The organism is Hippea jasoniae, assembly GCF_000744435.1.
GTDB lineage: Bacteria > Campylobacterota_A > Desulfurellia > Desulfurellales > Hippeaceae > Hippea > Hippea jasoniae.
Window position 1 is genome coordinate 230,685 of record NZ_JQLX01000011.1, and the last position, 48,175, is coordinate 278,859.

50 protein-coding genes (1 of these 50 running past the window's edge) are annotated in these 48,175 nt (G+C 37.7%); 25 read left to right on the forward strand and 25 right to left on the reverse strand.

What is annotated here, in order from left to right; genetic code table 11:
* The 7 genes in view from gap to EK17_RS03395 are tightly spaced (at most 45 nt apart) and all read left to right on the forward strand, a layout consistent with a single transcriptional unit that may run on beyond the window.
* On the forward strand, positions 1 to 928 hold the 3' portion of the coding sequence (gene gap / locus EK17_RS03365) for a type I glyceraldehyde-3-phosphate dehydrogenase (protein WP_035587408.1). The gene continues 86 nt to the left of window position 1, outside the view; 928 of the gene's 1,014 nt are visible here — the last part of the coding sequence; its start codon lies off the left edge, out of view; its stop codon occupies positions 926 to 928.
* Complete coding sequence (locus EK17_RS09465) at positions 928 to 2,112, forward strand: phosphoglycerate kinase (RefSeq protein WP_035587410.1); 1,185 nt, start codon at positions 928 to 930, stop codon at positions 2,110 to 2,112. Before gap ends, EK17_RS09465 begins: the two co-directional genes overlap by 1 nt.
* Positions 2,109 to 2,846 carry a triose-phosphate isomerase gene (gene tpiA / locus EK17_RS09470; RefSeq protein ID WP_035587411.1) on the forward strand — a complete coding sequence of 246 codons (738 nt, stop codon included), beginning with the start codon at positions 2,109 to 2,111 and terminating at the stop codon, positions 2,844 to 2,846. The genes EK17_RS09465 and tpiA overlap by 4 nt, the downstream gene beginning before the upstream one ends.
* Positions 2,839 to 3,156, forward strand: coding sequence for a preprotein translocase subunit SecG (gene secG / locus EK17_RS03380; protein WP_051904398.1), 318 nt, complete (start codon positions 2,839 to 2,841; stop codon positions 3,154 to 3,156). Before tpiA ends, secG begins: the two co-directional genes overlap by 8 nt.
* Positions 3,157 to 3,159: 3 nt before the next feature.
* Entirely contained in the window at positions 3,160 to 4,692 is a 1,533-nt protein-coding gene (locus EK17_RS03385; protein ID WP_035587412.1) for a peptide-binding protein, read from the forward strand.
* A gap of 37 nt (positions 4,693 to 4,729) precedes the next feature.
* Positions 4,730 to 5,629 carry an MBL fold metallo-hydrolase gene (locus EK17_RS03390; protein WP_035587413.1) on the forward strand — a complete coding sequence of 300 codons (900 nt, stop codon included), beginning with the start codon at positions 4,730 to 4,732 and terminating at the stop codon, positions 5,627 to 5,629.
* A 45-nt stretch (positions 5,630 to 5,674) separates the two neighbouring features.
* A complete protein-coding gene (locus EK17_RS03395) occupies positions 5,675 to 6,778 on the forward strand; it encodes a formylglycine-generating enzyme family protein (protein ID WP_051904399.1) in 1,104 nt (367 codons plus the stop codon).
* Here the strand turns inward: EK17_RS03395 and aroQ are convergent.
* From aroQ to rpsO, 7 genes are read right to left on the reverse strand one after another with little or no spacing between them, the layout of a single operon-like run.
* Positions 6,756 to 7,190, reverse strand: coding sequence for a type II 3-dehydroquinate dehydratase (aroQ, locus tag EK17_RS03400; protein ID WP_035587414.1), 435 nt, complete (start codon positions 7,188 to 7,190; stop codon positions 6,756 to 6,758). The two genes, EK17_RS03395 and aroQ, sit on opposite strands and share 23 nt — an antisense overlap.
* Complete coding sequence (locus EK17_RS03405) at positions 7,187 to 8,452, reverse strand: adenylosuccinate synthase (RefSeq protein ID WP_035587416.1); 1,266 nt, start codon at positions 8,450 to 8,452, stop codon at positions 7,187 to 7,189. The genes aroQ and EK17_RS03405 overlap by 4 nt, the downstream gene beginning before the upstream one ends.
* Positions 8,449 to 9,372: an ATP phosphoribosyltransferase regulatory subunit gene (locus EK17_RS03410; RefSeq protein WP_035587418.1), complete on the reverse strand. Its 924-nt coding sequence runs from the start codon at positions 9,370 to 9,372 to the stop codon at positions 8,449 to 8,451. Before EK17_RS03410 ends, EK17_RS03405 begins: the two co-directional genes overlap by 4 nt.
* Positions 9,365 to 10,489 carry a pyridoxal-phosphate-dependent aminotransferase family protein gene (locus EK17_RS03415; protein ID WP_035587419.1) on the reverse strand — a complete coding sequence of 375 codons (1,125 nt, stop codon included), beginning with the start codon at positions 10,487 to 10,489 and terminating at the stop codon, positions 9,365 to 9,367. The genes EK17_RS03410 and EK17_RS03415 overlap by 8 nt, the downstream gene beginning before the upstream one ends.
* Positions 10,490 to 10,499: 10 nt before the next feature.
* Positions 10,500 to 11,690: a M16 family metallopeptidase gene (locus EK17_RS03420; protein WP_035587421.1), complete on the reverse strand. Its 1,191-nt coding sequence runs from the start codon at positions 11,688 to 11,690 to the stop codon at positions 10,500 to 10,502.
* Positions 11,668 to 13,782 carry a polyribonucleotide nucleotidyltransferase gene (locus EK17_RS03425; RefSeq protein ID WP_035587422.1) on the reverse strand — a complete coding sequence of 705 codons (2,115 nt, stop codon included), beginning with the start codon at positions 13,780 to 13,782 and terminating at the stop codon, positions 11,668 to 11,670. Before EK17_RS03425 ends, EK17_RS03420 begins: the two co-directional genes overlap by 23 nt.
* 4 nt (positions 13,783 to 13,786) lie before the next feature.
* Positions 13,787 to 14,056 carry a 30S ribosomal protein S15 gene (gene rpsO / locus EK17_RS03430; protein ID WP_035587424.1) on the reverse strand — a complete coding sequence of 90 codons (270 nt, stop codon included), beginning with the start codon at positions 14,054 to 14,056 and terminating at the stop codon, positions 13,787 to 13,789.
* Positions 14,057 to 14,175: 119 nt separating this feature from the next.
* On the opposite strand from rpsO, the gene EK17_RS03435 reads away from it, so the two are divergent.
* Positions 14,176 to 14,670: a ferritin-like domain-containing protein gene (locus tag EK17_RS03435; protein WP_035587426.1), complete on the forward strand. Its 495-nt coding sequence runs from the start codon at positions 14,176 to 14,178 to the stop codon at positions 14,668 to 14,670.
* Between the two features lie 21 nt (positions 14,671 to 14,691).
* Here EK17_RS03435 and EK17_RS03440 read toward each other — a convergent pair whose 3' ends face one another.
* The 5 genes from EK17_RS03440 to EK17_RS03460 are packed head-to-tail and all read right to left on the reverse strand — an operon-like array spanning position 14,692 to position 20,043.
* A complete protein-coding gene (locus EK17_RS03440; protein WP_035587428.1) occupies positions 14,692 to 15,312 on the reverse strand; it encodes a tetratricopeptide repeat protein in 621 nt (206 codons plus the stop codon).
* Entirely contained in the window at positions 15,309 to 17,408 is a 2,100-nt protein-coding gene (locus EK17_RS03445; protein WP_051904400.1) for an urea transporter, read from the reverse strand. Before EK17_RS03445 ends, EK17_RS03440 begins: the two co-directional genes overlap by 4 nt.
* On the reverse strand, positions 17,401 to 18,759 hold the full coding sequence (locus EK17_RS03450; RefSeq protein ID WP_035587430.1) for an alanine racemase: 1,359 nt from the start codon (positions 18,757 to 18,759) through the stop codon (positions 17,401 to 17,403). The genes EK17_RS03445 and EK17_RS03450 overlap by 8 nt, the downstream gene beginning before the upstream one ends.
* A gap of 11 nt (positions 18,760 to 18,770) precedes the next feature.
* Positions 18,771 to 19,799 (reverse strand): ATP-grasp domain-containing protein, encoded by a 1,029-nt coding sequence (locus EK17_RS03455; RefSeq protein ID WP_035587432.1) that lies wholly within the window; start codon positions 19,797 to 19,799, stop codon positions 18,771 to 18,773.
* Position 19,800: 1 nt separating this feature from the next.
* Positions 19,801 to 20,043 carry a PqqD family protein gene (locus EK17_RS03460; protein ID WP_035587434.1) on the reverse strand — a complete coding sequence of 81 codons (243 nt, stop codon included), beginning with the start codon at positions 20,041 to 20,043 and terminating at the stop codon, positions 19,801 to 19,803.
* 151 nt (positions 20,044 to 20,194) lie between these two features.
* On the opposite strand from EK17_RS03460, the gene EK17_RS03465 reads away from it, so the two are divergent.
* From EK17_RS03465 to EK17_RS03485, 5 genes are all read left to right on the forward strand, one after another.
* Entirely contained in the window at positions 20,195 to 21,838 is a 1,644-nt protein-coding gene (locus EK17_RS03465) for a CTP synthase (protein ID WP_035587435.1), read from the forward strand.
* Positions 21,807 to 22,724 (forward strand): DNA polymerase III subunit delta, encoded by a 918-nt coding sequence (locus EK17_RS03470; RefSeq protein ID WP_035587436.1) that lies wholly within the window; start codon positions 21,807 to 21,809, stop codon positions 22,722 to 22,724. Before EK17_RS03465 ends, EK17_RS03470 begins: the two co-directional genes overlap by 32 nt.
* Positions 22,714 to 23,295 (forward strand): hypothetical protein, encoded by a 582-nt coding sequence (locus tag EK17_RS03475; RefSeq protein ID WP_035587437.1) that lies wholly within the window; start codon positions 22,714 to 22,716, stop codon positions 23,293 to 23,295. The genes EK17_RS03470 and EK17_RS03475 overlap by 11 nt, the downstream gene beginning before the upstream one ends.
* A gap of 83 nt (positions 23,296 to 23,378) precedes the next feature.
* Positions 23,379 to 25,013 carry an L-glutamate gamma-semialdehyde dehydrogenase gene (gene pruA / locus EK17_RS03480; RefSeq protein ID WP_035587438.1) on the forward strand — a complete coding sequence of 545 codons (1,635 nt, stop codon included), beginning with the start codon at positions 23,379 to 23,381 and terminating at the stop codon, positions 25,011 to 25,013.
* An 11-nt stretch (positions 25,014 to 25,024) separates the two neighbouring features.
* Positions 25,025 to 25,915, forward strand: a complete 891-nt coding sequence (locus EK17_RS03485) for a proline dehydrogenase family protein (RefSeq protein WP_035587440.1) — start codon at positions 25,025 to 25,027, stop codon at positions 25,913 to 25,915.
* A gap of 8 nt (positions 25,916 to 25,923) precedes the next feature.
* Here EK17_RS03485 and EK17_RS03490 read toward each other — a convergent pair whose 3' ends face one another.
* The 6 genes from EK17_RS03490 to EK17_RS03515 all read right to left on the reverse strand — a co-directional run bounded on the left by EK17_RS03490 (position 25,924) and on the right by EK17_RS03515 (position 31,450).
* Positions 25,924 to 27,036 (reverse strand): hypothetical protein, encoded by a 1,113-nt coding sequence (locus EK17_RS03490; protein WP_035587441.1) that lies wholly within the window; start codon positions 27,034 to 27,036, stop codon positions 25,924 to 25,926.
* Positions 27,033 to 28,214 carry an aminotransferase class I/II-fold pyridoxal phosphate-dependent enzyme gene (locus EK17_RS03495; protein WP_035587443.1) on the reverse strand — a complete coding sequence of 394 codons (1,182 nt, stop codon included), beginning with the start codon at positions 28,212 to 28,214 and terminating at the stop codon, positions 27,033 to 27,035. Before EK17_RS03495 ends, EK17_RS03490 begins: the two co-directional genes overlap by 4 nt.
* Positions 28,215 to 28,314: 100 nt before the next feature.
* Entirely contained in the window at positions 28,315 to 29,082 is a 768-nt protein-coding gene (locus EK17_RS03500) for a TatD family hydrolase (RefSeq protein ID WP_035587444.1), read from the reverse strand.
* Entirely contained in the window at positions 29,075 to 30,223 is a 1,149-nt protein-coding gene (locus EK17_RS03505) for a nicotinate phosphoribosyltransferase (protein WP_035587445.1), read from the reverse strand. The genes EK17_RS03500 and EK17_RS03505 overlap by 8 nt, the downstream gene beginning before the upstream one ends.
* Before the next feature lie 13 nt (positions 30,224 to 30,236).
* Positions 30,237 to 30,752 (reverse strand): cysteine hydrolase family protein, encoded by a 516-nt coding sequence (locus EK17_RS03510; RefSeq protein ID WP_035587446.1) that lies wholly within the window; start codon positions 30,750 to 30,752, stop codon positions 30,237 to 30,239.
* A 44-nt stretch (positions 30,753 to 30,796) separates the two neighbouring features.
* Complete coding sequence (locus EK17_RS03515; RefSeq protein WP_035587447.1) at positions 30,797 to 31,450, reverse strand: YggS family pyridoxal phosphate-dependent enzyme; 654 nt, start codon at positions 31,448 to 31,450, stop codon at positions 30,797 to 30,799.
* Between the two features lie 109 nt (positions 31,451 to 31,559).
* On the opposite strand from EK17_RS03515, the gene EK17_RS03520 reads away from it, so the two are divergent.
* The 8 genes from EK17_RS03520 (at position 31,560) to miaA (ending at position 39,239) form a co-directional block, all read left to right on the forward strand.
* Positions 31,560 to 32,780, forward strand: a complete 1,221-nt coding sequence (locus EK17_RS03520; RefSeq protein WP_035587531.1) for a homocysteine biosynthesis protein — start codon at positions 31,560 to 31,562, stop codon at positions 32,778 to 32,780.
* Positions 32,764 to 33,471 carry a UPF0280 family protein gene (locus tag EK17_RS03525; RefSeq protein WP_035587448.1) on the forward strand — a complete coding sequence of 236 codons (708 nt, stop codon included), beginning with the start codon at positions 32,764 to 32,766 and terminating at the stop codon, positions 33,469 to 33,471. The genes EK17_RS03520 and EK17_RS03525 overlap by 17 nt, the downstream gene beginning before the upstream one ends.
* 8 nt (positions 33,472 to 33,479) lie before the next feature.
* Positions 33,480 to 33,896: an NIL domain-containing protein gene (locus tag EK17_RS03530; RefSeq protein ID WP_035587450.1), complete on the forward strand. Its 417-nt coding sequence runs from the start codon at positions 33,480 to 33,482 to the stop codon at positions 33,894 to 33,896.
* A gap of 205 nt (positions 33,897 to 34,101) precedes the next feature.
* Positions 34,102 to 35,337, forward strand: a complete 1,236-nt coding sequence (locus EK17_RS03535; RefSeq protein ID WP_198018140.1) for a sodium:solute symporter family protein — start codon at positions 34,102 to 34,104, stop codon at positions 35,335 to 35,337.
* A gap of 73 nt (positions 35,338 to 35,410) precedes the next feature.
* Positions 35,411 to 36,676: an MgtC/SapB family protein gene (locus tag EK17_RS03540; RefSeq protein ID WP_035587453.1), complete on the forward strand. Its 1,266-nt coding sequence runs from the start codon at positions 35,411 to 35,413 to the stop codon at positions 36,674 to 36,676.
* An 8-nt stretch (positions 36,677 to 36,684) separates the two neighbouring features.
* Positions 36,685 to 37,212, forward strand: coding sequence for a methanogen output domain 1-containing protein (locus tag EK17_RS03545; protein ID WP_035587455.1), 528 nt, complete (start codon positions 36,685 to 36,687; stop codon positions 37,210 to 37,212).
* Between the two features lie 3 nt (positions 37,213 to 37,215).
* The gene (gene ald / locus EK17_RS03550) at positions 37,216 to 38,328 is read left to right on the forward strand and encodes an alanine dehydrogenase (RefSeq protein WP_035587457.1); all 1,113 of its coding nucleotides are present in this window, start codon (positions 37,216 to 37,218) and stop codon (positions 38,326 to 38,328) included.
* Complete coding sequence (miaA, locus tag EK17_RS03555; protein WP_035587459.1) at positions 38,325 to 39,239, forward strand: tRNA (adenosine(37)-N6)-dimethylallyltransferase MiaA; 915 nt, start codon at positions 38,325 to 38,327, stop codon at positions 39,237 to 39,239. Before ald ends, miaA begins: the two co-directional genes overlap by 4 nt.
* Here miaA and htpX read toward each other — a convergent pair.
* Positions 39,210 to 40,064, reverse strand: a complete 855-nt coding sequence (gene htpX / locus EK17_RS03560) for a zinc metalloprotease HtpX (RefSeq protein WP_035587461.1) — start codon at positions 40,062 to 40,064, stop codon at positions 39,210 to 39,212. The genes miaA and htpX overlap by 30 nt on opposite strands.
* A gap of 81 nt (positions 40,065 to 40,145) precedes the next feature.
* Here htpX and folE2 point away from each other — a divergent pair, with 81 nt between their 5' ends.
* The 3 genes from folE2 to sucD all read left to right on the forward strand — a co-directional run bounded on the left by folE2 (position 40,146) and on the right by sucD (position 43,146).
* Entirely contained in the window at positions 40,146 to 40,916 is a 771-nt protein-coding gene (gene folE2, locus EK17_RS03565) for a GTP cyclohydrolase FolE2 (RefSeq protein ID WP_035587463.1), read from the forward strand.
* A 127-nt stretch (positions 40,917 to 41,043) separates the two neighbouring features.
* Positions 41,044 to 42,255, forward strand: a complete 1,212-nt coding sequence (gene sucC / locus EK17_RS03570; protein WP_035587465.1) for an ADP-forming succinate--CoA ligase subunit beta — start codon at positions 41,044 to 41,046, stop codon at positions 42,253 to 42,255.
* 3 nt (positions 42,256 to 42,258) lie between these two features.
* Complete coding sequence (sucD, locus tag EK17_RS03575) at positions 42,259 to 43,146, forward strand: succinate--CoA ligase subunit alpha (protein WP_035587467.1); 888 nt, start codon at positions 42,259 to 42,261, stop codon at positions 43,144 to 43,146.
* A gap of 23 nt (positions 43,147 to 43,169) precedes the next feature.
* On the opposite strand, the gene EK17_RS03580 is transcribed toward sucD, so the two are convergent.
* Genes EK17_RS03580 through EK17_RS03600 form a run of 5 tightly spaced genes read right to left on the reverse strand, consistent with a single transcriptional unit; the run spans position 43,170 to position 46,910 of the window.
* Entirely contained in the window at positions 43,170 to 43,619 is a 450-nt protein-coding gene (locus tag EK17_RS03580; protein WP_035587469.1) for an RNase H family protein, read from the reverse strand.
* 11 nt (positions 43,620 to 43,630) lie between these two features.
* Positions 43,631 to 45,520 carry a ferrous iron transport protein B gene (gene feoB / locus EK17_RS03585; protein WP_051904401.1) on the reverse strand — a complete coding sequence of 630 codons (1,890 nt, stop codon included), beginning with the start codon at positions 45,518 to 45,520 and terminating at the stop codon, positions 43,631 to 43,633.
* Entirely contained in the window at positions 45,517 to 45,744 is a 228-nt protein-coding gene (locus EK17_RS03590) for a FeoA family protein (protein WP_035587470.1), read from the reverse strand. The genes feoB and EK17_RS03590 overlap by 4 nt, the downstream gene beginning before the upstream one ends.
* A 27-nt stretch (positions 45,745 to 45,771) precedes the next feature.
* Complete coding sequence (locus EK17_RS03595) at positions 45,772 to 45,960, reverse strand: hypothetical protein (RefSeq protein ID WP_035587471.1); 189 nt, start codon at positions 45,958 to 45,960, stop codon at positions 45,772 to 45,774.
* Entirely contained in the window at positions 45,960 to 46,910 is a 951-nt protein-coding gene (locus EK17_RS03600) for a methyltransferase domain-containing protein (RefSeq protein WP_198018141.1), read from the reverse strand. The genes EK17_RS03595 and EK17_RS03600 overlap by 1 nt, the downstream gene beginning before the upstream one ends.
* 204 nt (positions 46,911 to 47,114) lie before the next feature.
* Between EK17_RS03600 and EK17_RS03605 the strand changes: the two genes are divergently transcribed.
* Positions 47,115 to 47,882, forward strand: a complete 768-nt coding sequence (locus tag EK17_RS03605) for a HAMP domain-containing protein (protein ID WP_035587472.1) — start codon at positions 47,115 to 47,117, stop codon at positions 47,880 to 47,882.
* Positions 47,883 to 47,899: 17 nt separating this feature from the next.
* On the opposite strand, the gene EK17_RS03610 is transcribed toward EK17_RS03605, so the two are convergent.
* The coding region (locus tag EK17_RS03610; RefSeq protein ID WP_035587473.1) for a transposase at positions 47,900 to 48,175 on the reverse strand (276 nt) is incomplete at its 5' end.

The window sequence follows — 48,175 nt, forward strand, 5'->3', positions numbered from 1 at the left end:
TGTTGCAATAAATGATCTGACAGACGCTAAAACACTTGCGCATCTTTTAAAATACGATTCGGTTCACGGTGTTTTAAGGCAACATGAGATTACATCAGAGGGTGATGAGATTATTTTTGATGGAAAACATATTAAAGTTTATGCAAATACAGATCCTTCTGCTTTGCCGTGGAAGGAGATTGGTGTTGACCTTGTGCTTGAATCCACAGGAAGATTCAGAACAAAAGAAAAAGCCTCACTGCATCTAAATGCAGGTGCAAAGAAGGTTGTAATCAGTGCACCTGCCAAAGGCGGCGATGTGCCAACCGTTGTGCTTGGCGTAAACGATGTAGGTTTTGACTTTAAGAATAACGACATCATATCCAATGCATCATGCACAACAAACTGTGTGGCACCAATTGCCAAGATCCTTCATGACAATTTTGGTATAATTCACGGCTTTATGACTACCGTGCACTCCTATACAAACGATCAGCGTATACTTGATCTGCCTCATAGCGATTTGAGAAGGGCAAGGGCAGCAGCAGAGAATATTATTCCAACAACGACAGGAGCAGCCATTGCTGTGGGTCTTGTTGTGCCTTCGCTGAAAGGTAAGCTTGATGGTATATCGATGAGGGTGCCAACATCCAATGTTTCCATTGTTGATTTAGTTGTAGAGGTCGAAAAAGAAGCAACGATAGAATCTGTTAATGAAGCAGTTAAAAAAGCAAGCGAAACATCTATGAAGGGCATTGTGGAATATTTAACAGAGTCTGTGGTGTCGAAGGATTTAAACGGCAATCCTCACTCAAGCATGTTTGATAGTCTCTCAACGATGGTTATAGATAACAGACTTGTTAAGGTTTTAAGCTGGTATGATAATGAGTGGGGCTACTCATCCCGTCTGAGAGATTTGATTTTGAGAATTAAAAATGAGGGATTCTGATGAAGTTTATCAATGAAGTTGATTTAAAGGGTAAGAGGGTTTTTATACGATGCGATTTTAATGTGCCTATGGATGAAAACGGCAATATAACAGACGATACACGTATAAAAGCAGCGCTTCCAACAATTCAGTATGCCATAGACAATAAGGCAAAGGTTATACTTGCAAGCCACCTTGGCAGACCTAAAGGCAAAAAAAATGAGAAGTATTCATTAAGAGCTGTTGCAAAAAGGCTTTCCACACTTCTGTCAAGGGATGTGGTTTTTATATCGGATCTTGATGATGAAAATGAGCTTAAAAAACTTGAAGGTTTAGATGTAGGCGATGTAGCCTTGCTTGAAAATCTGAGATTTTATCCGGGTGAGGAGCAAAACTCAGAGGAATTTGCTGCTAAACTTCTAAAACTATTTGATATCTATGTAAACGATGCATTTGGTGTCTGCCATAGAAAACATGCAAGCGTATATGCCCTTGCAAAACTTGCAAAAGTGGCTGTGGCTGGTTTTCTGCTTAAAAAGGAGCTTGAGTATTTTGCAAAAATATTTGAAATCAAGGAAAAACCGTTTGTTGCTGTTATAGGTGGTGCCAAGATTTCGGGTAAACTTGATTGTTTGGTTAATCTTTTAGATAAGGCCGATAAAATTTTAATTGGTGGTGCTCAGGCCTTTACATTTCTAAAAGCACTCGGTTATGAAACAGGCAAAAGCCTTGTTGAGGATGAGCTGATCGATGAGGCTTTGAATATTCTAAATAAGGCAAAAACACTCAATGTAAAGTTATATTTACCTGTTGATTTCTTATGCTCTGCTTCCATCGATGATACGGTTAACACCTGCTACTGCACCTATCAGGAGATAAAAAAAGATATGATGGGGCTTGATATAGGGCCAGCAACGGTTAAGTTGTTTGAAGAAGCCCTATCCGATGCTAAGGTTGTTGTATGGAATGGACCGATGGGCGTTTTTGAAAAAAAAGAGTTTGCTCACGGCACAAATAAAATTGCTGAGGCTATTGGCAGGCTGAAGGCTTTGAGTGTGGTTGGTGGTGGTGATACAGCAGAGGCTGTGATAAGAGCCAATCAGGCGCATAATATGAGCTATATATCAACCGGTGGCGGTGCTTCGTTGAAACTACTTGAAGGCAAAACGCTGCCTGCTGTTGAGGTTCTGGAGGAGAAAGAATGAGAAGGTTTATCGTTGCTGCAAACTGGAAAATGCATTTTGTTCTGGAAGAGGCTTTGAATGTTGCAAGAGATATGGCAAAAGATATAAAAGCCTCTGTTGAGGTTATTGTGTTTCCACCTGCCGTTTTTATCCATCCTGTTTTTGAAATATTTAAACAAACACATCTAAAGTTGGGTGCTCAAAATATCTACTTTGAGCAGAAAGGGGCATTTACGGGTGAAATTTCTGCAGCCATGGTTAAGAGCCTGGGTTGTGAGTATGTAATAGTGGGACACTCTGAAAGGAGACATATATTTTCTGAAAGTGACATTGAGGTGCACAAAAAGGTTAAAGCTGCGATAGAAAACGATTTAAAAGTCGTTGTATGCGTGGGTGAAACACTGAAGGAAAGAGAACAGAATAAAGCGTTTGATGTTGTGGAAAGGCAGATTGTTTCAGCGCTTGACGGTATCGATTTAGAAAAAGTTGTGGTGGCTTATGAACCTGTGTGGGCTATTGGAACAGGTGTTGCAGCTGATGTTAAAACCATCACTCAAATGCATAACTTTATACGGGAGCTTGTTGAGAATGTGCCAATTCTATACGGTGGGAGCGTTAAAGATTCAAACGCTTTTGAGCTTGGAAATATAGATAATGTTGATGGCTTTCTGGTGGGTAGTGCAAGCTTGAAATCTGATAGTTTTAGTAATATAATTGCTGCGTTTGAAAAAGCAAAGGGGGTAGGTAGTGCTTAGTTTGCTTATAGCTGTTCAGGTGTTTTTGGGTGTTATACTGGTTGTTTTGATTTTAATGCAGAAGGGCAAAGGCGCAGAGATGGGTGTTTCATTTGGTGCAGGTGCGGCTGATACCCTGTTTGGACCAACAGGTGGCATGAGCCTTCTTGCAAAGATCACATGGGGATTGGCATTTGTTTTTATGCTAAACTCTATCAGCATCTCCTACATCGTTTATAAATCAAAAAACGCATCATTGATAGAGCATGTTAAAACAACACCTTCAAAAACTGTTAACCTTCCAAAAGGCGCAAAACCGATAACAAAATAGGCAATGAAAAAGCCCCTGCTTGCGGCTATAGTTGTATTTTTATTTATTTTGAAAGCCCAGGCGGGGGTGGTTTATTTCTCACTCGGGGCTAACCCCAAACGATTCATTCCTTTTCTTGCCGTTGATTCCTCATCGGCTGAAATATCGTCCTATATTTTCAATGGATTACTCAAGCTGAACAAGGATATGAAAATTGTGGGCGATCTTGCAAAAAGCTATGAGATCAAAGATGGTGGCAGAAAAATAATATTCCATTTAAGAAAAAATGTTTTCTGGCAGGACGGTGTACCTTTTAGTGCAAAGGATGTTATTTTTACCTATAAACTGATTGTAAACCCCAACACACCGACGCCATATTCAGGGAAATATAAAATAATCAAAAGAATATATGCACCTGATATCTATACCGTTGTTGTTGAATATCCTTACCCGTTTGCACCTGCTTTGTACTCCTGGATGATGGGTATCGTGCCGCAACATCTTCTAAAAAATGTTAAAAATATTGCAACCTGTAAGTTTAATCGCAAACCCATAGGCACAGGGCCTTATAGATTTGTTACATACAAAACATCTCAGTATGTAATTTTGAAAGCCTACAATCACTATTTTATTCACAAGCCCTATATCGATAAGATTATCTACAGGATCATACCCGATCAAACAACTGCTTTGCTTGAATTAAAAAACAGAAAATTGGATATGCTATCTTTGACGCCACTTCAGTATAAGTTTGAATTTTCAAGACAGGATAAAAAACACTACAAAGTCTATTTTGAGCCATCGGGCGGATACACCTATTTGGGTTTTAATTTAAAACTAAAGATGTTTAAGGATCTGATGGTTAGAAAGGCTATATGTATGGCTATCAATCGTGAGGAGATCAAAAAAACGATTCTTTTTGGATTTGGCAGAGTGGCAGATAGTATATACCCTGTAAACTCACCCTATTTTGTTGATAAAAAGGTTTGTTCGTATAACCCAAAAGAGGCAGTCAGGCTTTTGAAAGAGGCTGGATATAAAATGGGAAACGATGGATTTTTTTATAAAAATGGGCATCGCTTTAGCTTCACAGTTTATACCAACGAAGGCAATACTCAAAGAAAATACGCGGCGTTGATGATTCAATACTACTTAAAAAAGATAGGCATAGATATGAAAATAAGAATTCTTGAGTGGCAGGCTTTTTTAAATTTAGTTAACGAAAGGCATTTTGATGCTGTGATTTTGGGCTGGCAGCTTGGTGCTGACCCCGATCAATACTCCCTGTGGGATTCAAAGAGTGATTTTAAGGGAGGATTTAACTTTGTTGGTTTTCACTCAAAAAGGGTTGATAAGCTCATTGAGACGGCAAGAAAAACCTTTGATCCACAAAAAAGAAAAAAACTCTATTTAAAAATAAACGACCTTATCACATCTCAGCTGCCCTATATTTTTCTATACTATCCAACATCGATAGTGGCTGTAAATAAAGATATCAAAGGTATAAAGCCTGCAAAAGCAGGTATTATGTATAATTTCATAGACTGGAGATATTGATTAACAAAAAGGTTTAAAACTTGTATAATATTTTTTAATGAATTTAATTCAACTTACTGAGAATGTTTTTTATATAGAAGGTAGCACGAATATAGGTGTTATAAATGATAAGAATGGGGTTATTTTAATAGATACAGGACTTGATGATGAAACTGCAGCTAATATTTTGCAGCTATTAGAAAAAAATCATCTTTACCCGAAAGCCATAATAAATACTCATTCTCATGGAGATCATTGTGGTGGTAATGCTTATATACAGAAATATGCATCAGTAAAAATATATGCTTCAGAAATTGAGGCGGGTATAATACAGACACCAATTCTTGAACCTTTATACTTTTTCAGTGGGGCATGGCCTATTGATGACTTGATGATTAGAATCCTCAATGCTCCACCATCCCATGTTGACTATATTATAGAGAAAGATGAAAACTATCTTGGTTTCGATGATATTGAGCTTAAGATTATTAAACTACCGGGTCATTCTCCCAATCAAATTGGTATTGCAGCAGAGGGAGTTTTGTTTTGCGCTGATGTTGTGTTTGGCGAAAGGGTATTAAAAAGGCATCCCATACCGTATCATATTGATATTGGACAATTAAAAAACACTCTTGATTATTTAAAAAAGAGCAAATTTAATATGTATGTTCCTTCTCATGGAGAACATACCAACAGTATAAAGTCTCTTGTTGAGATGAATATTGAGGTTATAGAAAATATAGAGAGATTTATAAAAGAAGATACTCTCAAAAAGAAAACAACTGAAGAGCTTGTAAAAGATGTTTGTGATTTTTGTGGCATTAAGATAAAAAATGCAAGGTCTTATTTTGTGCTAAAAACATCCGTTATGGCATATTTAACAGCTCTTTATAGAGAAAAGGTTTTAAACATTGAAGTAAACGATAATACTATTTACTGGATTAATGCAATTAAATAGGTAAATGCTTATTAAATTCATCCGATATAATTGGGGGAGGATGAAGTGGTTAAGAATATTTTGGTCGTATTTATAATTGTGATGTTTTTCTCTTTAAAATCATACGGTCTTGGCTATAGAAATGTGGAAGTTAAGTGGGATGGAAACTATCTCGTATTTTACTACGACCTTGAAGGTAAGCCTTTTCAGGAAGCTGTAGTGGGTATAGAGGTAAAAATAAAAAAGAGGGTATATGTTACAAGAAACCTGCATCTCAAAGGTGATGTAGGCATTGTAAAAGTTGGTCCTGATAAAAAAATTCTCTGGGATGTTTATAAGGATTTTCCAGGCGGCATACCCAAAGGCAGCAGTTGGTCTTTACTTGTGAGGCCTTTACACTACACAAATGCATTGGGTATGAAGTTTGTGTATATTCCTGGCGGATGCTTTGAAATGGGTGCAAATCCCAAAGATAAATACGCTCAACCGGATGAAAAACCACGACACAGGGTTTGTGTAAGTGGTTTTTTTATGGGTCAATATGAGGTAACAAATGCCCAATTTAACATGTTTGACCCATCACATAACAGCGGAAACGGAAAGATCTATAAACTCAACCAGCCCAATCAACCCGTTGTAAATGTTTCATGGGATGAAATTCAGAAGTATTTAAAATGGCTTTACTTAAAAACAGGAGAGGTTTACAGACTGCCTACAGAGGCTGAGTGGGAGTATGCTGCAAGGGCTGGTATAAAAAGGGATACACCCTGGCAAAATCCCAAAAACGCCTGCAAATATGCAAATGTTTATGATATAACTGCTTATAAGAAGCTTAAGAAATATATCTTTTCACAGAAGCATTTTCCTTGCAGGGATGGCTATGTTGCAACAGCGCCTGTTGGTAGCTTTCCGCCCAACCCGTTTGGTTTATACGATATGATCGGCAATGCAGCTGAGTGGTGCTACGATACATACTACTCAAAAGCTTATAGCTTAATGAAAAACAAAAAAGATCCCGTATACCTGAACCCCTATCAATCACTTGCCAAAGTGGTCAGGGGCGGTAGCTGGATAAATGCCTTCAGGTATAACCGCTTTTCAGCGCGAAGCAACAATATGCCCGGCTTAAGAGATGATTTTATCGGCTTTAGACTTGTTTTAGAACCCTGACAAGATAATCAAGGGCATACAAATAACCGTATGCCCCGCATCCTGAAACAACAGCCAATGCAATATCGGATAGGTACGATGTGTGCCTGAAGTTTTCTCTTGCAAAGATGTTTGATATATGTACCTCAACAAATGGAATTTTAACGGCTTTTATGGCATCCCTGATAGCTATGCTTGTATGCGTATAGGCAGCTGCATTAATTATTAAACCATCCCAATCAAAGAGCGTTTGAATGTAGCTTACAATTTCGCCTTCTGTATTTGAGAAGAAAAAATCAAGCTCAACGCCCATAACACGCGCTTTATCCAAAAGCATATTGTTTATTTCATCAAGAGAATATTTCCCGTAAATATCAGTCTCTCTTTTTGAGAGCAGATTGAGGTTTGGGCCGTTGACAACTGCTATTTTCATAGCTCTATCGTCTGCTTTCTTTCTGCACCTGTTGAAATAAATGCAAACCTGACACCTGTAAACATGCTGATGTATTCAAGATAGCGTTTTGCGTTTTCTGGCAGGTCTTCATAATCTGTTATACCGGCTGTTTTATCCCACCCCTTAAATGTTTTGTAAATCGGTTTACATTTGGCAAACTCTTCAAGCTGGGATGGAATAAACCCAATTTTTCTACCCTGATACTCATAGCCCACGCACACCTTTATCTCATCAAGTCCGTCTAAGACATCAAGCTTTGTTAAAGCAATTTCGTCTGCACCGTTGATCATGGCTGCGTATTTTACAACAACCAGATCAAGCCATCCGCAGCGTCTGGGTCTACCTGTCGTTGCGCCGTATTCTGCACCGTTATCTCTGATATAATTGCCCACCTCATCTGTTAACTCGGTTGGAAAAGGCCCATTGCCCACCCTTGTTGTGTAGGCTTTAACAACAATCATAACCCTGTCAATAGCCTTATGCGGTAAACCCGTGCCACTGAATGCTCCACCCACTGTGGGATGTGAGCTTGTAACAAACGGATATGTGCCAAAATCTACATCAAGCAAAGAGCCCTGTGCGCCTTCAAAGAGAATGCTTCTGCCGTTTTTAAAAACGCCGTTTAGATAATACACTGTGTTTCTTATGAATGGTTTAATCTTTTGAGCATAATCCATATACTCGTCAAATATCTTGTTAGCATCAAACGGTTCAATCTCGTAAAGCTCGCACAGTTTATTGATAAACTTAATGTTTGCATTGAGTTTTTCTTTAAATACATCAGGATTTTCAAGGTCACAAATTCTTATACCCACCCGTGCATGCTTATCGGTATATGTAGGACCTATTCCTCTTTTTGTTGTGCCGATACTGTTTTCTCCCAATACGGCTTCTTTTTTTGCATCAAACTCTTTATGGTAGGGCATAACAAGGTGCGCCTTCTCACTGATAAACAGCCTTCCTTCAACCTCAATACCCAAATCCTCAAGTATTTTTTTCTCCTCAAGCAAACTCTTTGGATCGACTACAACACCGTTTCCTATAACACAAATTTTGTTTTCATGCAGAATGCCTGAGGGTATCAGATGAAGTATAAACTTTTTATCACCCACGCATACGGTATGCCCCGCATTACTGCCGCCCTGATATCTCACGATTACATCGGCATTTTGTGCTAATATATCAACGATTTTTCCCTTTCCTTCATCGCCCCACTGACCGCCAACAACCAGTCTGTTCATGCCTCACCTCTTTCAAATAAAAGATAACACACATCGTCAAGATTTATAGCAAAACCTGTGGCAGGCAAGTATTTGCCTAAATTTTTTGTTATATTGCCGTATCTGCCACCAACTGAAACCCTTTTGTTATCAACAAATATCTCAAATGTTATGCCTCTATGGTATAAAGGATATTCATCAAAAAACAGATCGCAGTAGATTTTTATATCTTCAAAAGTATCGGCTATTGCCTTTGCTGTTTCAAAAACCTTATTGTTTATAGAACTGTCTAATTTAAAATAGCCGCTGCTTTTTTGAAGCTTTAGAAGTGTTTCTTTGAGGCCATCGTTTATATCTAACTTCAGTATTGATGATATATCCTTTTTGTTTATAAACTCCCTCACTTTTTGCGATTGTTCTGCATTTAGATTGTACTGTTTGATGAGGTTTTCTGGTATATCTGTGTCTGCGATCTTTAAAACAAGCCCATCAAACCCTACACCTTTTAAAGCCTCAATAGAAAGTTTAATAATCTCTATATCTGCATCTAAATCTTTAATGCCAAACAGCTCTGCACCAACCTGTCTGAACTCCCTTTTTTCACCTAAATGTTCCTTTATATCCCTGTAAACATCCTGAGCATAACAGACCCGTGCAGGGAATGTAAAGTTACCAAACAGCACAGCCTGCATCAGCTGCAGCGTAATATCCGCCCTCAGAATCATCGTCTGGCCGTTTGTTTTATCAACAATTTTAAATAGTTTTTTCTTAAGTGGCTCAAACAGATATTCGCTGATGCTGTCTTCATAAACAAATGTTGGTGTAACGATTTCTTTATAACCATGTTTTGCCAATAGCTCTATAATTGTATTTTCTGCCTTTCTTCTGATGGATGATAGAGGCTCAAAAAATTGGACGCTGCCTGATGGAATTTTATTCATCAGAAAATATCTCCATAGCTTTTGTAGTTGCCTCTCCAAAGTTAAATTCAACACCCAACTGTTTTAAGGCTATCTCAAGGGCAGAAATTCCAACAATGATGTCGGGTTTGAAGAAGTATCCAAGATGGGCAATCCTGATTATCTTTCCTTTTAGATGACCCTGCCCGTTTGAGACCTCCACTCCAAGCTCTTTCATCTGTTTTATTACATCTGAAGAATTTATACCATCGGGCATCACAATCGCTGTTAAAGAATCCACAGGCCTTTTTGATAGAAGCTTAAGCCCTATGGCTTTTGCTGCCTCTCTTGTTGCTTTTGCAAGCAGACTGTGTCTTTTGAATACATTTCCAAGCCCCTCATTGAGAATAATGCTTACTGATTCCTTCAGACCAAAGATCAATCCAACAGGTGGTGTAAATTTACCGTATGCACCGATTTCACCCAATATATCAAAATAGAAGTATTTGTTTGAGTTTTGTTTTATGATGGTTTTTGCCTTTTGGGATATAGAGATTATACTCAAGCCAGGCGGCAGCATCAACGCCTTCTGAGAGCCTGTAATACCAATATCGATATTCCATCTGTCGGTTTTAACATCGATTGCACCGTATGCTGTAATACCGTCAACGACAAATACAATCTCGGGGTATTTTTCCTTAAGCATCAATCCTATTTCATCAATTGGGTGAGCTGTAGCTGTTGATGTCTCACTTGCCTGAATATAAACCGCCTTTATGTCGGGGTTTTTTTCAATGGCTTTTTGTATATCCTCAGCCTTTGCATAATCACCGTATTCATACTTCAACTCAACAGGAACACCACCAAAAGCTTTAACCAATTTTGTCCATCTTTCTCCAAACTTACCTGCATTGATTGTTATGGCTTTCTGACTCTCACCAATCAGGTTTGAAACAGCAGCCTCCATTGCACCACTGCCACTTGATGAAAAAATAACCACATCGTTTTTGGTTTGCATCACTGATTTTAAAAGCTTTATTGTTTCATCAAACAGCTTTTTAAACTCATCCGTTCTGTGATGAATAATGGGTTTTGCAAGCGCCAGTGAAACCTCAGGCGGAATGGGCGTTGGGCCAGGTGTCATTAAATATCTTTTCATAGCTAAACTCCTACCATTCAACAGAGTCAATATTGCCAAGGCAGGTTATGTGAAATTTATCTATGTCAATTAAATCAATAATCTCTGCAATATCATCCATCTTTAAAGCTCTGATTTTTGCAATAATCTCATCCTCAGGCAGGTATCTGCCGTAAATCAGCTCATCCGATGCAAGCTTTATCATTACAGAGTGGGTCGATTCAAGTGATAAACCGTAGCTGCCTATAAAATGGGTTTTTGAATCCTCAAGCTCTCTGTCTGTTATCAAATCCCTTTTTAGTTTTAAAATCTCTTCTTTTATGGAATCTATAAGTTTTTGTGTATTGCTGTTGGATGTTGCAGCATTAATCAAAAACAATCCGCCCTTTTTGTAGAATTTAACCGTTGAATAGATGCTATAGCAGAGTGATTTTTCTTCCCTTATTGATTGAAACAGTCTTGAGCTCATCGTTCCACCAAAAACCTCATTTAATACATAAGCTGCATACTTTCTTTCATCATATACATCTATAAAACTACACCCCAGAACAACATTTGTCTGGAATATATCCCTTTTTACCACATCTATGCCGGGTTTGAATGAAAATGAAGGCTCTATGGTGCTTTCTGATGCGTATTTCTCAAAAAAGAAACTTTCTGGCAGATGCAGTTTATCATCTTGCAAGCCACCTGCTATGCTTAAAACCATACTTTCGGGTTTGTAGTGCTTTCCCATAAATTTAAGCAGATCTTCTCTTGTATAAGCCTCTATTAACTCCTTTTTGCCCAGTATAGATTTGCCGTATGTGCCTGAAATGGCATTTTCCATAAAAGCCTCATACACAGCATCATCGGGGTTATCGTTTGTCATATTTATCTCTTCGATTATAACGCCTTTTTCCTTATTGAGTTCATCTTCAGGAATTGTCGAGTTCGATATTATATCCACCAATACATCAAATGCCTCATAAAAATAATCTCTCAAGACCTTTATGTAAAATCCCGTATATTCTGTTGATGTGAATGCGTTAATAACACCACCCAATCGATCTATATCTGCTGCTATTTCTTTATAGCTTCTCTTTTTTGTGCCCTTAAAGAGCATATGTTCTATAAAGTGGGAAAGGCCCTGCTCAAAGCCATCTTCAAAGGCGCTACCGACAGGGACAAAAATCCCCGCCGAAACGCTTCTTGAATCTCTATAGATCTTTCTTATTTTCATCTGAGGATTCAGTTAGAAGGATCTTTCTGCTTAGGGCAATCCTTCCTAAGTCATCGATGTTTGTAACCTTAACCCTTATGCGATCTCCGATATGTAAAACATCGTTTATATTGTGGATTCTGTCGTTTGAGATCTGGGAGATATGCAGAAGGCCTTCTTTGTTTGGAAGGATTTTTACGAATGCTCCGTATTTTTCGATGCGCGTTACAACACCTTCTAAAATATCACCTTCCTTTATATTTGCTGTGATCTCTTTTATTATATCTACAGCCTCATCAAGTTTAGAGTCAGGACCGCCAAAAACATTAATTTTGCCATCGGGATTGATGTCGATTTTGACATTTGTACGATCTATGATTGATTTAATTGTTTTGCCACCCGGCCCTATAAGGTCTTTGATTTTTTCTGGATCTATGGTCATGCTTTTGATTTTTGGTGCATACACTGAAACCTCAGGTCTTGGTGTGGGTAGCACATCTAACATCTTTTGCAGGATAAACATGCGTGCCTCTTTTGCCCTGTAGAGAGCCTCTTTTAGAAGCTGTTCATCGACGCCTGTGATCTTTATATCCATCTGAAGGGCTGTGATGCCGTCTTTTGTGCCTGCAACCTTAAAGTCCATATCGCCGTAGTGGTCTTCATCACCAAGAATATCTGTCAAAATCACATAGCCGTTTTCATATTTAATTAACCCCATAGCAACGCCGCTAACAGGTTTTTTGATAGGGACTCCTGCATCCATCAAAGACAGAGTTGCACCACACACAGTAGCCATCGAGCTTGAACCGTTTGATTCTAAAATATCAGAGACAACCCTTATTGCGTAAGGAAACTCTTCCTCTTCTGGAAGCATCGGCTCAACAGCCCTTTTTGCTAAATTGCCATGGCCGATTTCCCTTCTACCAGGCGGTCCAAGCCTTTTAACCTCACCGGTTGAAAACGGCAAAAAGTTATAATGAAGCATAAACCGCTCATAACCTTCTTCTGAAACATCGTCAACGATTTGAGCATCTTCCCTTGAGCCCAGCGTTGTTGCAACAAGCGCCTGCGTCTCGCCACGCGTAAACACTGCAGAGCCATGAGCCCGTGGTAATACGCCGACCTCGCATTTTATAGGTCTTATTTCGTCTAACTTTCTACCGTCTATTCTTATGCCTGTATTTATTATCTTTGTCCTTACGATATTCTTTACAACATCCTCAAAGGCGGCTTTTGCCTTTTCCTCTATAAATTCCTCACCTTCAAATTCAGCAGTTATCTTGCCTACAACCTTATTTAGAATCGCCTCAACTGTTGAGTTTCTCTTCTTTTTCTCCTTTATATTGATAGCCTCGGTCAACTCATCTATAGCAAGTTCTTCAATTTTGCTTGCAATATCAGCAGATACATCGATCGGTATATACTCCCTTTTGGGTTTTGCAGCCTGAGTAATAACCTCATGCTGAAGCTCTATCAATTCATCTATATATTTTTTGCCAAACAGGATTGCCTCAACCATTTCATCTTCGCTAAGCTCCAAAGCACCAGCCTCGATCATATTAAGGGCATCCTTTGTGCCTGCAACTACTAAATTAAGGCTGGAATCCTCCAATTCCTTCATCGATGCAAAAACATCCAGTCTGTTGTTTATCCTTGATACCTTCACGCCTGCAACAGGCCCTAAAAATGGAATATCAGATATGCTTAAAGCGCATGATGCTGCAAGTATGCTTATTATGGCTGGATCGTTTTCTCCATCTGCACTAATTGTTGTAACAATAACCTGTATTTCCTGCTTGTAGTCTTTTGGAAATAGTGGCCTTATAGATCTGTCAATTAGTCTTGAAACCAGCGTTTCATGTGTTGTGGGCTTACCTTCCCTTTTTACAAAACCACCGGGGATTTTGCCTGCTGCATAGAATCTTTCCTGATAATTAACAGTTAGAGGTAGAAAATCTAAAAACTCTTTGGGGGGTTCTTTTGATGATACGGCTGTGGCAAGCACCATCGTATCACCCAATCTGACAACACAGGCACCATCAGCCTGTTTCGCATACCACCCCGTCTCTATAGAAAATTTCTTGCCGTTTATGGTTTTTTCTACTTTAACCATGGGCTTAACCCTTCAGGCCAAGCTCTGTTACAACTCTCTTGTAATCTTCAAAGTTGTGCTCTTTTAAGTACCTCAACAGCTTTCTTCTCTGACCCACAAGCTTCAACAATCCCCTGCGGGAATGGAAGTCTTTGGGGTGCTCTTTAAAATGCTCTGTGAGATACTTGATTCTTGCTGTCAGAAGGGCTATCTGTACAGCTGGAGAACCTGTGTCGTTCTCATTTGCCCCAAATTTCTTTATGATTTCCAACTTCTGCTGTTTGTCTAACGCCATCTTAAGCTTCACTCCTTCCTTTATAATTTCCAGCTGATATATTAACCAAAAAGGCTTTTATTGTAAAGTCTTTTGTTTTTGTGTATACTTTTAAAGATTGCTTTTTTAGGAGGTGATATATGGGAAGCAAGGGTATTGAGATTGTGGGAATGGATGTAAAAGAGGTCATTGATCTTTTAAACAAAGCCTATGCTGATGAATGGCTTGCCTATTATCAATACTGGCTTGGAGCAAAGGTCGTAAAGGGCCCTATGAAGGATGCAGTGATCACGGAGCTAACCGAGCATGCAAACGATGAGTTGAGGCATGCCGATATGGTTGCAAACAGGATAATCCAGTTGGGTGGTGTTCCTATTCTGCAACCAAAGCAGTGGTATGATTTTACAAACTGCGGCTACGATGCACCCGAGAATCCATTTGTAGAGGAGATTTTAAAACAGAACATCAAGGGTGAGCAGTGCGCTATAGATGTTTATAAGAGCCTAATTGAAACTACCCACATGAAAGATCCGGTAACCTACAACCTTGCACTGCAGATTTTAGAAGATGAGGTTGAACATGAAGAGGATCTGCAGGGACTATTGGAGGATTTAGAGATTTTAATTAAAAAATAAAAGAGGGGGCAACCCTCTTTTTTATTTTTTCTTTCCTAAAACACTTTTGGCTGTAATATTTTCAGGATCGAGAATAAGTATATTTGAAAAGATATCTAAAGCGTATTTCTTGTTTCCAGAGTAGAGATAGGATAGGCCAAGCTGGGTGAGAAAGTTTATGTCTGTGGGGTAAAGCTTTAGCATTTTCTGCTCTACCTTGATTGCATCTGAATATTTTTTCTCCTGGTTTAATACATAGGCTAATCTTAAATTTCCATAATAGTTGTAAAAATCTATCTTTATTAGTTTATACATGAGTATTTCTGTATCTTTCCATCTTTTTTGGGCCATATACGGTAGAGATAATCCAAGCATAGCTTCAGCAGAGTAGGGAAATACTTTTAACGCTTTTTTGTAATGAAATTCGGAGTTTGCATAGTTTCCTTTTAAGTAATACAACCACCCCAGTCTGAGGTTAACCGTATAACCATCTGGATATTTTTTATAAACCGGCAATAAAGCCATAATTGCATCTTTTAAATCCCTGCTTTTCTCATAAGTAAAGCTTCTTTTGTAGGCACCCTCAATTGTTTGAGAAGTTGTGGCACAACTTGTTGTTGCAACGATTAAAACCATAAGTAGCACAAAAGTAAGTTTTTTCATACCTGCTTCCCTCCTTTGACTTTTGTAATTTCTATATTTTCATAAATAATCTTCTCAAATCCATAATCGTCAGATATTTCTACAAAACTTTCTATTTTTTTTCCAAGAAAATTTATTGTGCGTTTCAGTTTTTTATCGGATACAAAAGCTGTTTCTGACAAGATAGAGAACAAATTATGCTTAAATGAGGATAAAAACAATAAAAACTCCTTTTGTATGCGCGAAGGCAAAGAGTGAAGGGGTAGATAATCTTTCCATGTTGCATTTATATGGTTGGAGAGTAAAATTTTTGAGGCTGAGTAAAAAAAGTATTTTAGTGGAGACGAATAATCGCCCTCCATATGGTAAAAGTAGAATGTTGAATGGGATAGACCGAAATATAATTTTGCTTTACCATCCGTTATATAGAATGTTCCATCATTTGCCATTCTGACTCTAATTTTAAAGTGTTTAATGTTGTTTTTATTTTTTATGGCATAGGATTCTTCATAATCCAGTTGTAAATTAAGTTTAGAGAAAAGGCTTTTGTCTGTTATAATGGGCTCTATGATGTCATTTGAAGCGGGTATACCAACATCAAAAAACTCATTATTTCTTATATAAGAATAAAATTTGAAATCAACAGTAGGCGATCCAATTTTAGGATACAGTTGCACCTGTATATGGATATGGGGTTGAGGGGAGTAGCCAGAATTTCCGCACAAACCAATAATTGACCCCTTTTGTACAACATCTCCTTTTTTTACTCTTATTGAATTTTTCTTCAAATGAGCAATCAAAACATAAAAACCCCTATTATCATATATAAGAACATAGTTGCCCCAATTGTTTTGCCTGTTTACTTCTGAAGGGGGATTATCTTCAATATTGTCTACATAATCGTATATGTACCCATCAACAGGGGAAAGTACAGGTTTTCCAAAAGCGTAATAATCTTGAAGAAATTTGCCATTATTGGAAAATGTTTTGCCTTTGTCGTCTGTTACTACAAAGTCAACAGCATGTCTCCATAAACCCTTATGGGTCCACTCTCCATCAAACGATTGCCATACCGTCCATTTTCCTGAAAATGGCAAAAATATTTCTCTACCTGTGAAGGGAAAGCGCGATGAAATAGTTAAGTGATAATCTAAAGTTTTTTCAGGTGAGCCTTTATATAATTTTGTTATACCTATATATCCCGTCCAAAAAAACACAAAAAGAAAAAGGAAGGTTACTAAATTAAAGGGCAAAGCAAATACCGGGATTCCGTAATTTTCCCAGAAGATTTTTGCTGCATCAACGATAGGAGCGGCAATAATAACCGATAATACAGCAAAAATGTAGCTTTTTGGCGATGGTATTAGAAATACACCACCTATCGCCATAGCAACCAGTATAAAATTGAAAGCAGACGGATCAGAAAAGGCTGACACTGTGGAACCTGTAAATAATGCTGTTGTTAGTGCTCCTGTAAAATACCCAATAATCGATAAAATAAAGAAAATTCTGGATACCATTAAAATAATTATACTCACTACCAAACCTGCAGCTAAATTCGGAAGAAAAAAGATTGTTCCCAGAGAAGTAAGATATCCTTTTATCCATAAAGGTATGTCTACACTGTTGAGTTCAATATGGTAATAGTTATAGAGGCTACTAACAAATAGATTGGAGTATTTCAAAGATGCTAAATACAATATAGAGCTTGAAATAACAAAAGGTAAACTGAGAGTTGGGAGTTTTAGGTAATTGTAGAATAGTACCGATATTGTATATGTTAAAAAAAATGTAAACACACCCCCAACAATAAACAGCAGCAAACTTATGTAATTTATTTTAAACAAAAAACCTAAAGATAGGCCAACTAAAAGGGGATTATATATATAATAATCAAGCTTAAGGAACTCCTTGTTCAGTCCAAAAAGCATGGCTACAATATACGCAGAGATTACAGATATAAGGCCTCCAATACCTATATTGATGTTAATAAATGTTAAAAGTATTAAGGTTAAACCTGCATATATATTAGAGTTAAATAGAATTGCTGAATAGCTTTTTGATATAGGTGTAGCAACTTTTTTTGCTTGGTCAAAGAGTTTAGAAAATTTATTCATAAGTTTTAATTTTTAGCCTTTCAGGTAAATATTCTTGCTCTATTATATTTTCAAGAGTTTCAGCTTTTCTAATTAAATCAACCTCTCCGTTTATTCCTACAAGCACAACATTGGGTCTGTATCGTATAAACTGCATCCATTGAGTGGTGTTGTATGCACCAACAGGTGAAATAACAAGCTTTGTTCCTCTTGTTAGAGGAGGTAAATTCAGGTGATCATCAATCACATCAATATTCATACATAAAGGTCCATACAAAATGCTTGGCTCAGCAACACCTTCAATGATTCTATCAAATTCAATATTAAAATGATACCAGAACGCAGTAAACAAGATATTGACGCCAGCGTCGATAATATAAGCTCTTTTTCCATCGGGAAGCCTTTTTGAGGCATGAACTGTTGCTATCAAAAATCCTGCCTCATCAACAATCGCTCTACCACTTTCAATAATAAGTTTTGGGTAATCATTGGGGCGTAAATTGGTCAACAATGTATCGCACACGCTCTCAGCAAATTGATCAATAGATGGAATAGAGATTTCTGGCGGCATATAAAGTCCTCTGAGTCTATTTTTTGATGGAAAGCCACCGCCTATATCAAAGTATTCTATTTTGAATCCCAGTTCATCTTCTATTCTGTAAGCCAGATCGATCATTTTTTTAACTTCATTTTTGTATGCGTTTGGCTCTAAAATAAAAGTTCCAATATGACAATGCAATCCATTAAGTTTGAGTTTTCCGCCTGAAAAAATTCTTTTTGCAGCGCTCCATGCCTGGCCGTTCTCTATATTGAAGCCAAATCTACTCCACTGAGGATGTATGCCCGTATCCATATTGACTCTTATTGCAACATTAATTGTTTTTGAAAGTTCTTCAGATACTTTTTCAAGATCCGATATTTCTTCAAAATGATCTATATTTATCCTTGCACCTTCTTCTGCTGCTTTTTTTAATGACTCAATGGGTTTAAATGGCCCATTGTAAATGATTTTTTCGCCAGGAATTCCGAGCCTTCTTGCTTTATCATATTCAAATTCTGAGACTACCTCAGCTGTTTCACCCTCAGAGTGTAGTATAGCGCATATGGCATCCAAATAGTTTGTTTTATATGACCAGCTAAATTCTACATTTGGATATCGCAGACTAAAAGCGTTTTTAAATTCTCTAAATTTTTCCCTCAATTTTTTCTCCGAGAAAACAAATAAAGGGCTTCTATATTTGTTAACAAGTTCTTCGATTAACACCCCATCGATATCTTTTCTAATCTTCTGCAAACCCACAAGAGTTCCAAATTTATTCATCAGTCCACTTTTGAGTAATGTTATAACAGGCTTTTCGTACTGCTCAGTCATTGCTTTCCTCCTTAATTTTCGCCTTTTATTACCATGTTTTGAAATTCATCAATATTTATTATAAAATCGTCCGTGTATCTAATATACAGTTTTCCTGCCTCGTACGAAGAGTCCCTTGGAGGTTCTTTACCTGCTGCAGCTAAAAGTAATCGGTGAGGTAAATTAACACCTACGGCTGCTGAAAAATATACCCATGCAGGGAATCGGGGATTTATCTCAATTAGATAAATATTATTCTGGGTTAGTAGGCATTCAAATTCAAATGCACCTCTCCACTTAAATTCTTTTACAAATCTACTGGCAGCCTCCAGCAAGTTTTCATTCACTATCGTTACTCCAGTCCATATCTTCCCCAGATTTGTAGTCCACATTTTTTTTATGGCAACCAGACCAAAATGACCACCTTCTCCATCTCCAACACCCACAACATTAACCTCTTCCCCATTGATGACCTCTTGCACTATGATAGGATATCCCCACTCAGATACAATATTATTAAAATAGTTAGTTGCCTGTGTGATATTAAAAGCCCTGTATGCTTTGTAAAAAATACCTTTAATCATAACTGGAAAGCCTATTTCTTCTGTAGCTTTTATCAGATCTTCATAAGAAGTAACTATAAATGTTTTGGGTATGTTAATACCTATTTTTTCCTCTATTTCTGGTAGCTTATCTTTACCTCTAAGTTTAAACTGATTTTCTTCGGGTAGAAAAGTTTTAATACCCATTGTTTCAATTTTTTCTCTTGTTTTTATGAATAGAGGCAGTTCAGCATCTAAAGCAGGAATCACAATTTCAATATCACTGCAACTTTTTATGTAACTCAGTCTTTCAATAAATCTATTTTCTCCTTCAGATGGATAAGGCATAATAAAACTGCGATCAAAATATTTTTTTAAATACACACCCGGTTCCATAGCATCGTAGGCTAACCCTACGATAAATGCTTCAGGCTCTGCTTCCTTAACACTTTTTGCAATTCCAAGGCCAGGACCCGGATTGTCAACAGCATTAATGCCTGTTATTGCAACTTTACACATATTAATTCTCCATTAACCCCAGAGTTTTTAAATAACCTATAAAATCCGCAACATCTTTCTGGGCTTCGTTTTTATCAATATCGTATTCATTTGTTAATATTTCAACTATCTCATCTTCGCTTTTGTTTTCCTTTAGCAATTTTATAATAAACAAACCTGTTTTATTTACTGTATAGCTATTGCCCGTCTGGGGATCGAAGATAAAACCATCTTCACTTATTGCAAGACTTTTGATATTTTTCATGCACCACCTCCATAATCATATTGTTAAAAACTATTATAAAAAAAATCGTTAAAATATCGTTAAAATTTTTTTTGGAAGGATGTTTTTCTTGCTTTAAGTAGCTAATGTTTTTTATACTTTAAAACGGAAGTTATAAAAAAAGGGGTGGTTTATGGCTAAAAAGTATATTTTTATTACAGGCGGTGTTGTTTCATCACTGGGAAAGGGTATCACAAGCGCATCTCTTGGTTTTTTATTGATGGCTTATGATTTAAAAATTTCACTTGTGAAGATAGACCCTTATATTAATGTCGATCCGGGAACAATGAATCCTTATCAACATGGCGAGGTGTATGTACTGGATGATGGTGCTGAAACAGACCTTGACCTTGGCCATTATGAGCGTTTTACAGGTTTGACTTTAAGCAGAAAAAACAACTTCACCACCGGTCAGGTGTATTTCACTGTAATTAAAAAAGAGCGAAGAGGCGATTATTTAGGCAAAACGGTTCAGGTGATACCACATATTACGGATGAAATAAAATCGCGCATTAAAGAAGCAGGAAAAGGTGTAGATATTTTAATCGTTGAAATCGGTGGCACAATCGGAGATATAGAGGGCCTGCCGTTCCTTGAGGCGATAAGACAGATGAGATACGATGTGGGCAGACAAAACTGCCTTTACATACACCTTACGCTTGTTCCATATATCAAAGCAGCTGGAGAGCTAAAAACAAAACCCACTCAGCATTCGGTTAAGGAGTTGCAATCCATCGGTATTGCACCCGATATTATTGTCTGCAGAAGTGAAAAAAGGCTTACAAAAGAAGCCAAAGAAAAGATTGCAATGTTTTGCAATGTGGAAAAAAACGCCGTTATAAATGCCGTTGATGTAGAAACAGTCTATGAAATACCACTTAAATTCAAAAAGGAAAAGCTGGATAGATTGGTTATAGATAAACTGAGTATAAAAACTGATAGAGAAGTTGACCTTGCCGATTGGGAGAAAATGGTTGAGGCTATTAAAAAACCAAAAAATAAGGTTAAAATAGCCTTTGTTGGCAAGTATGTGGAGCTTAAAGAGTCCTACAAAAGCCTGATAGAGTCGTTTATCCATGCTGGAGCTAAATTGGATTTAAAAGTGGAACTTAAATGGATTGAATCTGAGGAGCTTGAACAAAAATCAGCTGAAGAGTTGCTTGGCGATGTAGATGGCATATTGGTGCCTGGTGGATTTGGCTTTAGAGGAATAGAAGGCAAAATCAACGCCATAAGATACGCACGAGAAAATAATATTCCATTTTTGGGCATATGTCTTGGCATGCAAACAGCTGTTGTTGAATTTGCAAGAAATGTCGTTGGGCTGAAAGATGCTCATTCAGAGGAATTTAAAAAGGAAGCCGAACACAGGGTTATTCATCTTGCCAAAAGATGGCAAAAGGATGGCGAAATTATCCAGCGAAGTGAGGATTCCGACAAAGGCGGTACGATGAGGCTTGGTGCATATCCATGCAGGATTAAACCCGATACGCTTGCCCATTCCATTTACAAAAAGGAGGATATTTCAGAAAGGCATAGGCACAGATATGAGTTTAACAACGACTATAAGGATTTATTTATAAAACATGGTCTTGTTATAAGCGGAGAAAGCCCCGATGGTGAGTTTGTTGAGATAATCGAATTGAAAAACCATCCATTTTTCATAGGTGTGCAGTTTCATCCAGAGTTTAAATCAAGGCCTCTAAAACCGCATCCTGTAATAAAAGCGTTTGTTGAAAAGAGCTATGAATCAAAAACAGCTAAGACAGAAACTTGAAAAAAAACAGTTAGATAATCTATACATCTTCTGTGGAGATGATTATTTCTTAAAAGAGATTTATGTAAATAGAATTGTAAAGGTATCAGGTTTTGAGCCTGTAAAATTAAATATACTCCAGATAGATGAGCTTGAAGATATCAGGTTTAAAATCTTATCAGAAGGGCTTTTTGATAGCTCACAAAGGGTTTATCATCTCAAGCTTAATTTTGCTTTGGATAAAAAAACTATTCTATTTAAGCCAAAACGCCACATTGTTATATTTGATCCGATTGAGTGCAAACTCAAAAACGATGCTACAGTTGAGTTTACAAAACCATCCTTTGATGAAATAAAGGCTTATCTAAAAAATAAACTCAAGAGGGAGAATAAAGCAATTTCAGAGAAAAATCTTGATATCTTATCAGGATATTTTGTTAACCAAACGACATCAATGCTTTACAATGAGACAGAAAAACTCCTTTTGTATACTATAGATAAAAACTCAATAGAACTTGATGACATACAAGCATGCCTTGCCCACAAAACGGTTTTTGATTTTAAAATGCTACAAAAACTCTTTGAAGAGAAAACGCAAAAGGGAATATCCGATTTGGTTGATGCTGTTCTATCCACCCTTTCTTTGCCAGTGTTTATTTATATGCTCTCAAAAGAGGTCATAAAAATATATGCGGCATGCGTATGCTCTGAACAGTGTTTTGAAAAACTCTTTGGCAGATTCTATTTTAGATATGCAGGACTGGCTAAAGATATAGGATGCAAAAAGGTTGGGGTATTGTTAAAAAAGCTTTATGAGACAGATAAACTTATTAAATCATCAAGCAATGAATACCTTTCAAGCTACATAAAAGCTATGTTTGTCGTGTGGATGCAGGATGAGTTGTGATGTTGAGATTTTAGAAGAAAACGGTTTTTATAGTCTAAAAAACTGCGATTTTGAAGCTAAAGTTGATTTTAATGGGAGGCTAAACTATCTAAAACTACTTAACGATACGACATTGATAGATAACGCTTATGAGAACATAAACGGCAAAGATATAGGCTATCAATATGCAACTGCCCGCTCAACAACCATTAGATTTGAAAGTGAACTTGAGCATTTAGCGATTGAGAAGATTATAGGTTTTGATAAACACAAAATAACGCTTGATGTGTATATAATTTCAAAAAAAGAAACAGAGATTGATTTTAGTATTGCATTTGGTGTTAGAAGGTTTTTTGATTACTTTATGCTAAAAAATGAGAAGTTTTATATAGAGAACTTTTCAGAAAAAGATACTGATGATCTGCTCTTTGTAAACGAGAATCAAAACCTCTATTTTGGCTGTGTATTCAAAGAAAACATGAAGTTATCCATAGATGAAAATCAACAGAACATTTTATTTAAATTGAACCTCAAAAACAGGCTATTTGAGAAAGATTTCTTTATGATTTCCTTTACATGCTCGCTTGTTTGAAATTTTAAACTTGATTTTATTATAAATTTGAGGTATGTTCATTATAGTGAAAGTAGTTTAAAATCATTTTAAGGAGGTGAGGTATGCGAAATACCATAGCAAGGATTCCATTACCAGCTAACGAACCGGTTTATTCTTATGCACCGGGGACTGAGGAAAGGGCTTTACTTAAAGAGGCAATAAAGGAAGTTAAGTCAAAACAGATAGAAATTCCATTGATTATTGGTGGCGAGGAGATAAAAACAGGCAACACAGTAGAAATTGTTGAGCCGCATGATACAAAATCGGTTCTTGGTGTTTATCATAAGGCTGGAGAAAAAGAGATAAAGATGGCTATCGAAGCCTCTATGGAGGCAGCAAAGAAGTGGAGAGAGTATGATTGGGTTGACAGAGCTGCAATATTTTTAAAGGCTGCAGAACTGTTAAGCAAAAAATATAGATATTTGATTAATGCTGTAACAATGCTTTCCTTAAGCAAGAATGTGTTTCAGGCTGAAATCGACTCTGCATGCGAGCTAATAGACTTTTTGAGATTTAACCTCTACTTTATGAAAAAGATATACGAAGAGCAGCCACCTCACTCACCTCTGGGCACATGGAATATCATGCAGTACAGACCGCTTGAAGGGTTTATATTTGCCGTTCCGCCGTTTAACTTTGTTTCTATTTCGGGTAACCTTCCAACAGCACCTGCAATTATGGGTAATGTTGTTTTATGGAAGCCTGCAAGCAGTTCTGTTTATGCACCCTACATCTTTATGAAAATTCTACAGGAGGCAGGCTTACCAGATGGCGTTATAAACTTTATACCATCAAGCGGCAGGGATGTGGGTAATATTGTATTTAATTCTGAGTATTTTGCAGGTTTGCATTTTACCGGTAGTGTTGAGACCTTCCAGAAGATGTGGCAGATGATGGCTGATAATTTACATAAATATAAAGCATATCCAAGAATTGTTGGTGAGACAGGCGGTAAAGACTATATCTTTGCCCATAAGTCAGCCAATACAAAGAAGCTTATTACAGCCATAATCAGGGGGGCATACGAGTATCAGGGTCAAAAATGCTCTGCCGTTTCAAGGGTCTATCTACCGCAGAGTATGTGGGATAGTATAAAAGATGAGTTACTCTCAGAGATAGATAAGATAAAGATGGGTTCACCTGAGGATTTCACAAACTTTATGAATGCTGTAATAGATAGAGAGGCTTACAATAAGATTGTAAACTACATAGATTATGCAAAGAATGCATCGGATGCCGAAATCATTAAAGGCGGAGAATATGATGATTCCAAAGGATATTTTGTGAAACCCACTGTAATTTTAACACACAATCCTCACTTCAAAACAATGGAGGAAGAGATCTTTGGACCTGTTGTAACGATTTATCCTTACGATGATGATAAATATGAAGAGACACTCTATCTGTGCGATCAGACAAGTCCATACGGCTTAACAGGAGCTATTTTCAGCGAGGATAGGGATGCAACACGCCTTGCTATCGATATACTTGAAAACAGCGCAGGCAACTTCTATATCAACGACAAACCAACCGGTGCTGTTGTTGGTCAGCAGCCGTTTGGAGGTGCAAGGGCAAGCGGAACAAACGATAAGGCTGGAAGCCACCTGAACCTATTAAGATGGGTTACTCCAAGGGCAATAAAGGAAAACTTCCTGGCTCCTGAGAGTTTTGAGTATCCGTTTATGAAAGAAGAATAAGGAGTAAGCAGATGTCGCTTTTTAATAAAAGTGTCAGCATGGTCATCGATAAGGTTCCTCCTCAAGCTATTGCTGTGTTTGCAAAAAAATATATAGCAGGACCCACGCTAAATGACGCAATTCGCACAACAAAGAAGCTCAACGCAGAAGGCGCCATGACAACAATCGATGTGTTGGGCGAATTTGTGTCAACAAAGGAGGAAACCTGGCATTTTAGAGATCTTGCTATAAAGGTTTTAGAGGCAATTGATCAGCATAAACTAAATGCAAACCTCTCTTTAAAACTTACGCAGATGGGCCTTAAGCTTTCAAAGGCCCTCTGCCTTGAAAATATCGAGATGATTTTTGAAAAGGCCAAGGAACTTGGTATATTTGTAAGAATAGATATGGAGGATTCAACCTGCGTGGATGATACACTGGAAATCTATAGAAACTATAGAGATAGATACAACATCGGCACGGTTTTGCAGGCATACATGAGACGCACGATCGATGATATCCATAGGCTTTCAGATGGCAGGCTTAATTTCAGGCTTTGTAAGGGTATATACGATGAGCCCAGAGAGATAGCCTACAAGGAAAAGGATATTGTTCGTGATAACTATATCTGGGCATTGGAAACCCTGTTTGAGAAAAAAGCCTATGTGGGAATAGCTACACACGATGAATATTTAGTATTCCATGCAGAAAGGCTTATAAGAAAATACGGCCTCAACAGGGATGATTATGAATTTCAGATGCTGTTAGGCGTGGATGAGCAGTTAAGAAAAATCATTATAAACAACGGGCACAGGTTGAGGGTTTATGTGCCTTTCGGTAAGGATTGGCTGCCGTATTCAATTAGGAGACTGAAAGAAAACCCCAATATTATCAAATCGGCTTTAGAGGGATATATGAAGTAGCTCCGACTCTAAGTCGGGGCTATCCCCTTTTGATAGATTCTGTAGGTTTTGTAATGCTCAGCACCCATCTTCATAATCGGTTTGTTTATTGAATCGTTATCCTCAAGTGTCCAGGATAGCTCACCGCCTCTGCCTTTTCTTCTTTCTACAACCTCAAAACTTTTTATGTAAAGCAGAAGATCAACGCCCATCTTTCTGCAGTTATCTGTAACTCCAAGGGTTATTAGCCTGTAGTTGTCTATCTTTTTTAAACCAAAAATAAGTTTTGGTAGGTTAAAAGGTGTGATTTTGCCGCCCAATTTTTTAAGTAGCTGATTGAAGTCAGGAACAATAGCAGAAAAGCCGCACGGTTTGCCATCTTTATAGGCGATTATGACAAGCTCTTCATCCACCATCGTTTTAAAGTCTTTGATGCCGTAGTAGAACTCCTCATAGGTTGGTGGCACAAATCCCCAGTTGTTTTTCCACGCCTCGCAATAAAGCTTATGGATAACCTTTACATCATCATCAAAATGTTTTTTTGAAAAGCTTTTTAGCTCTATTTTAAACTTCTTCTGCACATACTCGGCAAGTTTTAAGAGCCTTTCTTTTGGTTTGTTTGCCGTTGTTAGATAAAAAGCGTATAGATCTTTGATCTTTTTAAAACCGCAGGATTCGATTAATTCAGAGTAATAGTATTTGTTATAAGGCATCATAAATACAGGTTCGTTAAAAAAACCCTTTATCAGAAGGCCACTTATATCGTTCATCGATGGGCTAATAGGCCCTCTAATATATTCAAGATTATTTTTCTTTAAAAACTCCTCTGCTTTTGCAAACAGCGCTTTTGCCACATTAATATCGTTTATGGATTCAAAGAATCCAAAAAAACCTACTTTGTCGTTGTGGTATTGGTTGTGTCTGTAATTGACTATCGCTGCTATTCTGCCAATGGTTTTTCCTTCCTTTTTTGCTAAAAATAAAGCCCTTTTTGCATTTTTATAAAATGGATTGTTTTTTGAATCCAATAGTTTTTTTGCCTCTGCCTTCAGCGGCGGCACATAGAGGGGATCGTTTTTGTAGTGTTGAAATTCAAATCCAACAAACTCATCTAAATCTTCTGTTTGGTCTATTTCAATCATATTACGCCTACGGCTTTGCCCACTTTGTAAAGCTTCTCCAATGCAAAATCTATCTGTTCAAATGTATGGCTTGCCATTAAGGATAGTCTAATCAGTGTTTTATTTGGCGGAACAGCAGGTGATACAACAGGATTTACAAACACACCCTCATCAAGCAACATCCTGCGCATCTTTAAAACTTTGTCATCATCTCCGATTATTAAAGGAATTATGGGGGTACAGCTTGTGCCTGTATCATAACCCATCTGCTGAACACCTTTGCGCATTCTATCGGTGTTTGCCCACAGTTTATCTATCAGTTCTGGCTCATTTTCCATAATATCCAAAGCTGCAAGAACAGCTGCGGTTGAGGCAGGTGTTATGCTTGCAGAAAAGATAACGCTTCTTGCAAAATGCCTTAAATAATCTATAACCTCTTTGTCAGCTGCCAGAAAACCCCCAAGAGAAGCAAAAGATTTGGAAAATGTTCCCATTATTACATCGACTTCATCCTCAAGGCCAAAGTGGTTTGCCGTGCCGCGGCCGTTTTTGCCCAACACACCAAAAGAATGGGCATCATCAACCATTAAACGGGCGTTGTATTGTTTTTTTAGTTTAACCATTTCAGGCAAGTTAGCTATATCTCCATCCATGCTATAAACACCATCAACCACTATGAGTTTACCTGCATCAAGCTCCAATGATTCAAGAACCTTTTTTAGTGAATCCATATCGTTGTGAAGAAAACGCTTGACAGTGCCAAAAGAGAGGCGTGATCCATCAACGATGCTTGCATGATCCGATTTATCTAAAATAACATATTCGCCCTTTTGAACAAGCCCTGCGATTGCACCCAAGTTTGCCTGAAAACCTGTGGAAAACAGCAGTGCATCTTCTTTGTTTACAAAATCAGCAAGCCTTTCTTCAAGCTCTTCATGTAGATCAAGTGTGCCGTTTAAAAAACGGGAACCTGCACATCCCGTGCCGTATTTTTCAATGGCTTTAATTGCTGCTTCTTTTACCTTAGGATGGACCGTTAATCCAAGATAGCTATTTGAACCAAGCATTAAAACCTTTTTGCCGTTGATTATAACCTCTGTATCCTGTTCTGAGGAGATTGGCTGAAAGTATGGATATAAACCAACAGCCCTCAACTCTTCAGCCGCTTTGAATTTATAACATTTTTCAAACAGATCCATCCTACCTCTCCCTTTTAAATGATTTTTATTTCTACAAAATAAAGCGTTTTTTGTCAAGTTGAGGGGTTAGGGGGTATGTTAAATGTGTTTGTAGTGCTAATTAAACATCAAGTGCAAATATCCTTTTTGAATTTTCGAATGCTGTATCTGCTATCTTTTGTGCTTCTGTATTGAGGATTTCTGCCATTTTTTCTATGACAAAGGCGATATACAACGGCTCATTTCTTTTGCCCCGTTTTGGCACAGGTGCAAGGTAGGGTGCATCCGTTTCAAATACGATCTGTTCTGCTGGTATTTGCTTGATAACATTTTTCAATTGTGAGTTTTTAAATGTTAATACGCCACCAATGCCAAAGTAAAGACCTCTGTCAAGACCAAATTTTAATAGTTTTTCATCGCCACTGAAACAGTGAATGACGCCTTTTAAATCCTTACGCGGGGTTAGAATATCGATTAAATCATTCTCAGCTTCCCTACAATGAATAGAGGCAGGCTTATTGTGTTCAATGGCAATATCTACAAAGCTGGCAAACACCTCTTTTTGAATATCACGCGGCGAGTTATCGTAATAATAATCCAGACCTATTTCGCCTATACCTTTGCATTTTTTGTTTTTCAGATAATCAATTGCTGTATCATAGGTGTCAGGTGTTATTGTTTTTGCCTCATGCGGATGGACACCCACAAGATGATAAATAAGGTCGAATTTTTGGGCAAGCTCTTGCTCTTTTTTAAAATCCTCTTCCACCACAGCAGGCACAATAATCGCTTTAACACCGCCTTTTTTGGATCGATCTATAACTTCGGCTCTGTCTTTGTCAAACTCCCCCATATCTATATGGCAGTGCGTATCTATGATTTTATACATTCTTAAGCTCCCTTAAACACCTGCTTCTGATGGTCTTTACATCCTCAAACTCAAAAACGATTTCGCCGTTTTTTATCCTTTGTTCAAGCAGATCCTCCATAACACCGCCGCATGAGCAGGGTTTTGGATCAACCGTATATGGCACAACCTGCGTATTGAAGCATTTATCGCACCTTAAAAGACTCTTTGATCCAGACATTTTACCCTTCTTGGCTACAGGTTTGCCGTCTATTTCAACAATATCCATAGAAAAATCGATTGTTGTCGCAGAACTGATACTTGTTCCAACACCAAAACCATCCGCTATATCTACGATTTCTGAAACCGTTTGCTCATTTAGCCCGCCACTTACAAATAACTGCACATGTCTAAAGCCCCTGCTGTCAAGCTCCCATCGAATCTCCTCTAAAATCTTTCTCATATTGCCCCTTCTTGATGATGGTGTGTCAAGTCTGATACCGGCAAGTTTTTTGTTTAAAGCCTCAGCAACCCTTAAAGCCTCAAACTTTTCATCGTCAAATGTATCTATCAAAACTATTCTTGCCACATCGCTTTCTATGCACTCATCAAAGTATTGGGCAACCTTAACTGTATCGCCTCCAAGCAAAATCAACGAATGGGGCATCGTGCCTGACGGTTTAATACCTAAAACCTCACCTGCTGCAACGGTTGAAAAACCATCGCATCCACCAATGTAGGCTGCTCTTTCTATGGCTATAGATACAGCTGGATGCATCCTTCTTGCACCAAAGGATAAAACGGTTTTTTGACCAGCTATCTTTTTTATGCGCGCTGCCTTTGTAGCTACACCGCTTTCTTGAGATAAAAACCCCAAAATTGCTGTTTCAAATACGGCAAATTCAGAATACATACCCTCTATTTCCATAACAGGCTGGTTTTCTTTAAATACTGAACCCTCAGCAATAGAGCGAACATTGACCATTTTGCCTTCAAGCAGTTGCAAAACCTCCTCAAGTCCTACAAATACAGCCCACTGATATCCTGCAGGTAGCCCTTTTACGCTGATTTCTGCCTTTACGGGCTTGTCAAGGTCTTTTGCCTCTATAACCTTTAAAGCCCTTTCAAAGTATACATCGGTGACCTTGCCAGCTTTTATTGTTTCCTCGTCGGCTATAAACATCTTCTTTCTCCTTTTAGGTGAGTTTTATGTTTAATACATTTTTGAATTGATCTATTGCGCATTGACGGGATTTTTCATCTAAAGCAGATACACAATCAAGGGGAATTTCTACATCATATCCTCTCAAAACTGCACTTGAGGCTGTATATAAAATACAGATATTGATAACACATCCCGTAATTATAAGCTCTTTGACGCCAAGTTGCACAAGCAGGTCGTTTAAGGATGTGTTATAAAATCCGTCATAGGTGGTTTTTTTGACGATAAAATCATCCTCTTTGGGTTTTAGCTCATCCACTATTTCAGCGCCCCTTGTACCCTCAACGCAGTGTTTGGGCCAGATTTTAAACTCTTTGTCATCAGGGGTATGAGAATCGCAGACATAAATAATATGCGCGCCCTCTTTTCTTTGTTTTTCAATAAGCCTTTTTATATTCGGGATAATCTTTTTGTTTTCTTCAACCCTCAACGGTGCCCCATCTTCTACAAAATCGTTAAGCATATCAACAACAAGCACAGCTTTAGCCATTTTTCACCTCCAGAATGCAAAGATACACCCAACTTTTTACAAAATCAAGTTCTCGGGCCAAAAATTTTGCTTCCTATTCTTACTATGTTTGCCCCCTCTTCTATAGCTATTTTGTAGCTATCACTCATGCCCATCGATAGATATTTAAGCTCATAGCCTTTTTTTATAAGGTAATCAAACAGCTCTTTTGTTAGTCTAAAATATTTTCTTATAACGCTTAAATCAGCCGGACCCATCGTCATTAAACCCTCGACTTTGATATTTTTAAGGCTGTTAACTTTTTCTATAAATGCTTCAACCTCCTCTGGCATAATTCCATCTTTTTGAGGTTCTTCTGCAGAGTTGACCTCAATTAAAACAGGCATGATCTTGTCAATTGATGCACATTTTTTGTTTAGTTCCAAAGCAAACCCATAATCGCATAAGGTCTCTATCATATCAAAAGCTTTGAGATATTTTGTTCTAAGAAGCTGATGTTTTTGTTTGGCTGTTGAGCCTATAAAATGCCACCTGACGGGCTGTTTGACATCGTCACAAACCTTTTTGAAATCCTGAATGTAGTTCTCACCTATAATCTTTATGCCAGCCTCTATCGCTTCAGTAATTTCTTTGGCTGTTCTTGTTTTGGCAGCAGCCTCAACAATAGCCTTGCCGCCAATCTCTTTTAAAATCGCCTCTACATTCTCTTTTATTCCCATTTTTGACTCCTTTTTGTTGTAATATACTCAATTTTTTCCTATATTCAATTGACTTTTAGAGACTGCAATGGTATGAAATTTTAATTCTCAAAAAAGAGGAGGTTTAGTGTTGAGTAAATTTAAGGTTAATAAAACGATTGATCAGATAAATGAAAAGATAAAAAACGGTGAGGCTGTTGTTGTTAATGCCGAAGAGATGATAGATATTGTTGAAAAAAACGGCATTGTTGAGGCAGCAAGAAAGGTCGATGTTGTAACAACCGGCACATTTGGAACTATGTGCTCAAGCGGAGCACTGCTTAACTTTGGTCATACATCGCCGAAGATAAAAGCGGCCAAGGTGTGGCTTAACGATGTAGAGGCATACGGTGCCGTTGCTGCGGTTGATTGCTACATCGGAGCAACAGCGGTAAAAGAAGGAGATCCACTAAATGCAGTCAGACCGGGAAGATTTGAATACGGCGGCGGACATGTGATTGAGGATTTGATTGCAAGAAAACCCGTAAAACTTGTTGCCGAAGGCTACGGTACAGACTGCTACCCTGCAAAACGGATTGAAATGACAATTACCATAGATGATTTAAGGGATGCAACACTGCTTAATCCAAGAAATGCTTATCAGAATTACTCTGTTGCCATAAACTCCACAAACAAAACGATTTATACCTATATGGGTGTTTTAAAACCCAATATGGCAAACGCCACATACTCATCAGCAGGGCAGTTATCACCGCTGCTAAACGACCCGTTCTATTTAACTATTGGCATAGGAACAAGAATCTTTTTAGCTGGCGGTGTGGGATATGTAATCTGGCCTGGCACGCAGCACAACCCCAACGAAGAGAGAAACTCAAAAGGCGTGCCCAAAACGGGAGCAGGTGCTTTGGCTGTTGTTGGAGATATGAAACAGATGAATCCAGAATTTATAAAAGGTGCATCGATTTTGGGTTATGGCGTTTCTCTAAGTGTTGGTGTTGGGATCCCCATACCTATTTTAAATGAGGAGATGGCGTTTTTTACAGCTGTTAAAGATGAAGAGATAGAGGCTTATATTTTTGATTATGGACACGATTATCCTTTAAAGATAAACAACAACTACGGTTTAACGAATTATAAGGATTTAAGGGAAGGATTTTTAAAGATTAACGGCAGAAAGATTCCTGCCACACCGCTTTCAAGCTATTATGGTGCTATGAAAATAGCAGAAACGCTAAAGCAGTGGATTATGGACAAAAAGTTTTTCTTAACAAAACCATCGGCAAGTCTGCCTCTTTCTGAAGATTATGAGCCGATGAAATATCCAAAGAAGTATTATGGAAAGGACTTATAGAAAACGCATTGCCGCAGATGGGCTTTTGGGTTTTGCCGTTGCCTATAAGCAAACCGACCTTTTTGTTGAGGCATGTAGGAATTTAGAGTTCGAGGTGTTTGAGATTATCAGGAAACACAGACAATTGCTTGAAAACTATATTGCGCAGCATAAGGCGTTTTTAAGCGCACTTGAACCTGTTGAGATTAAAAAAAATGCCCCAAGGATTGTTAGAATAATGGCAGAGGCAGCAAAAAAAGCTTCAGTTGGACCTATGGCTGCTGTGGCCGGGGCTTTTGCTGAGATTGTTGGAGAGTTTATTTTAAAGGAGTGCTCAGAATGTGTGGTTGAAAATGGTGGCGATGTATTTTTGAAATTAAACAGGGAGCCTGTCGTTAAGCTTTATACAACAAACACTTTTTTTAAGGATAAACTGCACATTAGGTTAGAAAAAAGCCAAAAACCTTACGGAATCTGCTCATCAAGTGCTAAAATAGGGCCATCTTTAAGCTTTGGAAAAGCAGACCTTGCAACAATTGTGGGTTTTGATGTAGCCTTTTGCGATGCACTGGCAACAAAAACGGCAAATATGATTAATACAGAAGACGATATAAAAGAGGCTATTGAGTTTGCTTCAAAAAAAGATATTGTTGGGTGTGTTTTTATTAAAGATAAAAGAATAGGTGTGTGGGGAAATTTAGAGCTTGTTTAGGAGGGATTATGATTTCTAAAAAAGTTGTATTAAGGTTTCCAAAAGATATAGCAGATAAGCCGCTTGTTTCAGATATATGTAAAAAATTTGATTTAACATTTAATATCATGAGGGCAAATATTTTTCCACGCAAAGAGGGTATATTAACCCTTGAAATCAGCGGCAAGAAAGACAATTTTGACAAAGGCCTGGATTATTTAGAAGAAAATGGTGTCTCGATTAGATTTGTTGAAGAAAGCATTCAGCGGGATGAAAAACTATGTTATCACTGCGGATTTTGCGTGGCTGTTTGTCCAACAGAGGCTCTCACAATAACGGATAGAAAAACAATGTATGTGGAACTGTTTAAAGATAGATGTATTGCCTGTGGTTATTGTGTAAAGGTTTGCCCTGTAAAAGCAATGAGTCTACCAGAGGAGTTTTAGAAGATTTAATTGTTTAGCTTATCGTCTCATACTATTATAAAGCTTTATTGTAGGTTTTTTAACTTTTCCCTCCCTATAAAATCGCAGTTTTTATCATTGTCAACAGGCCAATAATACTTATATACTCAATCTAATAGTCCTTGTTCTTTAACTAATTTTGTAACGCTGGATTTAGATTATGTTATTTTATATACTTTACTTAACAATGATTGTTAAAATTTTTTTTAGCTCAATAGTTGTTGCCATATCTTTTTGGCTTTTAAAAAACTCCAAGGCAAAAAACGATAACGATTATACGCTTGCAAACAGAAACCTATCCTCAAGCGGTGTTTCGTATGTGATTATCGGAACGCTTGTTGGTGGAGCCTCAACGGTTGGCACTGTGCAACTTGCCTATGTTTACGGTTTATCAGCCTGGATATTTACACTATTTAGCGGTGTAGCATGTTTACTATTGGGTCTATTCTTTTCAAAACCGCTTAGAGAAAAAGAGGTTGTTACAGTAAGTGAGTTTATAGGAATATATTTTGGAAGAAAAATTCAAAAATATACCAGCTTTTTTAGTTCTTTGGGTATGTATGTTCACATCATAGCTCAATTTCTTGCTGTTATGTCAATATTTATAACAATTTACAACATTAATAAAACATCAGCAACACTAATAAGCTTTATTGTCATAACGGTATTTGTAATAAAGGGTGGCATTACATCATCGTCTTTTATAGGTAAAATCAAAGTTTTCTTGATGTATTTTCTGCTGCTGACGTCAACGGTTATTGCACTGGTAAAAACAAACTTTGGAACAGAAATATTCAGCAATTTAACCGTAAATGACATAGTAGGAATAAAAGGATACGGAATATCAAAGGCAGCTATCGATTCTTTATCTATGGTGATAGGCGTTTTATCCACACAGACATACCTGCAGGCTATATTTTCTGCAAAAGACATAAAAACCGCCCAAAAAGGCGCATTTTTCTCAGCAGCACTAATCCCTCCTGTTGGCATAATGGGGGTTATTATAGGTCTATTTATGAGAATTCACCATCCTGGTATAAAAAATACGACCCTGGTTTTCGCCTATTTTTTAAAAGATTATTTAAACCCTTTTGTAGCAGCGTTTTTTATGGCAGCCTTAGCGATAATAATCATAGGAACAGCTGCCGGTTTAACACTTGGTGTTACAACAAACCTCTATGTTGATTTTATCAAAAATCGATTTAAAGGTAACAGTTTGAAGCTAATAAGATCTATCACGCTTATTGTGCTTTTAACTGCCGCAGTTATAGTGCTAAGTGGACTTGATTCTACCATACTTGATTATAGTTACATGTCTATGGGACTAAGGGGTACAAGTGTATTTATACCTCTTTTGATTATTTTATTTTTTAAAAACCGTAAGGCAGGCAATTTAAAGCTATTATCTACATTCTACCCCTGATTTATATTTTGCTGGCATTTCTTTACAGCTATTAATACTTGAAAAAAGCTCTCCTAATGATTATTGTTTTTGCATGGAGATATTTAAATGGATTCCTCAATGGTTTTTTTTGCTTATTACAAGTATTTTGCTTGGCGGATTGATCGGTCTTGAGCAGGAATCCTACCATAGAAAAATAGAGGAAAAACACTTTGGTGGCATAAGAACATTTCCTTTAATATCGATGTTAGGGTTTTCTATAGAGTATTTTTTACATTCAGCTATACTGGTTGCTATCGTGTTTTTTTGTTTTTCTCTTATGATTGTTGGAGAATATGTTTATGAAGCATTTAAATTCAACAAAAAGGGCATAACAACAGAGGTTGCCGGGCTTTTTACCTTTATTGTAGGTGTTGTTTTAGCAAAGGGTTATATTGTTGAGGCTGCTGCATTGAGCATACTAATAACGGTCATACTCTCTTTAAGGGAAACACTCCATGATTTTGTTGAGAAGTATATATATGAAAAAGATATGGCGGCTATTTTAAAATTTCTTATTGTTACTGCCATTCTCTACCCACTTCTACCCAACAGGGGATTTACTTTTTTAAATATCAATCCCCGCTCTGTGTGGACCATGGTTGTTTTGATATCCTCCATATCGTTTGCAGCATATTTCGCAACAAAGCTGTTTGGCTCAAAAAAAGGTTTATTTATGACAGCTATACTGGGCGGTCTTATGAGCTCAACGGCTGTTACACTGGCTTTTTCAAAACGCTCAAAAGAGGCTGATATACTCTCAAAAGATCTTGCCATGGGCATAGTTCTTGCAAGCTCGATAATGTTTTTACGCCAGTTTATCATCATGTTTGTAATATATCCGTCAATAGCGATAAAATTTGGTGTTTTTGCCGTTATTATGTTTGCTGCAGGCATGGTTTTTTTTATTAAAACACCTTTTAAAGAAAACGAATCGGTAGAGGTTGTTTTTTCAAATCCTTACGATTTATCTCATGCCTTGATGTTTGGTGTGTTTTACCTAATTATATTGATCTTATCAAAATTAGCGCATACATATTTAGGCAACAGCGGTATCTATCTGCTTGGCTTTATCAGCGGTATAGCAGATGTAGATCCTTTAACGATTTCCATGAGCCAGTTATCAAAAAGCGGTGTAATAAATATAGATGTGGCTTTGATTGGTATCATTATTTCAAGTATAACAAATACATTGGTTAAAGGCATATACGCTCAGATGTTTGGCAGCAAAACTCTCTCAAAAACTGTATGGAAAGCATTTCTATTTATGCTTGCTGTCTCGGCTGTAGCTGTCTTTTTATTCTTAAATAAACTTATTTGAGGTGAAAAATGGCAATTGTAAAAAAGGAAGCAAAAGAGATGGAAAAATGTCTTGATACACCAACAAGATGCGTTCTGGATCACATCTGCTATAAATACGCAGCAATAGTGATGGCAAATTTGATTGAAGCTTTAGATTACTTTGGAGGTAAACAGAGCACAAAGGTTTTAAGGAGGTTACTTGCAAAAAACATACCGTCTCAAATGATGCAGGCTCTCGATATGGACACCTCATTAATGAAAAATCTATCAAAAGAGGAGATAGTTAAAATACTCCCAGAGCTTATAAAAACAAAAGGTGGCCCAGCCATAACAATAGAATTACAGGATAACAATACCATAAGATTCACGCTTAATGAGTGTCATTTTATGCCCTACTCAAAACAGAAAGGCTTTTGCAATATAACGGCAGGTTTAATGTTAGGGTTTGCACAGATGATTTCTGGTGAGGTGATGGAAATAGAAGAGATTTCAACCATAGCAAAAGGCGGCAAACAGTGTGAATTTGTAGCAAAACCAAAATTTAAAAAGGGGTGAAAGATGATTATTGGAGTACCAAAAGAGATCAAGCCAAACGAAAACAGGGTGGGCATAACACCAGCCGGTGTAAGGGAGTTTTCAGAAAAAGGGCATACGGTTCTCATTGAAAAAAGTGCCGGAATAGGCAGTGGAATAAGCGATGAAGAATACATAAATTCCGGTGCCAAAATTGTCAACACTGCAAAAGAGATCTTTGATAATGCAGAAATGATAGTTAAAGTAAAAGAGCCTCAGTCTATAGAGATTGAGATGCTAAAACCCAACCAGATACTCTTTACATACCTGCACCTTGCTCCAGACTACACCCAGACAATCGGTCTTAAAAAAAGCGGTGTAGTAGCAATAGCCTATGAAACAATAGAGGTCGATGGCAAACTGCCTCTACTTGAGCCGATGAGTGAGGTTGCAGGCAAAATGGCATCAATTATGGCTGCATACTACCTTGCAAAACCATACGGAGGCAGAGGGGTTTTGGCAGGCGGTGTAACAGGCGTGCATTCTGCAAAGTTCGTTATATTAGGAGGAGGCACTGCTGGCCTAAATGCTGCAAAGGTGGCAAGTGGGATGGGTGCAAGTGTAATAGTTTTAGATATAAACGCTGAAAGATTGAGGTATTTAGAGGATGTGCTGCCCAAAAACTGCCAGATGATTATGTCTAACATTCACACAATTGAAGAGGAGATTAAAGACGCTGATGCTGTTATAGGAACAGTACTTATTCCAGGTGCAAAAACACCCAAATTGATAAGAAAAGATATGCTAAAGACAATGAAAAAAGGCTCTGTCATTGTTGATGTATCGATTGATCAGGGTGGATGCGTAGAAACATCCCATCCAACAACCCATGCAGATCCTGTTTATGAGGTTGATGGTGTTTTGCACTACTGTGTTGCCAATATGCCGGGAGCCTATGCAAGAACATCAACATTTGCACTAACAAACTCAACACTGCCCTTTGCTTTGTTGATAGCCGATTTAGGGTGGAAAGAGGCAGCAAAACGCTATCCAGCAATCAAAAAAGGGTTGAATGTAGTAAAAGGCAAGATTACATGTGAGCCTGTTGCCAAAGCTCATAATCTTGAATATACACCACCAGAACAAGTTTTAGAGTGAAAAATATAGTTATAACAGGCCCAACGGCTACCGGCAAAACAGATACAACAATTACAATAGCAAAAAGAATCGGCGGAGAGATAATCTCTGCCGATTCCATGCAGATATACAAAGGGCTCGATATAGGCACAGCAAAGCCAGACAAACAACAGCTAAATGCTGTAAGGCACTATCTGATCGACATAAAAAATCCCTGCGAGATATTTAGTGCTGGTGAGTTTGCAAAAGTAGCACAAAAACTTATTAAAATTATCAATAAAAAAGGCAAACCTGCTATAGTTGCCGGTGGAACAGGATTCTATCTTGATGCTTTAATCAACGGTCTAAACAACATCCCTGAGGTTAATTCTCAAGTAAAAAGATTTTTTGATGATTATTGTGATGAGTTTGACTCACCAAGACTCTATGAATGGCTAAGGGTAATAGATAAAACATGGGCATCCCATATTAAAGAAACGGATTGCCAGAGAATCAAGCGTGGTTTATCTGTATTTGTCAGCTCAAGAACACCCATAAGTGAGTTTTTTAAACAAAAGCATGCAGAAAATCAGAGTTTTTTCATATTTGTACTGTATGCCTCAAAGGATTGGTTAAGCAAAAGAATCTTAAAGCGATCAAAACAGATGGTTAGCTCGGGCATTATAGAAGAAACAGAAAAACTTCTGCATAAGGGTTTTTTAGACTGCGATGCAATAAAAGCCATAGGCTATAAAGAGACTGTTGAGTATATTTTAAGAAAAATCAAAACAAAAGATGAATTAGCTGAGAAAATTGCCGATTCAACAATCAAATACGCCAAACGGCAACTAACCTTTTTAAAAAGCAGATTTAAAAATGCAATATGGATCGATGTAGAGCATGATGATCCAGTTCAAAAAATATTAGATACCGTTTCTGGCCATTTCCCTTAATCGCTTAATGCGCTCCTGCGTTGGTGGATGTGTGGAGAACAGTTTCAATAAAGCCCCACCAGCAGAAAAGGGGTTGACTATAAAAAGATTTTCTGTAACGGGGTTACCCTTAAAAGGGATCCTCTGCGCGTAGGCTTCAAGTTTTTCGAGAGCAGTTGCAAGATAGAGAGGGTTTCCGCTGTAGATAGCGCCTGCTTTATCTGCCTCAAACTCCCTTGCTCGTGATATGGCAAGCTGAATAAGCGTTGCAGCAAGTGGTGCAACCAAAGCCATAAGCAGCAGGACAAGTGGATGGTCATCACCTTCACCATCCCTGCTTAAACCCCCAAAGATGGCAGCCCATCGAGCCATATCGGCAAGAATCATTATTGCTCCTGCAATTATAGCAACCACTGTTGAGATTAAAATATCCCTATGTTTTATATGACCCAATTCATGACCTAAAACGCCCGCTAACTCCTCTTTTGTTAGAAGTTCAAGTGCACCCTGTGTTACAGCAACCACAGCATGTTCTGGATTTCTGCCTGTGGCAAAAGCATTAGGTGCAGCCTGAGGAATGATGTATATTTTGGGCATGGGAAGATTTGCCCTTTGTGCAAGTTTTCTTACTATATCATAAAGCCAGCGAAATTCATTTTCATCTGCAGGATAGGCGTTGTACATCTTCAATGCAATTTTATCTGAAAAGAAATAGCTAAAGATATTCATCATCACGGCCAGAATAAACGCCACAACCATACCAACCTGACCGCCGATAAGCTTGCCAACAAATATAAACAGCCCCATCAATATAGTTAAAAACAACACGGTCTTTATACTATTCATACTCTCACCTCCGCTATTAAAATATTTCATCTTTGACAAAAGTCAAGTTGCATGGATTACTTTTTTGTGTAAAATATCGGCATGAATTTAAAGGATGTGCAATCCCAAAAGGATAACCGCAACATACCAATAGATAAAGTGGGAGTTAAAAACATCACCTACCCGATTGTGTTGCTGGATAAGCATAAAAAACAGCAGCATACCATAGCCAAAATCAACATGTATGTCTTGCTTCCCTCCCATTTTAAAGGCACGCATATGAGCAGGTTTATAGAGATACTCAATGAGAACAAGGATTGCATCGACATTCGCAAAATCGGCAAAATCCTAAAAGAGATGCAAAATAGACTATCGGCTGAAAAATCATACATAGAACTTAACTTTCCGTATTTCATGGAGAAACAGGCTCCTGTAACAAAAATCGCCTCCCTTATGAGTTATAGTTGCACTGTGGAAGCATATGGAGATAAACAATCTGAGGAGTTGTTTTTAACGGTCAGAGTGCCGATTACAAGCCTATGCCCCTGTTCAAAAGAAATAAGCGATTTTGGAGCCCACAACCAGCGAGGCATAGCAACAATAAAAGCTCAGCTAAAAGAGTTTGTTTGGATTGAAGATATGGTAGAAATCGCAGAAAGCTCTGCAAGCTGCGATATTTACTCGCTTCTAAAAAGACCTGATGAAAAATATGTTACAGAAAAAGCCTACCAAAATCCCATGTTTGTTGAGGATATTGCCCGAAATATTACAATTAAATTAGAAAAAGATGTAAGAATATCGCATTTTACTGTAGAGGTTGAAAATTTTGAAAGCATTCATAATCACAACGCATATGCATTTATAGAAAGATGAGAAATAATTTTTACTACTACGTATACGTAAAGGTAAAAAGAACTTGACTTTTAATGAAAAAAGTTTATAAATAAAGAAGTATGGTTTATTTCTTAATGTAATTTTTATTTTTAACTGGAGGTTGTGGATGAAACTTCATGAATATCAGGCTAAAGAGGTGCTGGCAAGCTACGGCGTACCAGTACCAGAGGGAAGGGTTACTTATTTCCCCGATGATGCATGGATGGTCTCTATGGAATTAGGTTTGCCTGTGGTCTTAAAGGCTCAGGTTTTAACAGGCGGTAGAGGTAAGGCTGGCGGAGTAAAAATTGCAAGGACATCCGATGAGGTCAGAGAGGTAGCTCAAGAGCTGTTTGGTAAAAAATTGGTAACAAAACAAACAGGCCCTGAGGGTGTAGTAATCAGAAAGCTATTAGTTGAAAAAGCTGCCGACATCGAAAGGGAGCTGTATTTTTCAATTGTAATCGACAGAACCACCTCAAGACCAACTGTTATAGCTTCAAAAAGGGGTGGTATGAGTATTGAAGAGGTGGCAGAAAAATATCCCGAGGATATTATTAAAATCCCGATCGATCCAGTTGTTGGATTTCTACCCTATCAGATCAGGCGACTGAAATACGACCTTGATTTGATGGCTCAGGAAAAAGAAGCAGCAAAGCTATTCAGTGCTCTTTATAAGGTTTTTGTTGAGAAGGATTGCTCTCTTCTTGAGCTAAACCCACTTGTTGTTTTAAAATCGGGTCATTTGCTGGCAGTTGATGCAAAAATGGATATTGACGATAACGCACTCTACAGAAGAAAAGATATATCAAAGATGAGAGATCTAACAGAGGCAGATCCTGACGAACTTGAAGCACGATTCTCAGGTTTAAATTTTATAAAACTCACAGGCAATATCGGCTGTATGGTTAACGGTGCAGGTCTTGCAATGACAACAATGGACGTTATTAAATTAGCCGGTGGAGAACCTGCAAACTTCTTGGATGTTGGAGGAGAAGCAACACCTGAGACTATAGCAAAGGGATTTGAGATTATTACCAGGGATCCTAAAGTAAAAGCAATGTTTATCAATATCTTTGGCGGCATCGTAAGATGTGACAAAGTTGCAAATGGTATAATTCAGGCTCTTAACAGGGTTAAAGTTGACATACCTGTTGTTATTAGATTAACAGGAATGAACAGAGAAGAAGGTATGGAGATCCTAAAGAAAGCACCGATGAAATTCTATGTAGCTAATGACTTAAGGGAAGCTGCAGAGATGATTACAAGACTTGCAAAGGAAAATACCCAATCTACAAATAGCAAAAAAGAAAACAAAGAAGATAAGAAGGAGAAGTAGCCGATGGCTGTATGTGTATATAGAACAAGCAGGGTTTTAGTGCAGGGTATAACAGGTAAAGAGGGAAGTTATCACGCCCTGGCATGTAAAGAGTATGGCACAAAGGTTGTTGCTGGTGTAACGCCAGGAAAGGGTGGACAAAAAGTCGGTGATATTCCCGTTTTTAATACAGTTGAAGAGGCAGTTAAAGAAACTCATCCCAATGTCAGCCTGATTTTTGTTCCACCGCCATTTGCTGCCGATGCAATACTGGAAGCTGTAGGAAGCGGCATAAAAACCGTTGTATGTATAACAGAAGGTATCCCTGTACTTGACATGGTAAAGGTCAAAAGGGTTATAGAAAAAGAGGGTGTTACACTGATAGGGCCAAACTGCCCTGGCATTATAACACCTGGAGCAACAAAGATAGGTATTATGCCGGGTCATATATTTACACGCGGTAGTGTAGGTATTATCTCAAGAAGTGGAACACTGCTTTATGAAACAGCTGATCAGATAACAAAAGCAGGGTTGGGCCAGTCAACATGCGTGGGAATAGGTGGTGATCCAATTGTTGGAACAGACTATATCTTCTGGCTGAAAAAATTTGAAGAAGACCCAGAGACAGAAGCTGTAATGATGGTCGGTGAAATCGGTGGTAATGCCGAGGAGAAAGCTGCTGAATTCATTAAAAATGGTGGTATAACCAAACCGGTATTTGCATTTATTGCTGGTAGAACTGCACCTCCAGGAAGAAGAATGGGCCATGCCGGTGCTATCATCATGGGAAAGAGCGGCACAGCAGAATCAAAATATAAGGCTTTAAGGGAAGCTGGTGTTCATACCATTGAAAACCCAGGATTTATAGGAGAAACAATAGCCAAAGTTCTGAAAGAAAAAGCACTTATCTAATAGGAGCGGCTTAGCCTGCTCCTTTACTTTATTTTCTGTTTTGCAGCCTTTCGTGCCAGCATATCTGCCATTTCGTTTCCCTTGTTGCCCCTGTGGGACTTGACAATGTGCCAAGTTATTTCAAACTTATCTAAATAGGTGGCAATTTCTTTAATAAGTGAGAAATTTTGCCTTATAAGTTTTCCTTTATAGGTTATCTTTTTTTTAAGCGATAATTCTTTTAAAATCGTTACAACATAATCGCAATCCACATAGAAATCGATATTTTTATGCTCATCAAGGTAGAAATCAATATATTCAAACGCCTTTAAAACGGCAAAAAACTCTACATAGGCAGGATTTATACAGTCTATGTAGCCAGAAAAGCTCACACTTTTCTTATCAAAAACTATATAAACACCCCAGCCACCAACACTTTGACCATCGGCTTTATCCTTATCAATGCAGCTACCGTCAGTATAAACCTCTAACATTACTTATATTTTTAGATAAATCTTACTAAAAATGCAAGAAAAGAGGCTATAAAGAAGCTTAATGCCGTTATTATAAGAGCCGATTTTGTACCCACTTCTTTTTTAATAGCAGCAATTGTTGCAAGACAGGGCACATAAAACATTACAAACACGGTAAATGTAAGCATTTGATGGGGGGTTAACACCTTTGGAATTGCAGCAAGGGTGGATAAACCCAGAGCCTGATACAACATCAATAACGTTAACTCTTTCTTTAAAATTCCAAATATCAACACAACTCCCACAGCAGCCGGCAAGCCCAAAACACCCTCAAGAAACGGTTTGAAAAACTGATTTATATAGCCGTCTAAATGATAGTAATTAATCAATGTCAAAACAACGCTACCACCAATAAGCATGGGTACAGCTAAGAAAACAAAATCCTTTACCTTATGCCATGTTTTCAAAAGCAGTGTTTTTGTGGTTGGCAGCCTATATGGCGGAATATCTATAATCATTTCAGGATTGATGCCAGGCAAGAGCCGTTTTAGAATAACGCCGCTTACAAATATCACCGCGATATTAAAACCATACAACAAAATCGCATACCCATAACCAAGAAAATAACCTACAAGACCCATAATCACGGTGGTTCTTGCAGAACATGGCACCATCGAGGCTAAAAAGGCCGAAATAAACTTCTCTTTTTTTCCCTTTAAAATCCTTACAGCCATAACAGCAGGCACACTACAACCATATCCAGAAACAAACGGTATAACGCTTGTGCCGTGAATCCCCATCTTATGCATCAACGAATCCATCAAAAACCCGATGCGTGGCAGATAACCCACATCCTCAAGCAGGGAAATCAAAAACAGAAACGGCAATAGATAGGGAAAAGCTATACCAAAGGCAGCACCCACGCCATCCACAACGCCCTTTGTTATTGCAAGAAGGAGTTTATGTTGCAACAGCGACTGCTCTATAAAGCCGTCGATTTTATCGAAAATCGAGATAATAAAGTTCTCAACAGGTACCCCTCCGTTGAAAACCACATAAAAAATTACAAAGAAAATTAAAAACATAAAAAAATAGCCAAACACTGGATGGAGCAGGTATTGATCCAGAACGCCTTCTGTGTTTTTTTTCTTTGGTTTTTTAACTCTTGCTACAGCTTCAAATATATCCATGCATAGGGCATGTCTTTCCTGAACTATCACAAGCCCTTCTTTTAAAGCAAATTTTGCCTCTTTTAAAGCCTGTCTGCACGGCTGAGTTGCTTCTACTATTTCTTCACACGGCTTAAAACCCTCTATAGCCTTTATAGCCAACAGTTTTGTAGGCCACTGGGTTTTTACATTATTATCAGAAATACATTCAGACACCTTTGTTATATACTTTTCAACACCCCTTGAATAAACACAACGCTTCAGGGGCGGTTTGGCATTCATTGTTTCCTTCAAAAGACTTGCAACACCTTTGCCCTTTTTTGCAACAATCGGCACCACTTTTACACCCAATATATTCTCAAGCTTTTTGATATCGATATAGATACCCTTTCTTGCTGCCTCATCCATCATATTTAACGCCACAACCATAGGCTTTGATAGCGACATAAGCTCTATCGTCAACTCTATGCTTCTAATAAGTGAGGATGCATCGATGATGTTGACTATTACATCTATATCCATAGAAAACAGGGCTTTGACTGTTTCTTTTTCTGCATCGTCATACCAGCTTAAAGAATATGTGCCTGGAAGGTCTACAACCTCCACAAGCTCATCGTTAATGTAGGTTTGACCTTTGGTATATTCAACGGTAGCACCAGGAAAATTGGCAGAAAGGCTTTTGTATCCTGCTATCTGATTAAAAAGGGTGCTTTTGCCGCAATTGGGTTGTCCAATTAAGGCTATTGTTTTCAAGCTAACTCCTCGATGATGATTTTTACAGAGATTCCTCTGCCCACAACAACATCGTTGCCATTGATTTCAACCATCAAAGGCCCCCTTAATGGAGCCTTTCTTTTTAATGTTATAATACTGCCAGGAATTAAACCCAACTTCAGCAGTCTATCCTTTGCCATACATCCGCCTTCAATCGACTTGATCATATAGCTTTTTCCAACTTCACCATCCGAAAGTCTCATAGCTTGAATTATACACCTCTTTCTTTATTAGTCAAGACTAATTTTATTTTTTTCCTCTAAAATACCTCTAATCCTTTTCAATTCCTTTTTAATAGAATAAATCATAAACGGCACATATAACCACATAACAAACCCAACAACAAACAAAACAATAATTGCTATTGTAAAAAATTCAGATATAGCCGAAGAAAAAGCCTTATGGATAAGCTCAAGCATCATTTACTCCCCAAAACAGCTACAAATCCGCCCTCGCCATAACCTTCCCTAAAACCCTGCACTGAGTTTATATCTTTTATACTTTTACCAAAGAGGGTTTGATAAGTATTTTCAATCCTGAAACCAGCATCTTCCAATAGCCGATGAATTTCCTCTGTTGAGAAAAAGTTTACATATCTATAAAACTGACCTTTTTCCTTTTTATTTAGATACTCTTTGCCAATCTGTGTTTCTCTGTCGACTATTGCAACAACGATTTTTCCATCCTCTTTTAGCACTCTATAAGCCTCTTTTAATGTTTTTTTGGGGTCTTTTACAAAGCAGATCGTAACGGCAATCAACACAAAATCATAGCTGTTATTCTCAAGCGGTAAATTTTCTGCAAAAGCAGGATAGATTTTAATGCCTCTTTCTGTGGCTATCTTTGCCATTTCGCTGGAGGGTTCAACACCTTCTTTAATACCCAATGGAGCAGCAAATCTACCACTTCCTACACCAACTTCAAGCGCCCTTTCAAAAGGCGGCAATATTGCTTTTAACATATTAAGCTCACTTTCATAAACTGCTGCATACTTATCAAACCACGCTTCATATTTTTCAAAGCAGCGTTCAAATACATCTATATTCCTTTTTACATCAAGGTAGTAAGCGATAGCATCATCCACGCTATTTTTGTCGGTTATAAGTGTTTCTATCTTAAATTCATTAGTTAGCCTTTGCCTTGATTTTTGGCCCATCGCCTTGGCTATAAACAAAAACACATCATCAAGCAACTCAACTATCAAAGAGGGATCGTCGTGGTGTTTTTTCTGTTTTGCAAAAGGATTTTCAACCTCTCTAATAAAATTACCATCCCTGTCAAACACAAGATAATATGGAGACATACCAAAATGCTTACTCCATAGGGTTTTTTTATCAACATCTACACCAAGGGCTACATTCTTTCTCATGCTCTCCTCCTGTTTTTTAGTTTATTGTATTAAATTCTCCATCCTATTGCAAAAAGGTTTAAACAATAAAGCAACCCTCAAAAATGTTTCCATAGTTATATATTTTCTTAACTGAAATATTTTATTAATAATTGATTAACAAAATATTGAAATAATTTTGGATTTATATTATTATATGAAACAAATATATGAGGAGGTGCTGATATGAGTAACATATCAGTTAAAACTCTCACAGCTTCTATATTATTGTTAATGTTTATAGGTTTTGCAATAACTGCAGGGTACACCTTTAAAATTGTTCAGTTAAGTAAACACAACCTGCAGTTAATCGAATCGGAAAGCATTAAACAATTAAATCTTTACCACGAAATAGAAAACAAATACAACACTGCAGAAAAGATATTTTTACTCTCTCTTTTGAACAACGACAGCAGCGGTATTCCTAAAATAAAAAGATTATTAAAAGAAATAATAGTGTTAATAAATAATAACTTAGAGAGAAGTAAATTATCAAAAGATGATGCTCAGTATTTATCATTAATTCAGAAACATATTCAAAATCAATTGAATAAGGTCTTTGGCAATGCAACCGATATTTATAGCCTACATACCGATGAGCAAACCTTTGCAAGCATTAACGAAGTAGATAAAATCATAAATATATTAACAATAAATAAAGTCAAGGAAACCAGTTTCAATGTGGAAGTTTTACACAACAAAATCAACAAAGCTAAAGTTATACTTGTTATTCTTTATCTTATGCTGTTCGCATTCTCTATTGCAAGCTTCTATATAACCAAAGAATACCTACTTGATCCACTGCAAGAGGTAGCCGATGCAATTAATGAATTCAAAAAAGGAAAGTTGCAATTCAGGTTTAAAGTTATAAGGAATAACGAGATAGGAAAACTCAAAAGAGACATAAATGAAATGGATCCTGTCAATTTTCTTTCGCAATTTTCTTCTCGGTAAGCATTTATAAACATTCCCTATGCTACCTTAAACCGGTCTTGGAATTTATCCATAACTTCCTGTAATTTCTGTGGATGTATGTAACTTCTCTCGGCCAACCAATCTTCTGTGTATTCCATCAAATATGACACAATAAGCCTCAAATACGATTCCTTAGATGGAAATATAGACACTACCCTTGAACGTCTGCGTATTTCTTCATTTATGCGTTCCAATGCATTGGTTGAACTTATTTTTCGCTTATCTATTTGCGGAAAATAGTAAAATTGTAGAGAATCTTGAAGACCTTCCTG

Coding starts and splice junctions, on each gene's coding strand:
- EK17_RS09465 (WP_035587410.1), top strand. CDS start 928: ATGAAGTTTATCAATGAAGTTGATTTAAAGGGTAAGAGGGTTTTTATA.
- tpiA (WP_035587411.1), top strand. CDS start 2,109: ATGAGAAGGTTTATCGTTGCTGCAAACTGGAAAATGCATTTTGTTCTG.
- EK17_RS03385 (WP_035587412.1), top strand. CDS start 3,160: ATGAAAAAGCCCCTGCTTGCGGCTATAGTTGTATTTTTATTTATTTTG.
- EK17_RS03390 (WP_035587413.1), top strand. CDS start 4,730: ATGAATTTAATTCAACTTACTGAGAATGTTTTTTATATAGAAGGTAGC.
- aroQ (WP_035587414.1), bottom strand. CDS start 7,190: ATGAAAATAGCAGTTGTCAACGGCCCAAACCTCAATCTGCTCTCAAAA.
- EK17_RS03405 (WP_035587416.1), bottom strand. CDS start 8,452: ATGAACAGACTGGTTGTTGGCGGTCAGTGGGGCGATGAAGGAAAGGGA.
- EK17_RS03410 (WP_035587418.1), bottom strand. CDS start 9,372: ATGAATAAAATTCCATCAGGCAGCGTCCAATTTTTTGAGCCTCTATCA.
- EK17_RS03415 (WP_035587419.1), bottom strand. CDS start 10,489: ATGAAAAGATATTTAATGACACCTGGCCCAACGCCCATTCCGCCTGAG.
- EK17_RS03420 (WP_035587421.1), bottom strand. CDS start 11,690: ATGAAAATAAGAAAGATCTATAGAGATTCAAGAAGCGTTTCGGCGGGG.
- EK17_RS03425 (WP_035587422.1), bottom strand. CDS start 13,782: ATGGTTAAAGTAGAAAAAACCATAAACGGCAAGAAATTTTCTATAGAG.
- rpsO (WP_035587424.1), bottom strand. CDS start 14,056: ATGGCGTTAGACAAACAGCAGAAGTTGGAAATCATAAAGAAATTTGGG.
- EK17_RS03435 (WP_035587426.1), top strand. CDS start 14,176: ATGGGAAGCAAGGGTATTGAGATTGTGGGAATGGATGTAAAAGAGGTC.
- EK17_RS03440 (WP_035587428.1), bottom strand. CDS start 15,312: ATGAAAAAACTTACTTTTGTGCTACTTATGGTTTTAATCGTTGCAACA.
- EK17_RS03445 (WP_051904400.1), bottom strand. CDS start 17,408: ATGAATAAATTTTCTAAACTCTTTGACCAAGCAAAAAAAGTTGCTACA.
- EK17_RS03450 (WP_035587430.1), bottom strand. CDS start 18,759: ATGACTGAGCAGTACGAAAAGCCTGTTATAACATTACTCAAAAGTGGA.
- EK17_RS03455 (WP_035587432.1), bottom strand. CDS start 19,799: ATGTGTAAAGTTGCAATAACAGGCATTAATGCTGTTGACAATCCGGGT.
- EK17_RS03460 (WP_035587434.1), bottom strand. CDS start 20,043: ATGAAAAATATCAAAAGTCTTGCAATAAGTGAAGATGGTTTTATCTTC.
- EK17_RS03465 (WP_035587435.1), top strand. CDS start 20,195: ATGGCTAAAAAGTATATTTTTATTACAGGCGGTGTTGTTTCATCACTG.
- EK17_RS03470 (WP_035587436.1), top strand. CDS start 21,807: ATGAATCAAAAACAGCTAAGACAGAAACTTGAAAAAAAACAGTTAGAT.
- EK17_RS03475 (WP_035587437.1), top strand. CDS start 22,714: ATGAGTTGTGATGTTGAGATTTTAGAAGAAAACGGTTTTTATAGTCTA.
- pruA (WP_035587438.1), top strand. CDS start 23,379: ATGCGAAATACCATAGCAAGGATTCCATTACCAGCTAACGAACCGGTT.
- EK17_RS03485 (WP_035587440.1), top strand. CDS start 25,025: ATGTCGCTTTTTAATAAAAGTGTCAGCATGGTCATCGATAAGGTTCCT.
- EK17_RS03490 (WP_035587441.1), bottom strand. CDS start 27,036: ATGATTGAAATAGACCAAACAGAAGATTTAGATGAGTTTGTTGGATTT.
- EK17_RS03495 (WP_035587443.1), bottom strand. CDS start 28,214: ATGGATCTGTTTGAAAAATGTTATAAATTCAAAGCGGCTGAAGAGTTG.
- EK17_RS03500 (WP_035587444.1), bottom strand. CDS start 29,082: ATGTATAAAATCATAGATACGCACTGCCATATAGATATGGGGGAGTTT.
- EK17_RS03505 (WP_035587445.1), bottom strand. CDS start 30,223: ATGTTTATAGCCGACGAGGAAACAATAAAAGCTGGCAAGGTCACCGAT.
- EK17_RS03510 (WP_035587446.1), bottom strand. CDS start 30,752: ATGGCTAAAGCTGTGCTTGTTGTTGATATGCTTAACGATTTTGTAGAA.
- EK17_RS03515 (WP_035587447.1), bottom strand. CDS start 31,450: ATGGGAATAAAAGAGAATGTAGAGGCGATTTTAAAAGAGATTGGCGGC.
- EK17_RS03525 (WP_035587448.1), top strand. CDS start 32,764: ATGGAAAGGACTTATAGAAAACGCATTGCCGCAGATGGGCTTTTGGGT.
- EK17_RS03530 (WP_035587450.1), top strand. CDS start 33,480: ATGATTTCTAAAAAAGTTGTATTAAGGTTTCCAAAAGATATAGCAGAT.
- EK17_RS03535 (WP_198018140.1), top strand. CDS start 34,102: ATGATTGTTAAAATTTTTTTTAGCTCAATAGTTGTTGCCATATCTTTT.
- EK17_RS03540 (WP_035587453.1), top strand. CDS start 35,411: ATGGAGATATTTAAATGGATTCCTCAATGGTTTTTTTTGCTTATTACA.
- EK17_RS03545 (WP_035587455.1), top strand. CDS start 36,685: ATGGCAATTGTAAAAAAGGAAGCAAAAGAGATGGAAAAATGTCTTGAT.
- ald (WP_035587457.1), top strand. CDS start 37,216: ATGATTATTGGAGTACCAAAAGAGATCAAGCCAAACGAAAACAGGGTG.
- htpX (WP_035587461.1), bottom strand. CDS start 40,064: ATGAATAGTATAAAGACCGTGTTGTTTTTAACTATATTGATGGGGCTG.
- folE2 (WP_035587463.1), top strand. CDS start 40,146: ATGAATTTAAAGGATGTGCAATCCCAAAAGGATAACCGCAACATACCA.
- sucC (WP_035587465.1), top strand. CDS start 41,044: ATGAAACTTCATGAATATCAGGCTAAAGAGGTGCTGGCAAGCTACGGC.
- sucD (WP_035587467.1), top strand. CDS start 42,259: ATGGCTGTATGTGTATATAGAACAAGCAGGGTTTTAGTGCAGGGTATA.
- EK17_RS03580 (WP_035587469.1), bottom strand. CDS start 43,619: ATGTTAGAGGTTTATACTGACGGTAGCTGCATTGATAAGGATAAAGCC.
- EK17_RS03590 (WP_035587470.1), bottom strand. CDS start 45,744: ATGAGACTTTCGGATGGTGAAGTTGGAAAAAGCTATATGATCAAGTCG.
- EK17_RS03595 (WP_035587471.1), bottom strand. CDS start 45,960: ATGCTTGAGCTTATCCATAAGGCTTTTTCTTCGGCTATATCTGAATTT.
- EK17_RS03600 (WP_198018141.1), bottom strand. CDS start 46,910: ATGAGAAAGAATGTAGCCCTTGGTGTAGATGTTGATAAAAAAACCCTA.
- EK17_RS03605 (WP_035587472.1), top strand. CDS start 47,115: ATGAGTAACATATCAGTTAAAACTCTCACAGCTTCTATATTATTGTTA.